The organism is Psychrobacter sp. UBA6291 (assembly GCF_002439405.1).
Lineage (GTDB): Bacteria > Pseudomonadota > Gammaproteobacteria > Pseudomonadales > Moraxellaceae > Psychrobacter > Psychrobacter faecalis.
In genome coordinates, this window is sequence record NZ_DJUD01000005.1 from 1 (window position 1) to 56,238 (window position 56,238).

The window sequence follows — 56,238 nt, forward strand, 5'->3', positions numbered from 1 at the left end:
TACTTTTTGATACACCACCAATTAACGGAGTCCATTTTGTCTACATCTAACTCGTCAGAAATCGGTTATCGTTATCCTGTCGCTGCGGAAGACGCTGAGCGTATTAGTAAACTCAAAAAATATCAGGTACTCAACAATAATGAAGAACCTGCTTTTGCGCGTTTAACCGAGCTTGCGAAATTGTTTTTTAATATGCCAGTCGTAGCCATTACCTTTATGGATGAGGAAACCCAGTATTTAAAATCGCTGCATGGGCTCGATGGTATTTGTACAACGTCGCGCAAAGTGGCTATTTGTAATTATACTGTCCTGTCGGATGAGGTTTTGGTACTGCCAGATTTGACAGAGGACAGTCGCTTTAGTCAAAACCCGTTGGTGACAGAAGCGCCATATTTGCGTTTTTATGCTGGCGCGCCGATTATTATGCACGAAGATGGCAAGACCTATCGTTTGGGTTCTTTATGTTTGATGGATATGCAAGCGCACCACGATTTTACCGAAAAGGATGCAGATATATTGGCGCAGTTTGCTGCGATGGCTGCCGATGCTTTGAAACTTCAAGACCAGCAGCGCCATGCCAAGCATGCTAATGAGATGAAGTCAGAGTTTCTGGCCAACATGAGCCACGAAATACGTACGCCGATGAATGGCATCATTGGTATGGTTGAGATGCTCGCTGAGACTAAGCTCAGTGCTGAACAACAAGAGTACGTCGATAATATTAAAGTCTCGAACGAGCATTTACTGGCTATTATTAACGGTATTTTAGATTTATCAAAAGTTGAGTCGGGCAAAATGACCATCGATTCTATACCGATGAATATATCGAGCCTTTGTAACGAAGTGGTGAGTTTGTTTGCGGTCAAAGCCCGTCAGCGAGGTTTGACGTTAGATTATCATTATACCGAGGCATTATCGCCTTATATCAAGGGTGATCCGGTACGCATCAAACAAATCATGGTGAATTTGGTCAATAACGCCATTAAATTTACCCGTGAAGGCGGACGGGTGACCATTGACGTTAAACACATGGAAAACAACCCTTGTGAGGATAAATACGGTAATCATAAGTCTATATGCAGTCATGAGCTACAAGTAGAGCAAGCGTCTCATTATAATACTGATGATAGTGGTTCGGTTAATCATCAAGACATGACGCTTTGTATTGAGGTTACAGATACCGGTGTCGGTATCAAGCCAGAATCTTTAGAGGCGATATTTGATGCTTATGATCAAGCCAATAAATCGACTCATCGCCTTTATGGTGGAACAGGTCTAGGTCTGTCAGTTTGTAAATCTTTGGTAGAGCTGATGGGCGGCTATATCGAAGTAGATAGTGCCGTCGGTATTGGTACGACTTTCACCGTATTATTGCCGCTACCTCCTATCGATGAAGCGCATTACGAGAACTGGCAAGACTCAAACGACTTTGGTATGACAGAACCAAGTCATGAGCTTACTGGTCATATATTGCTGGTTGAAGATGATAGCGTCAATGCCATGATTGCTAAAAAAGCACTGAACAATAGCGGTCATACGGTCACTCACGTCACGGATGGACAACAAGCCATAGAGGTTTTTGCGTTAAATCCTGAGCAGTATGATGTCATTTTGATGGATCATCACATGCCGATTATGGATGGTGTACAAGCGACGATTAAGCTGCATGAGCTTTATGACCCGCAAGCATTGCCGCCTATCATCGCCTTGACCGCCAATGCGATGGATGGTGAGCGTAAAAAATATCTTGATGTCGGTATGCAGGATTATTGCACCAAACCCTTTAAACAAGAGCAGCTTAATGCCTTGGTGCAATACTGGCTGATGTATAAGCAATCGATGGAAGAATAATTTCCTCATCTAAAAAGCATTTGACATTAAAAAAGCTTAACCCCTAATAGCGGTTAAGCTTTTTTTAAACGAGATAAAGACGCTTAGTTAACGCGCGTTTGGTAATCACCAGTACGGGTGTCAACACGAACCACTTCACCTTGCTGGACAAATAACGGTACACGTACCACAGCACCTGTCTCTAGGGTTGCAGGTTTGCCGCCACCACCTGACGTATCTCCGCGCACACCTGGATCGGTTTCAGTAATTTGCAGTTCAACAAAGTTAGGCGGCGTGACCGATAACGGCACACCATTGAATAGGGTGATGGTGCAAAGCGCGTTACTGTTTTCTTTTAGCCATTTTAGCGCATCACCAACCGCGGTTTTGTCGGCTTGTAATTGCTCAAAACTCTCAGGGTGCATAAAGTGCCAAAACTCACCATCGTTATAAAGATAGTTCATTTCAGTGTCTAGCACATCCGCCGCTTCCAAGCTATCGCCTGATTTAAACGTCTGCTCGAGCACGCGACCACTGCGTAAGTTGCGCATTTTGACACGGTTAAAGGCTTGCCCCTTACCCGGTTTGACAAACTCATTCTCAAGAATGGCATACGGGTTGCCATCGAGCATGACTTTGAGACCAGCTTTAAATTCGTTAGTAGAAAAACTTGCCACGGAAGACTCCTAAGGGTTGTAAGTATTGTCATCAATAATTGGATGTGGGGTTTGCGCCTTGCTGTGCTAAAGCTGTCTATGACGCTCGAGGTTTATGAATAATTCGTATGCTTTGATAGCAGACGTACTAAGAGCGTATAATAGCGGCTTTTGGGCACAGGTATAAGGTTGTCATGATAAACCATTTAATCACACAAAAAAACTGGCAAACGCAATTATCCGAAGCGATAACCTCTATTGATGAGTTGCTTGAGCTACTAAAGCTTGAATCATTGCGCTCAGAGGTTTATATACCTGAGCATTTTGTGCTGCGTGTGCCGCGCGGTTTTGTGGCAAAAATGACGGTTGGTGACGTTGATGACCCTTTGCTTAAACAAGTATTGCCCAATAAACAAGAACAAATTGCTGTGACCGGTTATGTGGCAGACCCTTTAAGCGAGAATACGCACAATCCGGTGAAAGGTTTACTGCATAAATACCAATCAAGAGTCTTATTAACCATTACGGGTGCTTGCGCCATCCATTGTCGTTACTGTTTTCGTCAGCATTTTGACTATAGCGCCAATATGCCAACCGCCGATGCCAAAGAGCATATTATCAATTATATTAGCGCCCATTCTGAGATTAACGAGGTGATTTTAAGCGGCGGTGACCCGTTAAATGTTACCAACAGACGCTTATTTGCTTGGCTCGATACCTTAGAGGCGATTCCGCAACTGACCACCATCAGGCTGCATACCCGTTTGCCATTGGTCATTCCAGCGCGTTTAGATGAGGCGCTATTAGAAAGACTGTCGCAAAGTCGCTGCCAAATAGTGATGGTGATTCATTGTAATCATGCCAATGAGATTGATGCGCTGACCGCTGAGTATTTGCAGCGTGCGCGCGCAGCGGGCGTCACTTTATTAAACCAAGCGGTACTGTTAAAGGGTATTAATGATAGCGTGACGGTGCAAACGGCATTGAGTCAGCGCTTGTTTGCTGCTGGCGTCCTGCCTTATTATCTATACGTATTGGATAAGGTAGCTGGTGCTGCCCATTTTGATAGTGACGAGCAAGCTGTTATTGCGCTTTATTGGTCGTTACTGGCAGCATTACCTGGTTATTTAGTGCCAAAATTGGTGCGCGAACTACCGAATAAACCCTTTAAAGTACCGATTGATATTTACAATGAAACTTAAAATAGGCAATATGGTACATCAGAATTTTAGTAGACAAATAACGATTAAATTATTATTAATAGTAATTTTTAGTGATAAGTTTAAAAATTCTCATAAATAGGCACTGTTAAAGTACTCTGAGTCAAACTCATAAAGTGGTCAGTGAGCAGTCAATTTGAGATCTATGCCTAAATAGTTTGTGCCCGAGTGGTTTGTACTTAAGTGTCGTCGTCTATAAAGGTAAATTCTAGAGATAGACTTCTATTGATAGCCTACGCAATTACTAAGGATAGTAATGGTAAATTTATCGACATTTCAGCAGTATTTAATAACGAATGCGCCCTTATCGCAACCATTGCCTAGATCGTTTAATAGCGATGAGCAGCATTTGCGCAAATGGGCTGCGCTGTTGCCCCTGCAAACAGAGACGCAGCAAATAGAGCAATTAGAACAAGTGCTTACAGAATTGCGCACGGCAAATATAGATGATCGACAACGTCTGACGCTATTTAATATTGTGCTGGATGCGGCCAATCAGCTGATTGCGCTGCTGCGCCAGCATTATATCTATGAGACGCAGGCTTTCAACGCTTATCAGTTGGATTATGTGGCACAAGTGAAGTCGCTGTACTATTTAATGATTATGGGTTACGACGGCGTTATAAAACGAGAGATTATTCTTTTAGCAGATAATGAGTCGCAATCAGCCATCAATCTGTGGCAGCGCTATTTTATCAATGACAAATCCTCGCCGATTACTTTGGCCATTGCAACCTATCAGACGCTGCTGATGTATCAAAAGTTACTGTTTGAAGAAGCGCTTTGCTATCAAAAGCCTACAGCGTCCTTATGGTCTAATATTAATCAGCTCTACTATATGGCTTGCCAACAGCGGACAGTGGATATTGATGTCAGTACTTATATCACCACCTACTGTGCGGATACTATCCATCAGTTATATGCTCAGTTATGTTTGCATAGCTTGTTAAACGTGCGTGCCATGCGCCGAGCCAATATCTTGATGGTACAGCGTTTGCTATTAGAGTGGAGTGAACACCTTATTATAACAGTAGAGCCGCAGACGGAGACAAAGGTGTTCGTCAATTTAAATAGTGACAGCGCACCGACGTATTTGACCGCCCATTGTGCGATCAATCCTTATGATGCCCATCATGATTGTGTATTTATCGAGTTAGCGGCGCTGGTCGCTCATTTGAAATCGCGTAGGGATAAACTTATCGAGGAAGGTCGAGAAGGCGCTGAATATTGCTTGCTTAACACGGTTGCCATGACATTAAGCTATCGCTATATCCAGCCTCGCTTGACACTACCCATCAAGCAAAGTGCCAAACAAGAGGCTTACGTCATCACGCGATTCAATGACATTCATTACCGCGTCAGTAACCAGCAAAGCTTATCAAGTTTGATTGTCGCTAAAGTGCTGCCAGATTATCAGCAACCCCGCTACGATACCTTGCCAAAAAAACATGCCAACGATAAAGGGTTAGCGGTAGAGACATTTGACGGTAGATTTAATGATGGCGCTGTCAATAATGACGATTTTTCTATTTTTCGTACCTTGCGATTATTGCCCAAACCAAAAGAACCAGTGGCAACGGCTGAGCATATGGCGTGCAAAAACGTTCATTCATTTTTTGGCTCTGAGGCATCAATAAAAAGCAGAGAGACAAATGATACCCTCGAAAAAGACTATAGTCCTAAAGCGATAAAAGATATAGCAAGGATTGCTAATAATGATGTGCTGACTTCTATGGCACCGCCGTCACTGCGTATTATGAGTCTGTTCTTATTATGTCGTCCTCATCAATCAGCGTCACCTGACTGGTCAATAGGTGTGGTGCGTTGGCGTGAAATGGATAGCGAAAAGCCTGAAATTGATTGGCAAGTACTTGGTCATCAGCTCATCGCCTGTGGTATTCGTCTGCACAATAGAGACAATCGCAGTCGGCATTTTGTACCAGCGCTTGTCGTTGGGGGCGATGAGCAATTACAGACTGTTTGTAGTTTGATCGTGCCGACTTCCCATTTTCAAGTAGGAGATAAAGTCATGATGCGTATTGATAGCAAACAAAAAACATTGCGCTTGGTACGGCGTTTAATGATGAACGACGAGTTTAGCCAATATGAAGTGGTACAACTTTAAATAGTTATCTATTAATAGCTTAGATAAGTTTAGGACGATCAATACTTAAGACTTGATCATAGGCTAAGTGAGTTTGGTTTAAGTTTGTTTAAGAGTTTATAACATCGCATTGAGGTTGTAACTTAAGCAGCAGTCGATTACATTATTGTTTATAATGACAAAACCGCTACTACCATTTAAAAGGCTTCTTATGCGTACTCAGTCCATCCTAAACTTATTAGTAATCGATGATGACCAGCTTTATGCTGAGCGTATCGTCGACTTGCTAGGTTCATATTATGATAGTGTGAACTTGGGGTTTTTAGATGATAAAGAGGAGCTGCTAAAGGCGTTACGCCAGCCGTGGGATACCTTGGTGTTTGGGCAAGCTTATGATATGAACTTTACCGAGGTGGTCGGTATTGTCCAAGAGCAAGGTATTGATTTGCCATCGGTTTGTTTGATAAATAAAGATACGATAGCCAATGCTCATAACGAAGCGGGCTTACCCTCTATTTTAAATGGCACAATGGTCAAAGCGCTGAGCGCCGATCAAGAAATGGCAGTAGTCATGGCGATTTGTTTGCTCCATGACAACCTACGCAGTCGTCAACAGCTTAAAACTTTACAGCATGTCATCTCTGAAGCAGAGCAGCGCGCCAATGTGCTGATTAAAAACTCTAAAAGTGCCGTTGCTTATATCGATCAAGGTATTCATATTTTTGCCAATGACCCGTACTTACAGTTGTTTGGTTTTGAATCAATGAATGACATTATTGGTATACCGGTAATTGATTTAATAGCAGGCGGTGATAATGTCAAAGCCTTTAAGCAGTTTTTACGTCAATTTGATAAAGGCAACCGCAAAGATGTTGAGTTTAATTTTGAAAGCAAACGTACCGATGGCAGTACCTTTGAAGCAAAATTACAGCTTGCAGTCGCGACGCTTGATGGTGAGCCCGTTACCCAAATCATTATTCAGCAAAATAACACTAATAGCGCCGACGTTGCCAAGCGTTTGGCAGCAGCCGAACGTAAAGACAGCTTAACGGGTATTGATAATCGCCTCGGTTTTGAATTGCAGCTGACTAAAGTGTATGAACAAGCAAAACAAGGCACTTTGACGGCAGGATTATTTTATATTCAACTCGATAATGTGGGTAAGATTAGAAGCAGCTTAGGTTTACAAGGTGTTGATACCACCGTGCAGCAAGTCGCCTATGCCTTAGATGAGCTAATGACAAATGAGGTAGCAGCAGACAGCTATGTGAGCCGCTTTAGCGATACGGCTTTTACCATCTTAGTAGAAAATCAAAATACCGCTGTGCTTGAAAAATTGGCTGAGAAAATTGGTTCGACTATTAGTCAGATGTTTATTGAGGTAGATAAACGGACGTTAAGTACCACAGCAAGTATTGCGATCGTGAAGATAGAAAAAAATACGCCAGAGCCAAAAGTTTTGCTTGAGCGGGCGCTAGATGCTATCAATCAAATTATGATTGAAACCTCCAATCACGGTGATAAATACCATCTATATGACGCCAGCGAACATGCCAATAGTGATGATCATGCCCTTGCTGAGTCTTTAGTCGATGCCATTGCTAATAATCGCTTTGAGCTGTCTTTCCAGCCCATATATGACATCAATCATGATCGTAGTGATTTCTTTGAGGTATATCTGCGTTTGCCACTAGCGGATGCAAATAATACCGTATTGACCCCCGACCAGTTTATGGCGGTGGCCAAAGCGCACAAGCTCCTTGAAAAAATTGACCGCTGGATATTGATTAATGCCTGTAAAAAAATCAATGACGTGCGTAAATCCCATCCAGATGCAAGGTTATTGGTACAACTGACCAATGCGTCGTTGATAGATAAAAAACTGCCGAGCGTTGCTAGTCAACTCATCAATGCTGTCGGTGGTAAAGCGGGCGCGTTAACCTTACAGTTTAATGAAAAAGACATTGCCGATCATTTGACTGTCGCAAAATCGCAATTTAAAGCGCTTAACCAAGTCAACTGCCTGCTGGGCATTAATAATTTTGGCTCATCAGCTAAGTCGGTTGAGCTGGCCAATTTTGTGCAGCCTGATATGGTGCGCTTAGCCCGCAATTATGTCGAAGGGATTGATAACCCTGAGAATTTAGAAACGGTTAAGTCGCTCATCATGCGTACCAATGAAATTAGCGTTGATGTCTTGATGCCATATATTGAAGATGCGGCGACCATGTCAGTCGCGTGGAGCGTGGGCGCACGCTACTTACAGGGTTATTATTTAGAAGCACCTAGTAATACCATAAAAGTGGCAAGCGAGAGCTAAATTTGGGTAAATAAACTTCATGTTACATTAGCCCTGTTTAACGGTTAGCAACGATATATACTTCTACGCAGCGTTATGTTTGTTTATCCTTTTTACCTTGTATTATGGTGAAGGTAGGCGCATACATAGCCTCTGCTCCTCAATTTAAGATTATTCCACCATGTCTATTATCAAAAGATACCCATTAGGCGCTGTATGTGCCGCTATGCTATTGCTCACCGCTTGTGAGAAAACACCGCCTGATTATCGAGATCCGGTTACGCTGCCGCTTTATACTGAGGGCGATGCCGATAACGGGGCGCTGATATACCAAGACGCATGCGGTCAGTGTCATCAGCTTAACCCTGGGCTCAATAAAAAAGGGCCGCAGCTGATGAATATTTATGGCGCAAATGCCGCTGAGCTAGAGGATTATACCTATAGCGAAGGGCTGACGACATCAGGTTGGGTATGGGATGCCAAAACATTAGACACTTATATCGCTGATGCTGAAAAAGCCATGCCCGATTCAAAAATGCTGTCAGATCCGATGCCCGATAGTAAGGAGCGTGCCGATGTGATTGCCTATTTATCTACGCTGCGGGCACCGGTACCAACAGTTGATGAAACAAAATAGCAGCAACGCCTGATTGAGAAATACCTGACAGAGAAGTATTCTTTTTTAAACCTATTTCATTAAAAAATGAGCCAAGAATCGATAATGAACCAAGCCACCAATGACTATCGCCATAATCAGCAAAAAATTGCTCAGTTAATGGCGCAATTAAATCAAATAGTGCTAGATAAACCCGAGGTGGTTAAACTGGCGCTCAGTGGTATTTTGGCAGGCGGGCATTTATTGTTGCAAGATCTGCCAGGTATGGGTAAAACGACGTTGGCGCAAGGCTTGGCGCAATTGCTCGGGTTGAGTTTTAGCCGTGTGCAATTTACCAATGATATGCTGCCAGCAGATATCTTGGGTATGAGTATTTTTGATCAAAGTCAGCAGCAATTCGAGTTTCGTCCCGGTCCTATCTTTACGCAGCTGTTACTCGCCGATGAGATCAATCGCTCTAGCCCTAAAACCCAAAGTGCGTTATTAGAAGCGATGGAAGAGCGGCAAGTGACGCAAGATGGGCACACCTATCCATTGCCGCAGCCGTTTTTTGTCATTGCTACCCAAAACCCTTTGCAGCAAGCGGGCGTTTATCCGCTGCCTGAATCGCAGCTGGACAGGTTTTTATTGTGTTTGTCACTTGGTTATCCATCGCCTGCCGCTGAGCGCGAGCTGTTAAAGGGACAAAATCGCCGTGAGCTATTAAAACAGCTTGGCGCCGTACTAGATACCGAGGCGGTCCTATTAGCGCAGCAAGGCGTCAAGCAGGTTTATGTCGCTGATGTAGTATTGGATTATCTGCAAAGACTGGTTGCAAAAACGCGTGCAAGCTTTGATTATCATGGTTTATCACCGCGTGGCGTACTATCACTACAGCGTGCGGCGCAAGCCTATGCTTATGTATCGGGACATATGGAAGTGACGCCTGAAGATATTCAAGCGGTGTTTGCGGCGGTCACTGACCATCGACTTGGCCAGCGTTTCGTGCCTGCACACGTGACTGGCGGACAAGTCACACAAACCATCGCCCAACGTATATTGGCAGACGTGGCTGTCGTTATTTAATCGTGCAAATTTTTTATGGTAAGGATAGGGTAGTCATGAGCATATTGCCAAAAGCCTTAACCGTACCAGCTAGATCATTATTAAGCCGTTGGTTTGCCGCGCGTGCGCCCAAAAGCGATAATGCGACGCTGAATTTGCGTAACGTCTATATCTTTTTTAGCCGTGAAGGGTTGCTGTTTGCCGTTTTATTAATCATCACCTTTATCGCTGGTATCAACTATGGTAATAACTTGGTATTGGGGCTGTGCTTTTATCTCATTAGCGTCTGGCTCATTAGCTTTCATGTAACCTTCGCCCATATCTCGGGTCTGCAAGTCCGTCTGCTTGATGTCACCATGGCAGAAGCCGGCGCGCCTGTTTGGGTCACGTTGCAGCTGCGTAATGACAGCCGCCGACCAAGACGACAGTTATTATTTACCTTTGAGCAAGTTGCCTCTGAGCAGACTGAGCAAAAGCCTTATAAAAAAGCCGATAAAAACAACGATAACCAACATGAGATTAATGCTGATAGTCAGCTCTCAGTATTGGTCACGCGCCTACAAGACGAGCAAATCATTCGTTTGCCGGTGCAGACTTATCGTCGTGGGCAGTTGCAACTACCAAGATTAAAAATAAAAACCGTTTACCCCTTAGGGATTATGCGTGCATGGTCATATGTCTATTTCGCCCGTAGCGCGTGGGTTTACCCAAAACCTGAAGTATTTGACTGGCAAGCACAATATGCCATTGCCAGTCCGGAGGATTTGCCGATAGGCGGGCAATATCGCCAAGGTCAAGACGACTTCGAGCGGCTTGATAACTATATCGAAGGCGAGTCGTTAGCACGCGTTTCTTGGGGTCACGTGGCGCGCGGCCAAGGGATGTTTACCAAGCATTTCGCTGATCCTGTTGGCCATGAGCAAACCTTAGACTATACTGATATGCCAGCGGCGCAGCATGAACAAAAACTGGCGCAAATGGCGTACGGGGCGCTGACATTGGGTGAACTTGGCGTCCCATTTAACATGCGCTTACCCAATGAGATAACGGTTAATAAGCATGCTACTGCAACGATGGGCGAAGGTGAGGTGTTTGCACAAGCCTGTTTGTTAAGATTGGCAAAATCACCATGAACAACTTCAAACACCATGCTGCAAATGAGACACAGATAAATCCTGCGAACTTTGCGCAATTGGCATTGGGGCAAAATATCAGTGCCCCTAATGGCGTGAGCAGCCATCATAAATGGACTCGCAAGCTACTTGCCTTGCCAGCCTATTATTGGGTATTGATTGCGCAAGTTATCGTTATTTTACCGCATGCAGCGCACTTGCCGTTATGGCTCATAGGTTTTGCGCTGGTCAGTATCATTGCCCAACTACCGCGTATTAAAGCTAAGTTTAAAAAACTGACGCATTTAAAACGTGTCTATCAAAGCATGCAAATGCTTGGCTTCTTACTTGGGCTTGTGGGCTTATGGCTGACTTATAACACGGCGTTTGGTCTGGATATGGGTGTGGCATTTTTAGTACTGTGCCTTATCAGTAAGCTGTGGGAATTGTACAAGCGCCGTGATGCTTATGTGGTGCTCAATTTATCTTTGTTTGTCCTTGCTTCACTGTTTTTAATGGATCAAGGTATCGTGACGACAGTAGAGGTAATCATCGGCGCGGTTATTGTATTGTTAGCATTTATTGCGCTTAACGATGATGGCAATACTCGCGGTGATGGTCGCCTGCGTACTTTGGGCGTGCTGGGTATTGGCGCATTGCCGCTGTTGGTCGTGCTGTTTTTATTCTTTCCACGCTTGCCGCCACTATGGTCAGTACAGCTCTCAGGTCAGCAAGCGACTACAGGTGTCTCTGACAGTATGTCGCCCGGCGACTTTGCCAATTTGGGTCAGTCAACTGAGCTAGCTTTTCGGGTAGAGTTTGCAGATAAGCGCCCGCCACAACAGCAGCTCTATTGGCGCGGCTTGGTTTTTAGTGAGTTTGATGGGGTCACATGGCGTCCCAGTCCGCAGCAACGAGAATGGCAACCCGCGCCGCAAATGCCAAATTGGATAGCGAATGCCTTAGCGACTGTTCCTGATGAGGTAAAAATTGCCCCGAATCGTTATCAAATTATCTTAGAGCCAACGCAGCAAAACTGGCTGTTTGGACTTGATTATCCTTTTGCTCAGCAGCAAGATATCAGTATTACCTCAAATTTTACCTTAAAAAAAGATCAGCCGGTTACCCAGCAGCTGCGCTACGATGTCTTGCAGTTTGCGCCGATGCGTATCGACCCTATGCTGTCTGAGGCGTCGCGCCGTCTCAATCTTGCACTACCAAGTAGCGGTAATCCGCAAGCACGCCTATTGGCGCAGCAGTTATTTGCCCAGTCTGGCTCGGATCCCGTGCGCTATATACAGGCAATCGAGCGCTGGATAAACCAAACCGAATTTCGCTATACGCTATCACCGCCACGTTTAAATACCAACCGTATTGACGAGTTTTTATTTAACACCAAAGCGGGATTTTGTGAGCATTATTCTTCTAGCTTTACCTTTATGCTGCGCGCCGCTGGTATTCCTGCGCGAGTAGTGGCAGGCTATCAAGGCGGAGAGCCTAGTCGTAACGGTAACGTTTGGGAAGTGCGGCAAATGGATGCGCATGCTTGGACGGAAGTCTGGCTTGAGGGTCAAGGCTGGGTACGTGTCGATCCCACGGCTTTTGTCGCCCCTGAGCGCGTCGAGCAAGGCATGGATGCGCTGACACAGGCGCGAGGAGCGACAATGTTCGGCGATGGTGCTGGGGCACAAATCAGCTATCAGCAGTATCAAATGCTGCAAACCTTACGCCGTCTATCAGACCAAGCGAGCTATTATTGGCAAAAGGACGTCGTTGGTTACGATCAAGATAAGCAAGCTGACTCATTGCTTAAATGGTTTAATATTCGCTCAATCATGCAGCAAATCACTTGGTTGGCAGTAAGTGCCATTAGCGTTATGGCGATTCTTGTGTTTGTTATCTGGCAGCGTCGCCGCAAACGTTGGCATCCAGCAGACCTGCCACTTGCCCAACTCTCAAAACGCATCGCTAAAGCGGATAAGTCGCTTGCTCGTGATGATAGCGAAGGCCAATTGGCTTGGCTTGCGCGTTTGGCAAGCGTAATTGATGATGACAGTGGTCAAAATAGTAGTAAGCATAATAATGCCAGTAAGCTAACTGCTAGTGGTGACTCAAAAACTGTCCAAGTAAAAATTGAGCAGATTCAACAATACTATCGCAAGCTACGCTATGGCCGTTTAAGCACACTTGCAACCAGCGATAGCGAATATCAAACGGGGCTTAAACAGCTCAAGAAAGAGACAAGTGAATTGTTTTAATGGCTGTTTTGTGAAAGTGCTGTTTAGGGCGTGATAAATTTTTAGTAAAAATAAAGGAGTGGATTCATATGGCAATTTACGTAGATTTTATGCAAATAGAATTTAAAGGCTATAAATGGTGCCATATGCTAGCTGATACCTTGCAAGAGTTGCACGATTTTGCCGCATTGATTGAAGTAGATAAGCGCTTATTTCATCAAAACGCCAGCTATCCGCATTATGACGTCACCGTGCAAATGCGTAAAACCGCGCTTGAATATGGCGCTATCGCCGCCGATCGTAAAAAGATTATTGAGTGTGCAAAAAAGCTAAAAGTAGAGTTAAATGCTCAAATAGCTCGTGCTAAGTCGTCAAAATAAGATTTTTACTTAACTTACAACAATAAGTAGCCTTAATCCTAAATCGCCACTTTCAAGCTTTATTAAGATAAACGCTCTGCCAAATAGTCCACCAGCAATCTGATTTTTGGTGATAAATGACGATTGTGCGGATAAATCGCCCAAATGCCTTCCTCAGGCTCTCTGTAATTATCTAACACGCTAACCAGTGCACCGGACGCTAAGTGTTTTTGCACATAATAATCAGGTAGCTGCACGATACCCAAGCCTTTTAGTGCCGCATCGACTAGGCTGTGACCGCTGTTATATTGTACGCTGCCAGAGACGCGTAAGTTTATTTCCTTATCAGCGTTTTTATCATTTTCTATAAAGTGCCAATAATCCCGCGTACCAAGTAAGCAATTATGTTGTCTTAAGTCGACTAGAGAATATGGTACGCCGTACTTTTCTAGATAAGCGGGCGCGGCACAGACAAAATTGGTACGATGACTGAGTTTTTTTGCCATCATCGTTGAATCGCTTAATTTGCCAATACGAATCGCCAAATCATAACCACCCTCGATCAAGTCAATTTTTTGATTGCTCAAAAAAGCCGTCACTTCGATATCGCGGTATTGCACCATAAAATCATTGATAAGGGGCAATAACTGCTGTTCGCCATAGGTGACAGGCGCGGTCAGTTTAATTCTGCCTTGCGGTTTGGTTTGTAAGTTGCTTACGGCTTGTTCGGCCGCATCTAAGCCGTCAATCACACCGCGGCAATGCTGATAAAATACCCGACCTTCTTCAGTCAGCGATACCTTGCGCGTCGTACGATACAGCAATTTAATGTTAAGGCGTTTTTCTAAGGCGCTTATCTGCCGACTGACCTGCGCGGTTGAAATCCCCAATTCTTTTGCTGCTCGCGTAAAGCTTTCGTACTCCGCCACATAAACGAACTCGCTAATGCCATCCCAGCGCATGATTATTACCACTGTGTAAAAGATAATTGCAAATATAGCATATTGTTATCACAGCAGAAACAACTATCATGGACAGTATAAAATGAATCCTTTACAAACAGCTCAAATATAAACTGCTATAACTAGCGCTTGCCTCTATCAAGTAAGCGCTATAAGCTAAATTGGTCTGCAGCTAATAAACGATAAAATGAATTAAAAAGAGAGAATACTATGTCAGATAACTTTATCAAATCCAAAGCCGCCATTGCGTGGGGGCCAAATGAGCCATTGTCTATCGAAGAAGTGGATGTGATGCTGCCCAAAAAAGGCGAAGTACTGGTGAAAATTGTCGCCAGTGGTGTTTGTCACACCGATGCGTTCACCTTATCTGGCGAAGACCCAGAAGGTGTGTTTCCTGCAATTTTAGGCCACGAAGGCGGCGGTATCGTTGAGCAAATCGGCGAAGGCGTCACCAGCGTGCAAGTCGGCGACCATGTCATTCCTTTATACACCGCAGAGTGCGGCGTCTGTAAAATGTGCCGCTCAGGTAAAACCAACCTATGCTCGGCGGTACGCGAAACCCAAGGTAAAGGCTTAATGCCAGACGGTACGACGCGTTTTTACAAAGACGGTGAGCCAATTTACCATTATATGGGTTGCTCAACCTTTTCTGAATATACGGTGTTGCCAGAGATTTCATTAGCCAAGGTTAATAAAGAGGCACCGTTAGAAGAAGTCTGCTTGCTCGGTTGCGGCGTGACCACAGGTATGGGCGCCGTCATGAATACCGCAAAAGTCGAAGAAGGTGCAACGGTTGCTATCTTTGGTTTAGGCGGTATCGGACTATCAGCGGTTATCGGTGCACAAATGGCCAAGGCCAGCCGTATTATTGCCATTGATATCAATGAGAGTAAGTTTGAGCTGGCCAAAAAATTGGGCGCGACGGATTGCATCAATCCAAAAGATTACGACAAGCCGATTCAAGATGTCATCGTTGAATTAACCGATGGCGGCGTTGATTATTCGTTTGAATGTATCGGTAATGTCGATGTCATGCGCTCAGCGTTAGAGTGCTGCCATAAAGGTTGGGGCGAGTCAGTCATCATCGGTGTCGCGGGCGCAGGGCAAGAAATCTCAACCCGCCCATTCCAGCTAGTCACAGGTCGCGTTTGGAAAGGCTCAGCATTTGGTGGTGTCAAAGGCCGCTCAGAGTTGCCAGGCTACGTCGAGCGCTACCTAGCAGGAGAGATTCCGTTACAAGACTTTATTACTCATACCATGCCATTAGAAGATATTAACGAAGCTTTTGACTTGATGCATAAAGGTGAGAGTATTCGCTCTGTGGTGCATTTCTAGAATTATGGTTAGATAGCTAAGCTTTTTTAACGCTATTAAATAAAAATGCCGCTCCTATAATGGAGCGGCGTTTTTTTGTATGCCTTTTAATCTTTTTTAAAGCTGTGCATGTCTTCTAAAACGCCTGTAAATCTATCGTATAACCAAGGTTCAATATCATCAATCACTTGATTGTAGAGAGATGGCCCTAAGGTTTCGATGATAAAGTCTAATAAAAACTTAGCAGGCAGGTTGCCAATATCAACATCAAATTCCTCGCTCATATACTCTCTAAGCTTATCCAAGACAATTTCTTCTGCTTCGTCTGACAGCGTCAGTAATTTTTCTTTACTCATTAATCATAGTCTTATTAGCAAAGCTTTATTTACTCTTGCATAGCAGCCAATTGTTGTAAAATATTGACGTAATTGTCCACGCCTTGCGCGCCGTTGACCAAGTGCCGCTCATTAAAAATCATTGCTGGCACGCTTTGAATACCTTGCTGCTGCCAGTGGCGCTCTTCTGCGCGTACCTCTTTGGCAAAACGCTGATCCTCCAGCACAGCCAGCGCCTCTTCCCGATTAAGTCCAACTTCCGCTGCGATATCAGCCAGCACGTTATTATCAGAAATATTGCTACCATCGGTAAAATGGGCGCCAAATAACGCCTGCTTTAACTCATGCATTGGCTTTTGTCCTTGTTGACCTGCCCAATACAACAGCTGATGCAGATTAAAAGTATTGTGCATCCGCGTGTCATCGTTGAAATTAAATTCAAAGCCAACTTCATTGCCCGCTTGCGTCATTCTAAGGCGGCTCGCGTCTGATTCTTCCTTGCTCGAACCGTATTTTTCCATAATATGTTCGCGCAAATTTTGTCCTGCGCTTGGCATATTGCTATTTAGCTCAAACGGATGCCAGTGTATTTCGTGCTCGGTATTGGTTTGCTTGAGCGCCTCAGCCAATTGACGATAACCGATGATACACCACGGGCAAACCACGTCTGAGACAATATCAATGCGCAGAGGTTTTTTGGATAGCGGTTGATTTGAGTTTTCCATATTTTTATACCTATTTTATTGATTATGTTCGATTTATTTATAGAAGGTTTTATAAGGTTGAATCCATATTAAGAGAATGAAATCGTGATTACAATGATTGCTAAGTTACAGGTTCTATTAACGAAGTTAAGCAGCCAACCGCAGTTGTAAAGGAGAGTTATCGTAGGTTTAAAAGTTGACAAAAAAGTTTTGTCCTCACTATTTGCTTAAAAAAACTACACTGCAATGACTACAAAGTAAAAACAAAGTGCTGTTTTTGATACGCCATAATGAAACGATTGGCGCTGTTTAAGAGCGTGCACACTTATCCTTTTATAAATAACTGCCAGCGAGAAGCCAGCATGTCTACCTTGACGTTAACGATTAATCAGCAGGATTATCAGCTCGATAATCTTGATCCGCGCACGACATTGCTTGATGTCTGTCGCCAGCATCTACAAATTACCGGACCCAAAAAGGGCTGCGACCACGGTCAATGCGGCGCTTGTACTATGCTCATTAATGGGCGACGGGTTAATTCTTGTTTGACCCTTGCGGTCATGCACGACGGTGATGAGATTACCACGATTGAAGGCATTGGAATGCCTGAATCGCTCTCAGACTTACAGCAAGCGTTTAAAGACCACGATGCGTTTCAGTGTGGTTACTGTACGCCAGGGCAGATTTGTTCAGCCACGGCTTTGATTGAAGAGATTAAGCAAAACTGGCCAAGCTACGTGACCACCGACTTACAAAACCCTGATGGCTTGCTGGTGCAAGAAATCGCCGAACGCATGAGTGGTAATATTTGCCGCTGTTCGGCTTATCCGAACATTATTAATGCCATCTCGCAGGTTTTGGAGAGTGAGATAAAAAATAAAGCTGCTACTGAAAATAATATTAACAAAGGCCCGGATGCTGCAAGCGTTACCGGTATTTGGTCGCCGCCGCCTAGTGAGACGCAGCTTAGTAAGCCCTCACAAAACAAGCCGTCGCAAAATAAAAACCATAACGCCCAAGTAGGAGCTCACTTATGAAACGCTTTGACTATGTCCGTGCCGAAGCTCCTGAGCAAGCAACGACTGCTGCCAGCCCAAAAGATGCGTCATTTATCGGCGGTGGCACCAATCTCTTAGATTTAATGAAGTTTGAGATTGAAACACCAACCAAATTGGTCGATATCACCCGTCTTGAGCTTGAGCAAATCGAAACCACCGCTGATGGCGGATTACGTATCGGTACGCTGGTCACCAATAGTGATTTGGCAGCGCATCCGGAGGTCATTGCCAATTATCCCGTATTATCGCGCGCCATATTAGCGGGCGCGACGGGTCAATTGCGTAACAAAGCCACGACTGGCGGTAATTTTTTACAGCGTACGCGTTGTTATTATTTTTATCAGACTGACAGCTCATGTAATAAACGCGAGCCCGGCAGTGGCTGTCCAGCGATTAACGGCGAGAACCGTACCCTTGCTGTTTTAGGTACAAGTGATGCTTGTATTGCCCAACATCCCTCTGATATGGCGGTGGCAATGCGGTTGCTTGATGCTGTTATTGAAACGGTGAAAGCAGATGGTTCTACCCGTTGTATTCCAATCAAAGACTTTTATTGTTTGCCAAAAGACACGCCGCATATCGAGAATGTCTTGGAGAGTGGCGAGCTTATCACTCATGTCGTTTTACCACCGCCTATCAAAGGCATGCATACCTATGACAAAGTCCGTGACCGTGCTTCTTACGCCTTTGCCTTAGTGTCTTGTGCGTCTGTCATAGAGGTTGATGACGACGGTAACTTGGCGACCGTACGTTTGGCTTTTGGTGGTATTGGGGTGATGCCGTGGCGTAATGAAGACGTTGAAGCATTATTAACGGGCACGGCGGGTGATGACGCTACGATCGCACAAGCCGCAGACTTATTATTAAAAGAGGCCAAAGGTCACGGTCAAAACGATTTTAAAATTCCACTGACGCGTCGCCTACTTAAACAAGTTATTCAGCGCGCCTTAGCGGGCGAGGGAGCATAATCATGTCATTATTGGACTCAGTATTGCCATCAGAACCTACCAAAAAAATGATGATGAATGAGCCTGTCGATTCGCTTTTTGACAAAACGGCAAGCAAGTTGGTCGGCAAACCGATCAACCGTGTTGATGGCTCGTTAAAGGTCAGCGGACAAGCGCCTTACTCAGCAGAATTTTATCGAGAAAATCAAGTTTACGGCGTTTTAGTTGGCGCGAAAATAGCCAAAGGACAAGTGGAAAATATCGATAGCAGTGCTTTAGAGGATATTCCTGGCATCATTAAAGTCGTAACCGATCCTAAGCATTTTTTGCGAAACTCACAGCAAGGCGGTGAGACCGAAGCACCAACCCAAGGCGCCAGTGAGATTTATTATCACGGGCAGCCGATAGCGGTAGTGGTTGCTGAGACTTTTGAAGCAGCGACAGAAGGCGCTAATGCCCTTAAAGTCACTTATAAAAATGAGACCGAACAAGCGGCATTAAACTTTACCCAAGAGCTGCCAAGTGCTCATGACGTCAATGAGCAAAAGGGCTCAGATAAAAATTCTGTTACAGGCGACCCTGATAAAGGCTTAGCGGATGCAGAGGTGACTCTCGATCGCTTTTACCATACGCCAAGTCAAAGCAACTCGCCGATGGAGCCTCATGCGACGCTGGCTTATTGGGAAGACGATAAGCTCATCATGTATACCTCAAACCAAATGATTGCCTCTTGCAAGCAGCAAGTGATGGATGCTTTAGATCTAAAAAAGGATCAGGTGCAATTAATCTCTTATTTTGTTGGTGGTGGTTTCGGTAGTAAATTGGGTATCGCGCCTGAGTCGATTGCAGCAGCGATTGCGGCAAAAGAGCTTGGTCGTCCTGTGCTGATCAGTATGACGCGTCCGCAAGTGATGGAAGCAACCGTTAGACGCTCAAACACTCGCCAACGTATCGCCATTGGCTGCGATAAAGACGGCATTATCAATATCAACACCTTTATTCACGATACCGTTGGCAGTAATTTACCGGGTGAGGCATTTTTTGAGCCGACGGCGCTGTCGACCAAATATTTATACCGCGGTGAAAATCGCCGCGTGAATTATAAGCAAGTAGATATGAATTACGTGCTGTCGGGCTCCATGCGCGCACCCGGTGAAGCGGTCGGTATGATTGCGGTTGAATGTGCTATGGATGAATTGGCCACGCAATTGAATATCGATCCGCTTGAGCTGCGCCGCCGTAACGAGCCTGAGCAAGACCCAAGCCAAGACATCCCGTTTTCGACACGGCAGCTGTTGGCTTGTATGGAGCAAGGGGCGGCGCAGTTCGGTTGGGAGCAGCGCAATCCCAAGCCTGCCAGTCAGTTAGAGGGTGATTGGTGGATTGGTACGGGAATGGCGGCCTCCGCTCGTGGTAACCAATTAAAACCGTCAGAGGCGCGGGCGACACTGCAAGTTGACGATTCAAAAGCCCTTGGCGTTAAAGCCATTATCGAAACCGATATGACCGATATCGGCACAGGCTCTTATACGGTGTTTTCTCAGGTCGCCGCTGACTTACTAGGCTTGCCGATAGACCATATCGAGATGAAGCTCGGTGATAGTGAGCTGCCATCAGCCTCAGGCTCGGGTGGTAGTTGGGGTGCGGCAAGTGCAGGTAGTGGTATCTATCTTGCCTGTGAGCAGCTGCGCGATATGTTGGCAGAAAAAGTAGGGCTTTATCCAGATACCATTCAGCTTGATAAAGGTCAGATCAAACAAGCAGGCGAGCATAACCCTAGCGTTACAGAAGCAGCGGTCGAAACGCTTAAAGACAAAGCGCTAGACTTAAAAGATACAGTCGCTGAGAAAACAGGTCTAGCATTATCAGAGTCTGCTACCGAAAAATACGATTTTAGCAATTCTCAGTCTTATGCATTGGCAGATATTATTGCTGAATGCGATGAGCAAAAAATGAGCGCTAAAGGTCAAATCAAACCGGGTAAAAATGCCAAAAGCCATCGCCAAGCGTCGTTTGGTGTCAATTTCGCAGAAGTCGCCGTCCATAGAGTGACTGGCGAGATACGTCTCAAGCGCATGGTAGGTGCTTTTGCTGCTGGTCGGATTTTAAATCATAAAACCGCTACTTCACAGTGCTACGGCGGTATGGTGTTTGGGATTGGTTCGGCGCTTATGGAGGAAGTCATCCATGATAAGCGCGATGGTCGCCTATGCAATCATGACCTTGCTGAATACCATGTACCTGTCAATGCCGATGTGCCGCAACTAGAAGTGATATTGGTAGAAGAAGACGACCCTTATACCAATCCTATGCATATCAAAGGGATCGGCGAAACCGCGATTTCTGGAGCAGCGGCGGCTATTGCTAATGCTATTTATAATGCGGTCGGTGTGCGCGTTTACGATTTCCCAATCACCCTTGATAAGCTGCTTCATGAGTTGCCAGAATAGCTATTGTTAATAATCGATATGAAAGAATGGCTAACTGATGATTGATATAAGACACCCGCTAGCGGCCATCACTAGCGGGTTTTTATAAGGCGCAATGCAATTTTAATCATTAAAACTGCAACTAAAATAAAAATAAATAGAGATAAGAGGCACTATGAATCAGGTCGCTGATATTCTGAAATTAGCAGGCGAGGCGCAGCAGCAAAACATCGATGCTGTGTTAGCAACGGTAGTACGTACCGAAGGCTCGGCCTATCGTCGGCCTGGCGCAATGATGCTTATCTGCGCTGATGGGCGTTCGGTTGGGATGATTAGCGGTGGTTGCCTAGAACCACATATCATCAAACGTGCTTTTTGGTTGACGCGTCATGGCGCAAACGTGCAGGTTTATCAAACGGGTAGTGATGAGAGTGACGAGGCAGATGATGATAGTGAAAGTAATGGCAATGGAAATGGCGATTTAGAAAATGAGCTAAATTTCGGTTTGGGCTGTAATGGCAAGGTTCATGTGCTGTTTGAACGTTTGACAGCCGCAAGGCCGTTTTTAGAAGTTATTCGTCATGTTCGCCGTCGCCAAAAACCTGCAACGATAGCGACGTTAATTCGCGCAAATGACCAATACCATTTACCAGTTGGACTGCGCCTTGATTTAGCAGACTACAGTGCCAACGAAAAAATAACTTTTGTTAGCGCCGATAGTATGGTTAATGAAGCTTTGATGAATGACCCGAATGCTTTTACTTATAAGATTAAAAAGTTAGTTAAAACTCTGTCAACGCATGTAGTTTCTAACAAAAATACCGAATACGTTGTCTTAAAAAACGGTGATATCACCACAGAATGGCTTATCCAGCGTCTACAACCACAGCACCGTTTGCTTGTTTGCGGGGCAGGGAATGATGTGATGCCGCTTGTGACCATGGCAAAATTACAAGATTGGCACGTCAGCGTTATCGATAGCCGCGCCCAGTATGCCACGCGGATGCGTTTTCCCGAAGCGGATATCGTGATGCCAGTCGCATTGGACGATAATGAGAAACTGCTCAAGCTCAGTCGTCATGCGGCGGTCGCGTTGATGTCGCACAGTTTGACCCAAGACCGTGCCCGTCTTTCGTTATTGCTTGAGCATCCTACTCATTATAAGTATCTTGGACAATTAGGCCCAAGTTATCGAACCGAGCGCTTGGTAAATGAGATTCGTGCTGCCAAAGACAATCCGGCAAGTTTAAGTGAGGGCGTAAAAAAACTCCATTATCCGATTGGTTATAAACTAGGCGGTGATGGCCCTGAAGCTTTAGCACTTGGCATCATGGCACAAATAAGCGCTGTCATGCACGAGCAAAATCCTGCTAATGATTTTTTAGATAATAATAGAACCATATCTGAAATATTGAGCGGTGTATGAAGAAAAGTGACTTAACGTCAAATAGCGCGGCATTACCAAATCAAAATTCTAGCCAGCAATCAAGCCATACCATTATTCTTCTAGCCAGCGGCCTCAGTCGTCGTCTTGGAGAGGCTAAACAGCTGCTTTATAAAAATGGCGTTCCTCTCATTAATCACATGCTACAACTGGCAGTAAGTACAAATCCGCAAGTTATTATCGTCGTTATTCCTAAAAATGAGGCATCGATAGCTAGTGAGGTAGCAAAACTAAGCGACACCCATTTACATATCAAGACTGTCATTAACCAAACGCCCGAAACTGGTATGGGACATAGTCTTTATACTGCTATTGAAGCCTTAACTCAGTTTGTTAATGATAAAGCTTTTAATCATGAAGTGGTTGAGCGAGTGTTAATTATGGGGGTTGACCAAGTTTTATTGGACATTGAACATGTTAATGAATTGCTAGCCGGTAAGCATTTAGTGGTTGCCAGTGGTTATGAGCATTGGCAGATTTTCGATATGTTATCAAAAGATGACCATATTGAGCGTAGAGCAGATGCTAAGAATGAAACGAAAAATCCCATCGTTGGTCTACCGTTAGTTATCGATTATCAGCTACTTAAACAATGGCAGCTTCATATAAGTGGAGACAAAGGCTTACGTCATTTAATCAGAGCGCTCTCGCCCAGTGAAATCAGGACAGTCTTCAATAAACAGCTGAGCTATGATATCGATACGCCCGAGCAACTTGCCTATGCCCGACAGCAGGGCTGGGTTGATAAATAATTTGATGCCAAGAATTGTTTGGATGATAGGCATATTACGCCTAAACCGTTAGTAGGGTTATAAGCATGATACAACGCCTGGGCACTGATGGTAACAGGATTGCCTGAATACATTACTACCGTCATACAAGCCTGCCAATAATCTGCGATATCATTTGCGCATTATAAATATAAAGTAAGGGTATCTTATGAGTCGTACATTGTGGCTAGTTGTTGGTATTATCAGTATTCTTGGCGGTATCTTTGCTTTTTTTAATCCGCTTAGCGCCAGTTTCGCTGCTGAACAATTGGCTGGATTCGTATTTCTTCTGGTTGGTATTTTGCAGTTTATCGCCCTGTTCCGTGCTTATACCATGACGGGTAAAGTGCTAGCGGCCATTGGCGGTGTGCTTGGCATATTTATCGGTATTGAGCTGCTACAAAACCCGCTACAAGGTATTTTAACCTTGACCATGGTAATTGCTATTTTATTTATGGCAACGGGTATCGTCAGAGTGATGGTTGCTTTCGGTCTACGCCGAACCGTGGCTTTTGTGCCAATATTAATCTCAGGGCTTATCTCGATTACGTTGGCTATCATGATATTTACCAGCTATCCGCAGTCAGCGACCTATATTCTTGGTGTATTATTAGCGGTTGAGCTGATATCTAATGGCATCTCATTAATCATGTATTCACGTGTGCAACCACCGTTAACTCGAAATCTATAAAAAAACACCTGTAATTATCCCTAAAATAAAGCAGCTTAGCCATAAAAAAGACGCCGTGGAATGGCGTCTTTTTTTATTATATAAGTTTTGATTGTTTTAAATATTAACGCGAAAACGTCAAAATATGTCCTTTAAAAGGTAGCTCAAGATAAGTGGTGTCCTCAGGTTTAACATGCTTACTGCTAAAACCAAATTCAACCATTTTATTGGTCAGCTTGTTTTTGCGCCCGCGCCCGGGGTCAACGACGATAACCTCACAAGTTGGCAGCGCATGACGGTCGATAAACTCCGCTAAGATATCGATATGCTGGTCTTCATAAAGTAAATCGCTACCGATGATAATATCAAACTTACCAAGATGGCTATTGTCCTCGGCCCAGTCTAAACGCTCAAAGTTAATTTCTTTATTATTATTTAGCGTAGTATTTCTATCTAAAAAGTACTCAACCGTCGGATGATAATCGGTCGCAGTAATATCGGCATGGCGATGGTTCAGTAGTAAACTTGATAATGCCATACCGCAGCCAACTTCCAAGATACGCTTGCCTGCAATGTCATAATCCAGCATATGATTGGCGAGTACCAAGCTTGATGGCCAAATCACGCCGAACATCGGCCACGACGCCGAGCAAATACCAAGGTCTAGCGCCTCATTGTCAGGGTCACTAAATTGTTGTTTGTCGCGTAGGGTGCAGATATGAATGTCAGTATTGCCAATTTCAATCGTTTGATAACGTACGCGCACAGTGGTTAGCGAAGCCATAAACTGTCCTAAAAATAAGCAAGAATGCAAGGTTTGGCAAAAGTTGCCACGTTCAGGAATGTAGTTATTAATAAAGATGATTTAAAACATTGAAAATGTGAAGATGAGGAAAATCTAGCAATGGAAATTTTTTATTGAAATTATAAATTTAACGGAAAAGTAAACAGTTGCTTATAATCAGTATAATCTAACGTTTAAACCTTTATTGTTAATTCTAAGGGTATTGTTATTACGCGATAAAATTATAAATGGTAATTTTTATTAGTATATTCAGTAGTTTAAGTTACAGACATAAAAAATGCACCGCTTATGGTTAAAGGGTGCATTTATACTAAGCAGTTGGTTTAATTAAGTGTAGCTTGCTAAAGGTTAGACCTAATTAGTAAAGCGCAATCCAGACGTTTTAAGCGCCCATACCAATTCAACAAAAGCACGATTGTTGGTTAAAGGCTCGCCGTCGATGATAAGCACGTAGCCTGAGCCATCAATCCATAAAAATACAAAACTGGTTTCAGGAATCAACAAATCAACTTGCTGAAAGAAAGAAATCGCTTGGCTCTCTACCGCCCAGCCGCGCTGCTTTTGGCGCAACATAAAACCTGAAAAGTCAGCTGCCGCCACACTCAACATGTCGGCTTCTTCTTGGCTATAACCAATCCGCGCCAAACAAAACCCTTCATCAGAGCCAATCGCCGCACGGCGTTTCCCAGACAAGCTTGAAACCACATAGGGTAAAAACTGGTCTAATGGCAAGTTTGGCGCGGGCAAAAATAGCGACAGCTTCTCAATCCAGCCATGTTCCAAAAAGCTGTCTAACCATTCATCAGAATAGCGATCGAGCCAGTCAGCGGCCAGCAGCGTCTCGTTATGCGACAATAAATCTTGCAAGGATAACTGCTCAGGCGTTGGTTCACTTTGCGAAAATGACTCAAAAATGCCAGCTGGGGTCAAGGTCAGATAGGTTTTATCAGCGTTTAAATAAGAAGACATAGCGGCTACTCGTTAGAAGAATGTTGATGATGCTATAAAAATAAGCAGGTTAAGCGTCTTGTGCATTTTTGGTTTGCTCAAGTTTTTGCTGACAGTCATTCCAGCGCGCATCGAATTGCCAATCGCTTTTACCCAAGCGAAACCACACCAAGGAGAATGCCAGACGGTCGTGACGCGCGATACAATGGGCAAAAAACTCGTTTTCGATTTGCTCTATGGTATCCCAGTCTTGATTGTCACGCGCGAGCATCAAATCGTTGGCGATGTCTTTAGCGATTTCTTTGGCGTCATCGCTACTGATACGCAGGCGCTGCGTCTGTTCATTTAAAGATGGTGAGACCAGTACGCTCCAGCGCGTTGCCAGCATACTGTTTTTTTGGATATAGCTTTTTTTATCGATACAATCTCGAAAGCCTTGCTCGATATGCGGCAGCATGCGCCCTTGCAAGCGGGTAAACATATTGGTGACATCATAGGGAATGTCATACCAGCAGCCATAAAAAAAATCGGCTACCGCACCTTGTAGTGGTTCTTTTTCGTTTAACAGTAGGGCAGCATTGATACGTTGTTCGTGAAAATGGCGGTTGTTGGGTGCGATAAATATCTTACGTGAGTAAAGACGATAGACGCGCCGTGCTGCCATTTCACTTTCTTTGATGAGATCTAAATCAGACATAAGCGTGTCCTGTTAGTCATAGCACTATGCAAAAAGCGGTTAAAAAGTTATTCAAAAAGTATTAATAAAAATGCTATTAGGCCACCACTTTGCTTAATCGCTGTGACGTGATAGACCATAGCGATTGTTGCTTAGTATTACTGTAGCCTAATAGGCTATGACGTCAGTAAGATGCTAATGAACCTGCTAGTCAAGTAACGTTTGCATCAAATCGATCATAAATTCCGCGTCTTCTTCGTTCATGGCTTCAAAACCTTGCGGCATGCCGAGTTCAGCTAACGCTTCTTTACCATCATCATCGTTATGCAGATTCAAAATGGCATCTATCAAGATATCAGTATCCGGAAAGCCGTCTTTAATCAGCAAAACGTGGCTGATATCGGCCAAATCACTTTCGATTAACACTGATAGCTGCGCTTTGGTTAGGCGTGAAAAGCTATGGAAAATCTCCGCCAAAAAGAACGCCGCTTGCGCCTCACCCTTAATCACTTGGCGCGCCGCTGCCTGATAGGTTTCAGTCACTGACCAGTTAAGGTCGGCTTCTTCGATATCGACCGCTTCAAGCAGGCGTAAACCAATCAATTTTACATCGCGGTTATCAGCCATGGCGATAGTAGCGCCAGCTTTGATGTCGTCTAAACTATTGATATCGCTATTTGCCGCCGCGGCGATGACCATCTCATCAGATTTACCGATAGGGCGCGCAACCGCATGGTAACCGTGCTCACGAATAAGGGTAGCCGCATCAAAAGGGTTAGCATAAATAACTTGAATATCGCCTTCACTGATAACGGTTTCTTGCTCAGCATGCGAGGTAGGGATATTTAGGTGCATGTTGAGATTGGCACGTTTTTGAATCAAAGTATTAAACATGTGCCAGCCTGCAAAACGCTCCGGCGAAAAATCAGGCGCGATTAACATATTATGTGTCGTCATGATTTAGCCTTCCTCATTTTGTTTCATTTCGGCATATTGGGCGATTGCCGCCTCAATTTTGCTGCGCGATGGTTTACGGCGCACCGAAGTATAGCCAACCGTTTCGCCGCGACGGACGTTTGGTACGACAGTCGCGTAAACCCAATAGTGACTGCCATCTTTGCATAAGTTTTTCACATAACCATGCCATTTTTGCCCAGCGTCGGCGGTCGACCATAGGTCTTTATAAGCCGCTTTTGGCATATCAGGATGGCGTAAAATATAATGCTGCTTACCGATTAATTCATCGACATCATAGCCGCTAATCTCGACAAAAGCATCATTCACGTGCGTCAAAACGCCGTTTAAGTCGGTACGTGAGACGATTAACTTACCGTCAGGATAAGGGCGTTCGATACCAGTATCATAGACAGTGCGCGAAGTGCCGTCGTGGTAAGTCAGGGTGACTTCTTCGGCTGGCATGTCAGGCTTCATGGCGTCGGGGAGTGGAGAACCCATTGTAATCTCCTTCATTTATCATGGTTGTGATAATTATTAAAAAGCGTAAACCTTATTGAAAAAACATTTAGTTTAAGCGTATGACTTAAATTTATATGGCAAACTGACAATTAAACTTAAGTTTTAAACCGCACTGTTAGATTTATTCAATATAAACGGTATGCAATACCTTAAATAATTTTTATAAGACAAGGCATAACTTTTCATTTAAAGTGTTGTTTATCAAGTAGTTTTTATAGCACTGATAGCCCATAAAATCTTAATGACAGAACTTTAAAAATAAATATTAGATAAGTTTTGCCAAAGCTTCTGAGGCGCGCTTAATGTCTAAGAATATCAAGCCAAGTTTGGCGTTTGGTTTTGCCATAATGGTTAATACCGCTTCATCACCTGATGAGGTCATAATCACATAGCCTTTTTCGCCTTGGATCATAATACGGTCGATGCTACCACGAGCCAATTCACGACCTGCGCGGTCACCTAGTGATAACAAAGCAGCAGACATCGCGCCAACGCGGTCTTCATCGACGCCTGTAGGCAGCGCCGATGCAATCATAAGACCATCGTTCGAGATAAGGGCAGATGCTTCAACATCGGCAGATGAGCTGTTTAGGTCTTCCAAGATTTGCTGGAATGAGTCTGTACGCATAACGATTTCTCTGTGACGAATAAATAAGGGGATAATTGAGATTGGGGGGTTTCTGATTTTAGTCTTCGACTAGTGAACAATATTATAAACCCTTACTGTTACTATTGATATGGCAGAGCGCTATTTAACGCCTTAATATCGCGCATTTTTTACTACTTAATCTTATTTCAACACCGTTTATCGCAATTTTATTGTAATTAATAAATAAAAGTTGGCATATTTTAAGTTGTTTAGTATTTTTATTTTCCATTAATGTGTTTTTTTCCTATAGTCTAAGTAGCAAGTAAAGCAATCAAAGGGTTATTTAAGACGACAATGTTGCACAAAATCACCGTAAATCACTCAAATAACAGTGGTCGTTTTTTTGACTAACGAGTTTTCACGGCAGGTTTATTGATAGATTATAATGAAATAAATATCCTTTATAAATTTTGATGATGGTGATATTTACTAGACTTATACGGCAAAAAAATGCTATATAGTTATGAGATAAAAATTGTTTGTGCTTCTGGGTTTACGATTTAGAGACACATTCAGTTGGCTTCTAATCTCCCAGTTTCTATATTTACTAGCGTATAGAAACGATTTCAATCTCACATTGGTGTTTTAAATCCCATCGTTTGTATTTAAGCGATAAAACACCCACGTGAATCAGCACGATGACCATTTTTACCCTAAGGAACCTATATGAGTATCAGTCAGGCAATCGAAAAAGTCGAAGCACGTTACGCCCATCAACCTGAATTTATTCAGGCGGTAAAAGAAGTTGCAATCACTATTGCTCCGCTATACGACGCCCATCCGGAATATGATACGTTCAAAATATTTGAGCGTCTTGTCGAGCCTGACCGTGTTATCGCTTTTCGTATCAACTGGGAAAACGATAAGGGTGAAGTGCAGGTCAACCGCGGCTGGCGTGTACAATTCAGCAATGCCTTAGGCCCTTATAAAGGCGGGATCCGCTTTCATCCTACCGTCAACCAATCGGTCCTTAAGTTCTTAGGTTTTGAGCAAATTTTCAAAAACGCCTTAACTGGCTTGCCGATGGGCGGCGGTAAAGGTGGCGCTGATTTTGATCCTAAAGGTAAGTCTGACAGTGAAATCCGCCGTTTTTGCTATGCTTTTATGCGTGAGCTGCATCCATATGTCAGTAAAGACATCGATGTACCGGCAGGCGATATCGGCGTCGGTGGACGTGAAGTCAGCTATATGTTTGCGATGTATAAGAATCTAACCCGTGAGCACGGCGGTGTCTTGACCGGTAAAGGCGTGGGTTTTGGTGGTAGCTTAATGCGTACCGAAGCGACCGGCTATGGCGCAGTTTATTTCTTAGAAAACATGCTTGCCGCTCAAAACGATAACATCAAAGGCAAAAAAGTGTTGGTATCAGGTGCCGGTAACGTCTCACTCCACGCCGCTGAAAAAGCCCACATGCTGGGTGCAACAGTACTGACTGTATCTGATTCACAAGGTACGCTGCACGATGCAAACGGTATGGACCAAGAAAAAATCAATTGGCTAAAAGAGCAAAAAGCCCAAAGTAAGCCGTTGTGTGATTATGTCGATATATTCGGCGGTGAATGGTTAGCTAAGCAAAAACCTTGGCATATCAAAGGTGATATCGCCATTCCATCAGCGACCCAAAACGAAGTTGATGAAGAAGATGCCAAATTAATGGTTGAAAACGGCATTAAATATATTGCCGAAGGCGCTAACATGCCACTGACCGCTGATGCGATTGACTATGTGCGTTTGCACCGCGTCCACTATGCACCAGGTAAAGCGGCCAACGCAGGCGGGGTCGCGGTATCGGGTCTTGAGATGTCACAAAACTCTGTACGTCAATATAAAACCTTTGAAGAAGTCGATGAGCGCTTAAAGTGCATTATGAAAAATATCCACGACTGCGCCGCTGACGCTTCAGAAAAATATAACCAGACCGATAACGGTTATATCGACTATATGGCAGGGGCAAATATCGTTGGTTTTAAACGCGTTGCTGATGCCTTATGTGCTTATGGTATCTTGAACTAAACTTGTCTTAATACGAAAGCAGTTTTTCATAAACCGCGCTTATCTAAGAGGATAGGCGCGGTTTTTTTGACTGCAAACAATGATGATACATTAGGATACTTTTTTGCTGCACAGGTCTATCTCATCAGCGTTATGATAAGAAAAGCGGTAGAGTTGAATAAAAAATACGGTAAACAAAATCGATAGTAATAAATAAAAATATGAATCAGGAGACGATATGATGAATAAAATTCTCAAAGGTTTTAAGCTAACAACATTGGGTGCTTGTCTGACATTAGCCTTGACGACGGGCGTCATAACTACAGCCGCCAGTGCCGCTAGTAATGTAGACGAAGTACGCGCTGCGCAAGCTGCGAAAATTAGCTTAAAGCAAGCCATTACTATCGCCAGTAAATCAGCTTCTGGTATTTTAATCAGTGCCGATTTTGATGAGGATGATAGCGATGCCATTGGCAAAGGTGGCGTCTATGAATTAGAATTCAGTACCGATAGCGTCAATTATGAAATCAAAGTAGATGCCAATACAGGTAAAATTGTAAAAAAGGAAACGGATCGTCTTGATGGCGATGATATCAACGTTTACCAAGTTCAGAAAAAAGCGAAAATCGATATTATGAAGGCTATTAATATCGCTGAAAAACAAACGGGTGGTAAGATATTAGAAATTGAATTTGAGAATGATCGCGATTATGCCAATCATACGGCGTATTATAAAGCTGACCTATTAAAAGGTAACAAGATTGTTAGTATTAATGTTGACGCTAACAGTGGTAAAACATTTGCCAATAAGTTCAAAAAGTAGCAGTTATTTTGATAAAAATAGTATAAAAGACATCAGTCATAGGGTTGATGTCTTTTTTATTGAAAACGGCTTATTTACTACGCGAGCACTTAATATAATAAACGCCCAATATAAGTATAACCAAAGTAAGCTCGTCTTACCCTTATTATGAATAAGTAGCTTCATGAAGGAGTTTCATCTAAAAAGCCGCTATATAAAGCCTTATAAATGAGTAAAGCTTAACAAGCTTACGCATACTCACTGTTTTTGTACGTTTATTCTTACCCAACTGCGCTAGTATATGAGCAAGTCATGGTTGCATAAGTAGGATTGCCGTTAAAAATATTATGAATATTAACCGTCACTTAGCCTATTTGATGCAACATAATAGAAAAATAGTATTGAAAAATAGCCGCAGTATCCTCAAATCGGGAAGCCAAAGCCAAGCATGACAGCCAATAGGCACAATTTTTAGTCAAGACTGCTTGTAATGCTTTCACCCTATTTATTGGTTTGCTACTTTTTGCCTTATTCACCTACTTTATAAGGACGTCTTATGAAACGTCGTACGCTTTTAGCCTTTGCCGCCAGTACGGTATTACTTGCCGCTTGTAATCAGTCGCCTACTACTGATGCTGATACCAATGCAGCCGATAGTGCGGCGACTGGTGGTTCTGATTTGCTCCAACGTATCAATAATGGCGGCACTATTAATGTCGGTACTGAAGGTACGTATCCGCCGTTCACCTATCATGATGAGAGCGGTAAGCTGACCGGTTATGATGTCGAAGTAACGCGGGCGGTTGCTGATAAACTAGGGGTGGATGTTGAATTTAAAGAAACCCAGTGGGATGCCATGCTAGCAGGTTTGGATTCAAAACGTTTTGACATGGTTGCCAATCAGGTAGGTTTGACCACGCCTGAGCGCTTAGCGAAATATGATAAAGCGACTGAATATAGCTGGTCAGGCGCTGTAGTGTTGGCACCGACTGATGACAATCGTTATAGCTCGTGGGAAGCGCTAAAAGGACTGCGTTCAGCGCAATCGCTTAGCAGTAATTATGGTGAGCTGGCAGAGCGTTATGAAGCCGAAATCGTTCCCGTCGATGGTATGGCGCAAGCGATTCAGTTGGTCAAACAAGGCCGCGCTGACTTTACGATGAATGACAACCTTGCCGTATTGGACTATCTAAAAAAATTCCCAGACGCCAATCTGGAGATTAAATTGGTTGCGCCTGCCAGTGAACAGACGGGTTCGGGCTTGGTGTTGCTCAAAGGAGATGACGCGGTTGTTGAAAAACTCAATGGCGCCATGGCTGAGCTAAAAGCTGACGGCACGCTAACCAAACTTAGCGAAGAATTCTTTGGTGCTGATATAAGTCAACAGAAATAATGCTAGCGTCTATAACCTCAGTATTAAGCGATTTATTGGCACTATTGCCCTTTATGGATGCGGCGCGCGCCCAAATCGTCATCAACTCATTTTGGCCGATGCTCAAAGGCGGTATTTATTATTCGATACCGCTGGCATTGATATCATTTGCGATTGGAATGGTGATTGCGCTGACGGTAGCTTTGATTCGCATCGTGCCGCGTGCAGGATGGTTCCATGAGATACTTTATCGGCTTGCTCGTATCTATGTGTCTGCCATTCGCGGTACGCCGATGTTGGTGCAGCTATTTATTATCTTTTATGGCTTGCCAAGTGTTGGCGTGAAGCTCGACCCGTTTCCGTCAGCGATTATCGCCTTTTCGTTGAACATTGGCGCTTATGCGTCGGAAACGGTGCGTGCGTCGATTCTGTCTATTCCAAAAGGTCAATGGGAAGCGGGCTCCACAGTTGGTTTAACCTATCTACAAACCTTTCGCCATGTGATTTTGCCGCAAGCGCTGCGGGTGTCGGTACCGCCATTGTCCAATACCTTTATCAGTTTGGTAAAAGACACGTCTTTGGCGTCATTGGTGCTGGTCACGGAGCTGTTTAAACAGGCGCAAATCATTACCGCCCGTAATTATGAGTTTATGCTGGTTTATACTGAAGCGGCGTTTATTTATTGGGCAATTTGTCTGTTTTTAACCTTTATTCAGGGCAAACTTGAAACCAGGCTTGATCGTTATGTGGCGAAATAATTTTTGCTAAAAAATATAGCCATCTTGTCGTTTTTTACCATCAGCGTTTTTTCATTTGTAAGCGGAAACCTCTATGATTCAAGTCACTAATATCCACAAAGCCTTTGGTAGCAATCAAGTGCTCAAAGGCATCGACTTGTCCATTGAAAAAGGCAAGGTAGTGGTCATCTTGGGTCCATCAGGGTCGGGTAAAACCACGTTTTTGCGCTGTCTGAATGCGTTAGAGATTCCTGATCAAGGGGTAATTGCATTTGATGATGGCAGCTTGACCGTCGACTTTGCCACCAAGCCAAAAAAGAAAACCTTACTCGCTTTGCAACGCAAGTCAGGCATGGTATTTCAGTCTTATAATTTATTTCCGCATAAGTCAGCCATTGAGAATTTGATGCTTGGGCCGACGGTGGTACAAGGACAAAGTAAAGCGCAAGCGCGCGAGCAAGCGTTGGCACTACTCGATAAAGTCGGCTTATCGGATAAAGCAGATTTGTATCCGTTTCAGTTGTCTGGTGGTCAGCAGCAGCGTATTGGTATTGCTCGTGCGCTGGCGATTGAGCCGTCATTGTTGCTATTTGATGAGCCAACTTCGGCGCTTGACCCAGAGTTGGTACAAGATGTGCTTGGAACGATGAAGCAGTTGGCTTCTGAAGGCCGGACGATGGTGGTGGTGACCCATGAGATTAACTTTGCGCGTGATGTTGCTGACCATGTGGTCTTGATTGAAGATGGTCACATAGTCGAAGAGGGCAGCGCCAAGCAGCTATTTGAAGATTCAACGCATCCACGCACGCAAGCGTTTTTGCAGCGTATCGAGCAGTAGTTCATTTTAAAAAAAGACTGGCTTCTAAATAGCCAGTCTTTTTTATTGTATAGTAAGTGAAAAGCAATACCGTAGCGTTTTTAGGACATTTTGACTACACCTTTATGCTTTTTAACATTAGCCTTTTAAAACCCTGCATTACACCTGCAATAAAAAATTCGTTAATAAACGCTTCGCCCCCTCAGTCGCAAACGACTCTGGGTGAAATTGCACACCTTGTATCGGGTAGTCAGTGTGCGCAAGTCCCATAATCTCATCACCTGCGACCGCTGCATCTGTCAGTCTTAAGTCATGATGGGCGTCATTACTCACGACGGCGGTAACAGTTAAGCAATCTGGTAACGTATCTGCCTTTACCATCAAGGAATGATAGCGCATGATTTCTATCTCTTGTGGCAAGCCTTGATAGACACCTGCATTATCATGGCGAATGGCTGAGACTTTGCCATGCATTGGTACGCTGGCTCGTACCACTTCGCCGCCAAAGACATGCGCAATGCCCTGCATGCCCAAGCAAACGCCCAATAGCGGCGTCGTCTTGCCCATAACCTCAATCACTTCGGCGCAAATACCAAAATAGGCCGAGTCGTCAGGCGCACCAGGGCCGGGTGAGATGATAATGCGGTCAAGATTCATCGCCTGCACATCAGCCAAGGTAATTTCGTTATTACGTTTGACGATGACATTTGCCGCTTGTTTAGCGCCGTCTTTATCACCATCCATGGTTTGTAAAATCTCGCCAATATATTGATAAAGGTTAAAGGTAAAAGAGTCGTAGTTGTCGATAATTAAAACATTCATAAGGCATAAGCTCTTTAGCAAAAGTACAATGGATTCACGCTGTCATAAAGCTGTCTAACACCACTTTCATCGCTGACAGCTTACGCTGGATTTCTAAGTATTCATCAGCAGGATTGGAGTCGTAAACATTGCCGCCGCAAGTTTGCGCATAAGCCGACTCACCATTGATAAATAGACTGCGAATAGGAATGGCAAAAATACAATCACCATTAAAATTAAAGGAGCCTAGCGCGCCGCCATAAGCACCGCGGCCATCAGGCTCAAGCTCATTAATCACTTTAATGGCTTCCACTTTTGGCGCCCCTGATAAAGTACCGGCGGGGAAGTTGCTGGCAAGGGCGCTAAACATGTCTTCATCGGGATGCAAAATTCCGACGATTTCAGAAGAAATGTGCTGCACGTGTGAGAAGCGTTTGATATCCATGAGGCTACGCACCTTTACCGTACCAAATTGTGCCACACGGCCGATATCGTTGCGATGCAAATCGACCAGCATATTGTGCTCGGCAATCTCTTTGGCATCATTCAGTAGCGCGCGGGCAAGCTTACGGTCTTCTGCGATATCGACGCCGCGCTTAGCAGTGCCTGCTAATGGGTAGGTTTCCATCTCACCTTGGCGCAGGCGAAACAGTAGCTCAGGCGAGGCACCAATAATGCATTGCTGAGCAAATTTCATAAAATACATATGCGGTGACGGATTAACCGCGCGTAGCTTTTCGTAAATTGGCATCTTGTCGCCGACAATGCGATATTTGGATTTAAAGCCAACTTCGCACTGAAAGATGCGCCCAGAGATGATGTCTTCTTTGACTTGCAGCACCGCTTTGGCATGCTCCTCTTGACTCATGCCATCCCCCAAAAACTCTACTGAGGGTGGTTCATAATTAGGGATGGGGGCTTCAAGTAAGGCTTTGATTTGCTCGATGCGATTTTCTTGCTGCGCGGTTGGATAGTAGAAATAGAAAATCTCACCGGTCATCTTATCAAGCGTTAAGCCATCTAAATACACCCCAAATTTGAAGGGTTCGAAATCATCACTGGCTTTGGCGTTGAGACTAGGCTCAAAAAAATTGACACTGTCATAACCCAAGTAGCCAACCAGTCCGCCGCTTTGGTCGCGCGCAATAACGTGCTGCGGGGTGATGCTGTGTAATAGCTGATAAGGATTGTCAGTTTGATAATGTGTGGTTTCGGCGGTTTTATTATCAGTAATTGCTAAGGTGGTACGGTCGATAGCGGCAATAGTCATCACTGGGTCAAAACCAATGGCATGGTGGCGCGCCATATGTCCATCCTCGCCCAATGATTCAAGCAAATAACAAGTTTCAAAAGCGTGCTCAATACGCTTAAATAGCGCAAAAAAATCTATATCCTGCGTGAGTTTGATACGCTGCGGTTTGCTAGGAATATCGATAGCAGCAGGTTGGTCAGGCTTGGAAGTAGAAGCGGTCATAACGATGTCCAAAATAGTTCAATGATTTATCAAAAAAATAAGGCAGAATGAAATTATGTTTTTGCCCAATTAAGCGTCTTTTTTATGCGTATTTTCTCTATGAGTTTTAAGTAGGGCGCTCACATCGTGACTTTGCATGGCTTTCGCACCGCGTGAGACAGTGGCGATACCGACGCCGAGCTGCTCAGATATCTCACGCTGGGTAATACCGCGCTCTAACAAATCAAAAATACGGATGCGATTGGCGATTTCTTGTTGTTCTTTATCGGTCAATAGCGCAGTAAATAGCTCGTCGATAGCGCTACTATCGTGACAGCTGGCCAAATGAGTTAATAGACTGTGATAAGGATTGGCGCTCATAATATATAATCTTAGTAAGAGAAAGGATAATAAGCAAAATATTGTTTCGTTTCAGTATTCTAGTACAGTAGTACAAGAAAAACAAGTAACGTGTTTGGACGTTTAGCGTTATTTGTTTAACGCTTGATGTTGAAGGTTAAATTGAAAATAAAAATAATAGCCAGCGCATGGTGATATGCTGGCTTTTAGGTCATTTATAATTTTAGATAAATTAACGCTGTGGACGTATAAACGGCATGTGTCTATTTACGTCTTTATAGAGTAAATACCTAAATGGACCAGGGCCCCCGGCGTAACAAGATTGCGGGCAAAATGCGCGTAGCCACATAAAATCACCTGCTTCAACTTCGACCCATTCACCGTTTAAGTGATAGACGGCTTTACCTTCTAGCACATATAAACCATGTTCCATGACATGGGTTTCATCAAACGGAATCACGCCGCCTGGTTGAAAAGTAACGATATTGACGTGCATATCGTGACGCATATCAGACTGTTCGGTAAATCTCGTGGTTTTCCAAACACCATTGGTTTCTGGCATCTCAATTGCTTCAACATCATGATCGCTGGTGACAAAGGCTTCTGGCGCATCAAGTCCTTCTACAAACTGATAGGCTTTGCGAATCCAGTGAAATTTAACAGGCTCATTACTATTATTTTTTAGCGTCCATTGACAGGCAGGTGGTAAGAAAGCATAACCACCGGCTTCAAGATGATGGGCTACGCCTTCGATAGTAATATCCATCTCACCTTCAACGACAAACAGCACGGCTTCGGCATTAGTGTCGAGCTCAGGCTTGTCGGAGCCGCCGTTTGGGGCGACTTCAACGATGTACTGTGAAAAAGTTTCTGCAAAACCGCTTAAAGGACGCGCAATCACCCACATGCGCATACCTTCCCAAAACGGCAGGTAGCTAATCACAATATCGGTGAGCACCCGTTTGGGGATAATCGCATACGCTTCGGTAAAAATAGCGCGGTCAGATAACAGTTGCGTTTGCGGCGGCAAGCCGCCAGTTGGGGCGTAATAGGTACTTTTAATTGGCATTGTTAATAATCCTTAGGGGTTTTTGCCATGAAAATTGGTGTCTGTCTTTAAAGAGCAAAGAGTGAGTATGTTTTATTAGCTAGAAATTTCTCTTTATAAATGGCTTAAAAGATTAAATTGACTTTAAGCTTTGTGTATTTGGATCGGCTTGCCCATTTTCTACTTCAATACTCACTTGCCAATCATCAATCGCCAGTTCGTAGCAGTTATTACCCTCACCATTGATACGGTCAATGACCAAAAAATCAGAATCTTGACCAAGTGCCAACAGTGGATGGTGCCAGACATTGGCATCGTATTGCACGCCTTGATGCGATTTGGCATAAAACACTGATAAATCAGCGGCCGAACGTGGTGGTTCACCAGCTGGTGCGACGACGACAATATAATCTTGACCATTCATCGAAAAGAACGCTTGCGACCCAAAGGGATGATACTCCATCACCGATAAGGCGATAGGCAGTTCGCGCTTTTTGGCACGAAAGATACTGAAGCCAACATCGCCGCCGTCAAGCGTAGCCTGCGTAATCGCATGATGTCGACACGCATAGCCTTTATTAATAAAGAAGCAGTTTTCAGAGGTTTGCTCTTCTTTGTCATAGGGTTCAATCACCGTACCATAAGGTGCAAATTCGGCCTTGGTTAAAGGTCTTGCGATGATTGTGGTAGTCATGATGTCACCTTTTGTTTAATGAGCAGTTTTATGTATTTAGTTTAGCTAGCGCCAGATGATTACATCCAGTTGGCGATGTTATCGTCAGTAGCTGGATGGTTTTCATACCAGTGTTTGGCAATGTCATCGCGGCGGCATATCCAGACATCGGGTTTGCTAGTAATGTATTGCAAGAATTTTTTGAGAGCAGTGATACGGCCCGCACGGCCAATGATGCGGCAGTGCAAACCGATGGTCAGCATTTTGGGTTCGTTTTTACCATTTTTATCCCCTTCTTCATACAAGGTATCAAAGCTGTCCTTTAAGTATTGATAAAAAGGCTCAGCATTGGTAAAACCAGGGCTTGAAGCAAAGCGCATATCATTGGTCTCTAAACTATAAGGAATGACCAAATGCGGCTTGCGGGCGATTTTTTGCCCATCTTCTACTTTGACATTGAGCCAGTAGGGCAGCTCGTCGGCATAAGAGTCTGAATCATAGATATAACCGCCTTGTTCGGCAACCAGCTCACGCGTGTTGGGACTATCGCGGCCGGTATACCAACCAAGCGGCTGACGACCAAGCATACGCTCGAAGATTTCGGTAGCGCGGCGCACGTGTTCGCGTTCCGTTTCGCGATACATATATTGATAAGTAATCCAGCGTAGCCCGTGACTGGCGATTTCGTGACCATCTTCTAGCACGCGCTCGATAATATGCGGCGTTTTTTCAGCAGCGGCGGCGCAGGTAAAGGTAGTGATGGGCAGGCCATACTCTTTAAAGGTATCTAACACGCGCCAAACGCCCACGCGGCTACCATACTCAAAGGCGGATTCGATAGATTGGTGGCGGTTGTTAAATTCTGGCGTACCTAGTACATCCGATAAAAAGCGCTCTGATTGGCCATCGCCATGAATGACGCTATTTTCCGCGCCTTCTTCAATGTTTAATACAAACTGCACGGCAATTTTCGCGCCGCCCGGCCAGTTGGCCTTTGGCGGATTGCCTGCATAGCCTTTTAAATCACGCGGGTAGGTGCCGTGATTAAAATCACTGGTTATTTTTTGACTCATTTTTAAACTATCCTAAATACAATAAAGTAAATTAAAGGTGAGTATTTCTACTGTCGGCTCATTAACTAATTATCTGACTAAATAACTGTCTCATTAAATAACTATAGCCCTGAAGCGTAAGCGACGAGTTGTTGGCGTTCTGCATCGGTCAATTGAGTGAGATTGCCCAGTGGCATATAGCCAGTTTGTACCGCTGTGACAATTTTGTCTTGATGGATTTTCATATCTGCTGGCGTCTGCAAAATGATGCCCGCTGGCGGTGCGGCAAATCCTTGCTGGGTTGGCTGCGCCGCGTGGCAAGTGGTACAACGGGTGTGGACGATATCCATAATGGCATCATCTGCTGAGGCACTCACAGGTACGACTTCGGTAGCCGCTTCATTGGCAGCGCCAGTTTCGGTAGCAGCACTCATTTCCGAGTTATCGGCTGAACCAGCAGTAACTGGTGGCGTAGTGTCCGATGTAGTGTCTGGTGTAGCGTTTGCTGTAGAAACAGAGGCACTAGCAGCGGGTAATGGCTCAACAGGGGCAGGACGCATCCAAATAATCAATAATACTGTTGCTAATGCCGGAATCCAGAGGAATTTTGGCTTGTGATGCCCCAAGTGTTTTTGATTAAAATAATGACGTACCGTTGCTGTGATGATACCGACAAATACCAACACCAACCAACCGTGCGCATGTGAATACATCATCGGATAGTGGTTGCTAATCATGGTAAAGATAAGCGGCAAGGTGAAGTAGTTATTCATCAGCGAGCGGTTTTTTGCTTGTAGCGCCAAATCGGCCACTTCTTTGCCCGGTTTGACGCCGCGGCGCACACAATCTACCAGCGCACGCTGAGCAGGCATAATACCAAAGAAAACGTTCCCCGCCATTACCGTCCCTAAAATGGCACCGATATGGATAAACGAAGCACGGTCACTAAATAGCTGATAAGAACCCCAGCAAGCGATCACTAGTAATATAAAGATAATACTGCTAAAAATCAGCGAGTTTTTACCAAGACGGCTACGAACAATCACTTCATACAGAAAGTAGCTACCAAATAAAAACAATAAGCTGGTCGAAATCGCGCCGATACTGCTGCCAAAAGCGACTTTACTGGGATCAATCAGATAGGCAGTCGCATTGAAATAATAAACGATAGCCAGCATCGCCATGCCAGTAAGCCAAGTGGTATAAGCTTCCCATTTAAACCAATGCAGGGTTTTTGGCATCTCTTCTGGTTCAAGCTTATATTTGGCTATTTCATAAAAGCCGCCGCCATGTACCGCCCATAAGTCACCGGATATACCCTTGTCCGCCTTCCACTGTGGCGGCTTACGTAAACTCATGTCTAGCCAAACAAAGTAAAAGGAGGCGCCAATCCACGCCACGCCAGCGATGACGTGAAACCAGCGGAAAAATAAAGCGACCCAGTCGAGAAGATATGCACCCATGCGCGAATTGTCCTTTTCTTTGCAATACTTTTTTATTCAATGTTTGGTTCAGCGTTCTGTCGTTAATTGAAAACGGTAAAACAGACAGCTATAAATCCATTAAGCCATTCATTTATGAACCGCGATAGGTACTATAGCCGTGTGCGCTGAGCAGTAGCGGTACATGGTAATGACCGCCATCACTGATCATAAAATCGATGACTACTTGCGGGTAAAATGCCGTGAGATTTTGCGCGTCAAAATAGGCTTGGGTCGCAAACGTCAAGGTATAACGGCCAACATCTAAATGATATTTAGCGATATCGATACTAGTATCAAATTTCCAGCTGTCAGCGGCAACTCGACCATCGGCGTTGGTGACACCTGTTGCCAATAGATAGGTCTCACCGTTTGCAGGCACGCGGTGGAGGGTGACTGCGATATCAGCGGCAGGTTTGCCAAGATGGGTATCTAAAATGTGGGAAGAGAGAGTGCCTGACATGATCATTCCTTTTATATAGTAAAAATAAGCACATTTATCTTAAGCAGTGCCGAGTAGTTTTTGTAAGCGTAAACGGGTGATTTTATTTTGCTCAGTAGCCGCATTGAGTAGCTCAGTGGCGCGGTCATTTGGCAGGCGTGCGAGTAACAAACCCAGCATTTCTTGCGCGCTTTTGCCGGTCGCAAAGACGATAAAGATAAAGCCAAATTTAGCGAGATACTCTTGATTGCCTTTTGCCAATGCTTCAATAACATCCATGTCAGCATTATTGGCACCAGATTGCTCATGCGCCGCGCTGTCTTGCGTATTGCGGTATTTTTCTTTTAATGAGTCAACGTTGCCGATTTGTGGATGACCATCAAAGGCCTCAAGCAAATTGGCTTCTTGGGTTTGCGCTTGCTGCCAAGCTTTGTCGCTACTGGCAAGTAGGTCGTTTATATCTGCAAAAGGGCGAGAACCTGCTACGTCATGCGCCCATTTGCTACTGGTGCAGCAGGTCAATAGTTTTGAGAGTGCTTCGGCTGGCGAGAGGGCATTAAATTGCGCTAGTGATAAGCTCACAGTGACATCCTTTTCATTTAAATTTAAAGCTTTTTGTTCTTATATTTAATTGAGTGATAAGTGGTTTAATAACATCCATTCTGCTTAAACCTGACCATTTGGTCAACTGTTTTATGCAAATTATTTTTATACGCTGGCGAAAACCCTGCTATATTTTCGCTAAATAAAAAATAAAATTGGCTTATCAGTGCTGTTATATGTTGCAATATGGCTACTTATTTATCCTCCTATCCAATGGTTTATCTTATGACCCAACCTAATCAAACATCTCAAGCGTCCGATTCTGAGGCGCCTATTCATCGTAATCAGCAAGATATCCGCGCCCAAAATCAAGCAGTAATTTTGGCAGCTGCAGAAGAAGAGTTTGTATTACAAAGCTATCGCGGCGCTACGATGCAGGGCATTGCTGATCGGGCAGGACTACCAAAAGCCAATGTCCATTACTACTTTAAAAATAAAAAAAACCTCTACAAAATGGTTTTGCGCTCTATTATTGAAGAATGGAACGATGGTTTGGTGACAATGACCGTCGATAGCGACCCAAAAGCCGTGATAGAGAAGTTTGTACGCACCAAATTACACCAAGCGTTTGTGCATCCAAACCGTCATAAATTGTTTGCGTTAGAGGTCATCGGCGGCGCCCCATATTTACATGACTTTATGTCGACAACCATGAAAGAGTGGGCGCTTGATAAATCACAAGTGATGAAAACTTGGCATGAGCAAGGCAGAATTGGCATCGCTGACCCATTGCAGCTGTTGATTTTGATTTGGGCAACGACGCAGCGTTATGCAGAATTTGAAACAGAAATCGTCGGTCTGCTACAAAAAGACGCTTATGATAAGCAAGATGAAGCGCGCGCGGCTGACTTCTTAATACCCTTTATTCTGCGCGGTTGCGGGCTTGAATAGCGGATTTTACATAGCGCGCCATTTATTCAACCAAGCCCGCTGCCGTTATAACGGCTGACCTTCAACCTCACTTTTCGGCAACACGCGCACAGGTTTTAGACCATCTTCTATATGTTGATCAGACGTATCAAACTCGACGCCATAGTTCTTTGGCAAAATCATATCCAACGTGATAGCGACGATACCTGACATGGTCACTGCCGAGCCAAAGATATTGCGGAACAGCTGCGGCGTTTGCGCAAAGACATCAGGAACAAACGCGATACCCATCGATAAACCAAGCGAAGTCGCAATAATTAAGATATTACGGTGGGTAAAATTCACTGTGGATAGGATGCGGATACCCGCAGTAGCAACGGTTGCGAACATCAATAGCGTCACGCCGCCAACCACAGGCTTTGGCAGCTGCGTAAAGATAGCGCCAAGGATAGGGAATAGCCCCATGGTAAATAAAATCGCCGCCACATAAAAACCCACATAGCGGCTGGCGATACCAGTCATTTGAATGACGCCGTTATTTTGGCTAAAGGTAGTGACGGGAAAGGTATTAAATACCGCGGCAATCCACGAATTGACCCCATCACCTAGCACGCCGCCTTTGATACGCTTTTCGTAGACAGGACCTTGAATAGGTTCGCCTGAAATCATTGAAGTTGCGGTCAAATCGCCTGAGGTTTCGATACTGGTAATGATGTACATAAAGGCAATCGGAATAAACGCTTGCCAATCAAAGCTCAAACCGTATTTAAAAGGAATAGGGACGGTAAGTAACGGCGCTTCAGAGACTAAAGAGAAGTCAATACGCCCCATCAACATCGCCGCAAATAAGCCAAGCATCAAACCGATAAAAATAGCGCTTGAGCGAATCACTTTATTATTGACGATACTAATCAGTACCACACTGATCAGCACCCCGCCGCCCAGTAGTAAATTTTCCATACTACCAAAGTTTTCGGCACCAACCCCGCCCGCCAAATCAGTCAGACCTGTTTTGGTTAAAGACAAACCAATGGTGACAATGACGCAGCCAGTAACGATAGGGCTCATCAAAGATTTAAGTTTGGTGATGAACTGGCTTAAAAATATTTCGACAAATGCGCCGAAGAATGACACGCCAAAGATGACAGAAAGAATCTCCTCTGGGCCACCACCTTTATTTTTTACCACAAAACCTGCGGCAAGGACGGCAGCCAAAAAGCCAAAACTGGTGCCCTGTAATGCCATCAGCCCCGAGCCGACGGGCCCTACTTTACGGGTCTGAATAAAGGTGGCGACCCCTGATACCATCAGTGACATGCTAATCAGATAGGGGATGTGCTCTCCCAATCCCAAAGCGCCACCAATGATTAAAGAGGGCGTGATAATACCAACGAAAGCGGCAAGTACGTGCTGTACCGCCCCTAAGAAAGCTTTTGCAGGAGCAGGGCGGTCATGCAGTCCATATAATAAATCAGGGTTTCCTTGAGTAACTTCACTCATTTTGGCTTTCTCCTAAAGTGACTTTTAGTCCAATCTCTGAAGGTAGACCTAAACAGCGTAGGAAAACTGATGATTTGAGAGTTGAGTCCGTGACTTAAAAAAGCCTTTCAGTAAACTCTAGATCTTCATCTTGTTTCTCTAGCTATCTAAGCATTTACTAATTTTCCAACAGAGAGTCGCACTTTTCCGTGTGCTAATAAATAAAAGCAGCTCACCATTATTTATCAATATTGCCAGATATGGTGATGAAAACCTGACTAATTAGTCAGTTATCTAAGGGTATAGCGAAAGCCTTGCTTATTGCAATGTTTTTTTTGCGATTAAAATATTAATTTGTTTCATCTCGGCGATTTAACAAAACCTTAATGCGCTTATGACAAATAAAATTACGACTGCTATTAAGTACTTAATAGCAGTCGATGTTAGGTGCTGCTTAACTTTCACAATGTCATCTATCTTATTGAATTAAATTCCTCACTTTATTTATTGCCAAATTGTTAATACTTCGTTATTATGCCTGTCATATTTCAAATGCTTATCATTATCATTAGTGTTAATCATGTTATTTCTATATGTATTTGTTGATTGAGTAGGCGTGGTCAATCAATAAAACACAAAAATTTTAATAGAAAATAAAAAGCAAAATCCCAAATTGTTTTTTTCGGACCATCTTTTTCAAACTGTCTTTCTAAAGTGGCACTTAAATCCTTCAATCCTAATAGTAAGTAAAGTGAGTGTGTTATGCGTGAAGTTAAGTCAGCAACATTTTCTAATCAATTAACGGTGTTATCGGTCGCTGTTTCAGCAATTCTGTGTTCACAGCTGGCGGTTGCGGCAACGGATGTGCCTAGTACGACCTTACAAACCATCACCGTAACTGCCAACAGCTCGGTACGTGAAAAGGTGCAAGAGGATGGCGTCGATGTCGAAGACTATACGCCTGCACAGCAAGCAAGCCATTTAAGCGATTTTTTAAATGTGGTGCCAGGCGTGACCATAGGTGGTACGTCAGCGGTCAACCAGCGCATTCGTATTCGCGGTCTTGAAGATAGCAACCTAAAAGTCACCATTGATGGCGCGCGCCAAGAAGGCAAGCTGTTCTATCATATGGGCGATATCACCATTGATCCTGATTTGCTCAAACAAGCGGATGTGGCAGTGGGTAACAATTCTGTCACGCTCGGTAATGATGCACTTGGCGGCGCGGTTGCTTTTAAAACGGTCGATGCCGCTGACTTACTTAAACCTGGTCAAAAGATTGGTGCCAAGCTAAAAGCAGGTTATGCCAGTAATAATGATGAGCTACTGACGTCAGCCACGGTTTTTGGCGCACCATCTGATAATGTCGATTTATTGGCTTATTATGGCAAGCGTGATACCAGCTCGGGTGAAGACGGTGAAGGCCGTGAGTTGTTTGAAGACAGTGAGAGCGAGAGCTTCTTATTAAAAGCCGGTGCTTATGTTGGTAATGACCATCATGTAGGTGCAAGCTTTAGCCGTACTGAGAAAGAAGGGATTTTCCCATTCCGTCCAGATTTTCCGAGTCGCTCTGAGCCACCAATTCCGCAACAGGTGAAGCGCGATACTTATGGTATTGATTATAAGTTTAATCCTAGCAATCCGCTGATTGATATAGATACCAATGTGTATCAGACTAAAACCCGTATTTTGCGCGATTCTGATTATATCAATGATCCAGGTTTTGATTTTAACGCGCAAGTCCAAACCACAGGCGCAAAAATCCAAAACACCAGTGACATTGCTACCAATGTTGGCACGCACAAGCTCATCTCTGGGATTGAGCACTACAAAAAAGAATCGGAGATGGAGCGCGACTTCGTTAAAACAGGGTCAGACGAGGCAACAAACACCTCTGTTTATCTAGAAGACCAATGGAGAAACGGTAAGCTCACTTTAACACCCGGTGTGCGTTATGACCGTTATAAATCTCCTGAGTTTATCGCTGGGGGCAAAACCTATGACAATGTCGTCGGTGCACTTGCTGCAAGCTATGAGATTGCACCACTAACGCAAGTATTCGCTAGCTACACACAGTTATTTAATGGTCCTGATTTAAGCCAAACCATCTTTAATTCGGACGGTGATAAAACGTATGTTAATAATGACTTAAAAGCAGAAGAAGGGTCTAACGCTGAAGTGGGAATCGTTACAACCTTACGTGACCTAACGGTCGCCGGTGATGCCCTGCAACTAAGCGGTAAATATTTTGAAACCGATATCGAAAACTATATTGAGTTTGTGAGATCAGGTGGGACAAGACCGGGCTTGAACTGTGCAAATGGACAACCAGGTGGCGATTGCCAAGGTGTCATCAATAAAGATGAAGATTTTAAAATTAAAGGCGTTGAGCTCGCCGCTGATTATAAAATGAATAACTTTAGTATGGGTTTGAGCTATTCGCGAGCGCGCAGTAAAGGCGACAAAACAGGCTATAGTATTCCATCAGTGACCGGAAGCAGCTCAGAGTCGGGTGATAAATATATGGTCAATTTGGCTTATAGTCCAACGGAGACCACAGATATTGGCTGGCGCAGTACCTATGTCGCTTCAGTAATGCCAAATACTAGCGCGAATGATATTGAAAAACCAAGCTATGACGTTCATGATATATTTATGAACTATTCGCCAAAACAAATTGAAGGACTAAAAGCCACGGTTGGCGTTTACAATCTTTTCGATGAAGCTTATGCTAGCCACTCATCTCGCCTAAACCCGATTGATGATGTTGCTACTGACTTCGAGCCAGGTCGTAATATCAAAGCTTCTTTAACCTATCAGTTTTAACCCTGTATTTATTTTCTAGTCGCAATAGAGCCAGCTTTTTATAAAAAAGAGCTGGCTTTTTTATCGCTATTTTTTGGCACTCAAACTTTCTTTTTAAACATTACGCTTCGGCTGTAGCCCCATTAATCCTATATATTCATAAAGAATCAGCACTCATGACTTCACTTTCATTATCTTCTTTTGCATCGAATATACGCCGTATTTGTCTATGGATTCATCGTTATACTGGGCTTGTGATGGCAGGCTTTTTAATCATGGCTGGCATTACTGGCTCGTTATTGGCTTTCCATGCCGAGTTGGATGATGTGTTTAATTATAAATTGGCTCAAATTGAGCGGCAAGATGGGCCACAGCTTCCTATTGCAACCCTGCACGACAAGGTGATCGCCGCCTATCCAGAGTACAATTTTTCTAGTATGCCAACATCATTAGAAGCGGATAAATCTGCGGTATTCTCGGTCGATAGAGCCAGAGGTCAAAGCGCTAAAAATCAACCTAAAGCCCCGTTTCAAGAGGTTTATGTAAACCCTTATAACGGCGATATCGTAGGAACGCGTGATAAAGACGCGTGGGCGTGGCGTAATACCATGTGGAAAGTATTTTGGTTGCACCGTGATTTATTGCTCGGCGATATTGGTAAGCTGCTGCTAGGTTTGATTGCCCTTATTTGGACGATTAACTGCTTTATTGGCTTTTACTTGACCTTTCCTAGAGCTATTAACGGTAAAAAAGCATTGCAGAAAACTGTACCTAAAACTACGCCTAAAAAACGTGCGTCTTTTATTAAGCGCTGGCTACCGGCGTGGAAAATCCGCCGCAAAACCAATACCTTTAAGCTCAATTATGATTTGCATCACGCTTTTGGTTTATGGTTGTGGCTGATGCTATTTGTCATTGCGTGGTCGAGTGTCGGTTTTAATTTAAAATCGGTCTATCAACCCGTGATGCAAGCAGTGGTTGGGTTTGAAGGTAGAGAGGGTAAAAGAGAAGAAAAAGGCAAGTCAAAGACAACAGATAAATCGAGCGAGCAGGCTATGTCAGCCGTTGCACCAATGAGCACTGAAACGGGTAGTGAAACTTTTGCTAATAAATCCAAGATCAATAAAGCCAATAGTATTGCGTATTTAACTGAGCAAGCGCATATTGCTGCGCAAAAAAATGGCGTAACCGTACAGCAGAAATTGGGTATCCGCTGGCTTGCGGAGGAGGGGCAATGGCAAATGCGTTTTAAAACCGACAAAGATGTCGGCACTCACGGTGGTGCCTCGTCTATCACAGTGTCTGCGGCGACTGGCAAAGTTGAAAAGGTTAATTTCGGTTATCAAAGCGCATTTGGTAATAAAATCGACCAATGGTGCTCAACCTTACATATGGGACATATTGGACAGGGTAACGCTCATTTACTGTATCAAATATTTTTAGCAATGATAGGGTTGGCCGTGGCAGTCTTGTCCGCTACCGGTGTGTATTTATGGGTCAAAGGTAGTCAAAGCCGATTAAAGCAAAAATTGACCATTAAAAATAAATTTTCAAACCATTACGGAAAACCAGCTATTAAAAAACAGCTATAAAACACCTCGTACTTAGACCGTATCGACAATCACGGGTCGGCCTTGATGGTTAAGGACAGTCACATCGACTTTGTACAGCTCTTTCATGGTTTCATGCGTAAGAACATCAACAGGCGTGCCGGTTGCCAGTACGCGACCCTCTTTCATCGTCACTACCGTATCGGCAAATTGCGCAGCTTGATTGATATCGTGCAAGACAATCACCACGGTTTTTTGCTCAGTATGGCTCAATTCGCGCAGCTCACGCATCAGACGGCCAGCATGATACATATCTAGATTGTTGAGCGGTTCATCAAGGAGTAGGTACGGTGTATCTTGGCAGACAATCATCGCAATCAGCACGCGTTGACGCTGACCGCCAGAGAGCGTCGATAAAAAGCGCTCGGCTAACGGCTCAAGCTCAAAGCGTTCGATAATTTCCTGCACTTTTTGCTGATCATCAGCCGTTGGTTGTCCTTGATGATAAGGATAGCGCCCAAACATCAGCAGCTCATGCACACGCAACCGACCTTGTACTTGGTTGTCTTGCCCAAGCATGGCTACGGTCTTAGACAGCGTTCGTGCATGACAGCTGACAATGTCATGCTCCTCATTCCCTATAACGAAACTGACCTGCCCTGATTGTAGCGGTTGCAAGCGCGCCATCACCGAAAACAGCGTCGATTTACCCGCACCATTTGGTCCTATTAAGGCAATCACTTGCGAGGGCGGTAAAGACAGGCTGATGTCATGCAGGATTTGCTGTTTGCCAATATGGTGGGAAACATTATTTATTTTAATCATAGCAGTTCTTGTTTTTAGAAAAATTTAACCGTTGCGTTTTAAAAAGTCATCATTAGCGGCGATAGGTCATAAATATGAGTAATAAAAATACCAAGCCGCCTGCCAATTCAATCACTACTGACAATACACCCGCCATGCCGAGTACTTGCTCAAATATGGTTTGACCGAGGACCAAGCAAATCATCGCCACCAAGCTGACCAATATCAGACGCTCACTGTGATACATATGGCGCGCGATACGATTGGTCAAGGCGCAGACCAGTAAGCCAAAAAAAGTTACCGGACCGACCAAGGCGGTTGCCGTAGCGACTAATACCGCAATGACCGTTAATAGCCCAAAGGCGAGGCGTTGATAGTTGATACCAAGGTTAATTGCTTGTGGTTTGCCCAACATCAAGACATCGCATTGATAGCGCCAGCGCCAGATAAATAGCGCACTGATGACGCAAATAACAAAGCTAATGCCCAAAAGCTGCGGATTGACCGTATTAAACTGCGCGTAACTGGCCGATTGGACTACCACGAAGTCATCGGGGTTAATGAGCCGTGCAACCAGCGCTGATAAGCTGCGAAACAACACGCCAAAGATAACGCCTACCAGTATCAGCCGCGTTAAATCCTGACTGCTTTTTGAAAACAACAGTCGAAACAACAATAACGACGCGCCAAACATGAGGACGATTTCAAGGGTAAATTTGGTAATGGGGTTGATGCTGGTAAAACTAATTGCGCCTAAAAAGAACACCAATAAGCTTTGTAATAACACATACAGTGAGTCAAAGCCCAATAAGGAGGGTGTCAAAATAGGATTGTGGGTTAAGGTTTGAAAGAGCAGGGTCGATACGCCGATGGCATAACCGACGACCATTAGCGCCAGTAATTTTTTACCGCGTAATGGCAGGGCAAAGTCCCAATAGCCATTGACGTTAAGTGTCAAAAACAGTGTCATTGAGATAAGTAAGATAATCGCGGCAATGGATTTTGGATGACTGGCGATAAAGGTCCAAAGTTTTGCTAAAGGGTTTTGAGTAGAGGTATCTTCAAGGCTGTCATTGTCTAAAGTAGCATTTGCTAGAGCGCTCTTTTTTGCCGAGCCAGTCTTGGTAGAATTGTCATTTATAAAGTTATGCTTAGACGATGAGAACATGAATAAATCCTACTATGCTACCTTCAATAGTAACAACGCCAAGCTTATCTAATCAGACAACAGGACGAATAAATTAAGAAAAGTGTTAACAATCAGGCAGCGACAAGATTGCGCTAGGGCTTATTGCTCAGCAGGCGCACGTAATAACAACCATAAAAATATCACCGTGCCGACCACACCAAAAACTGTCGCCACAGGCACTTCAAAAGGATAACGAATGGAGCGCCCGATAATATCACAAAGTAGCACGGCTGATGCGCCTAAGAGCGCGACTGCGGGCAAGCTGCGACGTATTTTATCGCCCATAATGCGGCTAACGATATTGGGTACGACCAAACCGATAAAGGGAATCATACCAACGGTTACGACGACGACAGCGCTCATCATCGCCACCATGCCAACACCAAGCCACGTCACTTGTCGTTTACTAATCCCCAAGTTTAGCGCGATATTATCGCCTAAACCGACGATGGTCAGTTTATCGGCGATAATATAAGCCAGCACGCATAGTGCGCCCGTCAACCAAAGCAATTCGTAACGTCCAGCTAATACCGAAGAGAAGTCGCCAAATTGCCAAACGCTAAGCATCTGTAATGATTCAGTTTGGTAGGCGATAAAAGTGGTTATCGCCTCGATAATGCCACCAAAGACAATACCAATCAGTGGAATCATCAAAAAATCCGTCGGCGGAACGCGATGTATCAGCAGCATAAAGAGCATCATGCCCGCGACTGCCGCAATGGTTGCGACACCCATTTTGACCAGTAGCGCGCTGGCTGGGAACAATAAACTGACTACCAGTAATCCCAATGCGGCGCTTTGGGTTGCCCCAACCATCGAGGGTTCCACGAAGCGGTTTTTAAGCACCACTTGAATAATCATCCCAGCCACCGCCATCGCGATACCCGTCAAAATAATGGCAACGGTGCGCGGAATACGGCTCACCAACATTAATGAGCTATCAGAGTTGGCGCTTTGACTGATAAGGCTTTGCAAAATACCTGACCACGAAAAATCTGCCACCCCAATGGATAAGCTTAATAACACCAAAAGCCCCATAATAATGAGGCTGGCTGTGTTTATTAACCACGGCGGTATCGCAGCGCGGCGCTGTTTATCGCGGGCGTAGCGGCTGCCACTACTTGCACTCGGCTGCCAGCTTGATGGCGCAGCTGGCAGAGTAGAGCTGGTTTTAACGCTGGCTTGAGCACGAGGTGAAAATAATGGCATAACGGCTACTGGCTTACGAATAGGGTTTGAAAATTTTTATGGATAGCAACTGTCATAAGCAACAGCTGCTACTTGTATCTTGTATAGCGTCAAAATTTATTTTGCCTTAGTAAAGGCGTTTTTAATCGTCGTTAAATCCTGTAGCCACTGATAATAACCACCAAAGGCTAAGTAAGAGTCTGGGCTTAGATACACTACCTGGGCTTTATCCCACGCAGTGGTTTGCGCCACCAGTGGGTTGTCCAATACGGCTTTGGCACCCGCACCATCTTCACCGATTGCAGCGCTACGATCGACGACGAACAACCAATCTGGATTGGTCTTTTGTATGTATTCAAATGAGATAGGCTGACCGTGACGCGCATCAGTGATTTTATCATCTGCCATTGGAATATCTAATACGCTGTGAATAAAACCATAACGCGACTTATCACCATAGGCTGACAGCTTATTGCCATTGACCATGACCACCAAGCCTTTGCCTTTATTTTCTTTGGTTAAAGCTTTGGTCTCGTCAATCAGCGTGTCAATATTGCCTTGCAATTTCACTGCTTGATCGCTTTTGCCAAATAACGCACCCAAATCGTGTAAGCGCTGCTTGCTTGACTCATAAATATTTGCCGTATCGATGCTCATATCCAGCGTGGTTGCGATACTCGATAGCTCATTGTATTTTTCTGCCATACGCGAGCCGATCAAAATTGCTTGCGGCTGCATGGCGTTCAACGCTTCAAGATCAGGCTCAAATACCGTGCCGACTTCTTTAGGATCAGGATGTACTTTTGACTGTAAGTTATCTAAATATAGCCCACTTGGCATACCGTCAACCGCTACGTCAAGTGCCGCCAAATCTTGCATCAAGGTCATATCATAAACGACCAATGGTGATGGATTCATGGCCAAATCGACTTTACCTTTTACCGTATCAACTGCGATGGTCGCAACAGAAACGTTGTCATTTTCAGCTACATTCGAGGCCGCATCAGCCGTTTGGTTTTCAGCTTTGGTTTCTGTTATCTCATTATCACTTGAATCAGGCGAACTACAACCTGCTAAGCCAACACTAGCAATGAACGCGGTCATCATGGCGGTCAATAATGGACGTTTAACAAGGAGGCTTGCGGTACGATTAGAACATAAAGTAGTAGTCATAAATAACTCGGTATATCAAAGGTTTGGTTGGTATTGTTATAAGAATGCTAAAAAAACAGCAGAATAATGATAAAAAATAGCGGCTTTATAATTAAAGTTTTACGATCATTTGCTATTTTCACTATAAAAACAATTGCCATGATAAAGTAATTGAGACTTATTATCAATATTAACGATAATGGTTTTTATTAACTGACTTTTCATTCATTAAATTTTTAGTTTTAAACAACTTTGCTCAAGAACTTTGCTTAAGATAGGCAGTAAAAAAATGGAGAGATTAAAAATTTACTATTGATAATAGTTATCGTTTGCATTATTATCTACGCTATTCTATAACGGTTAAATGTTAGGGTGTTATGAGTTCAACGGATTTAGAGGCGCCACCACTTAGATTGATACTTATCGCTATTATTTTAGTGGTCGGGCTACACCTGCTTACCGCAATCGCTTTGGTGATCATCAAAGCGCCTATGCTTAAAGATGAGCCCATTAAAGAGACGCCGCCGCTTGAAATCCAAATGGTCACATTACCTACTCAACCCATCGAAAACGTGGTTACCGAGGTAGAGGAAGTGCCGCAAAGTAAAGCTGAATCTATACCAACGTCTAAACCCGAACCCAAGCCTGAACCAAAAACGCAACAAAAAATGAAAGCGGTTACGCCAGTAGATCCAGTGGTAAGAGAAGAAGAACCAATCGTTCAGAAAGAAAAACCTGTACAGACGCCGCCTATAAAAGAACCACCTGTAAAGAAAAAAATAGAAGACAAGCCACCAGTTATTGATAAGTCAGTCGCTGACGAACAGCGCCGTATAATAGCTGCGCAGGCAGAAAAGGCAGCGCAACAAGCGGAAAGACAAGCGCAAGCAAAAGCGCTGCAAGAAGCGCAGGCGCAAGCGGCTCGTGACGCTCAAGCGCAGGCAGACGCCAATGCCGCTAAAGAGGCGGCGCAAAAAGCAGCGCAGGCAAAGGCTGAAAGAGAAGCGGAAGCCGCTGCTCGAGCAAAAGCAGAGGCTGCGGCAAGTAATGAGCCTGTCAATTTTACCGCCAGTGCTGCGAACTGGGCATCGGCGCCAAACTTTAGCTTTCCTGACCGCGCCGCTCGCCGCGCCCGTTCGGGAGATACGCTCAACGTGGTGTTGGTATTAAGAGTCAATAAACAAGGCGGTATCGATAGCATACGTGTGGCCCAATCGTCAGGAAATCCGCTGTTAGATAAAGAAGCACAGCGCCAAGTGCGTTCAGGTAAATTCAAACCCTTTACCAAAAACGGCGCGCCAGTGGTCGGCAATGTCACCCTGCCAATTGCCTATGCGGTTCCTTAAATATAAAAGACTGGGTGTAGAAAAGCGCATTTATACAAGCAGATATAAAACAACCGACACATACAAAATATAGTGAAACACAGCGAAATATAGCAACGATGTACGAAAATAGTTATCAAAACTCGTACTGCTAACAATCATAAAATGACAAGTAACGACATCCCACATTAAGGAGTCTGATATGGACTTTACAACCTACTGGCAATATAGCGATATGGTGACCAGAACCTTATTCTTTTTGCTTCTTATTTTATCTATTGCCTCTTGGGTGACGGGTATCATTCGCATATTGCAAAGTCGCAAACTGGCAGCTAGCGTCGCCGATGATTTGAGTGCGCAGATTCATAGTAAGCAGGTCAGTTTGGTTGAAAGCGATGCCGCGTCTCGGCGTTTGGTGATTGAGCAGACGTTACTCAAGCATATCGGTCGCTATCGTTTTGCCAGTGAGCGCGGTTTGCCGATACTTGGTACGACAGCAGCAATCGCGCCGTTTATCGGTCTGTTTGGCACGGTGTGGGGTATTTTCCATGCGCTGCATAATATCGGTGTCAGTGGTCAAGCAGGATTAGGACAAGTCGCAGGACCTGTCGGTGAGGCCCTTATTATGACCGGTTTAGGGATTGCTGTTGCGATTCCGGCGGTGGTGTTTTATAACCTTGCGATACGTATCAATCGCCGCGTCATGTATCACGCCAATGATAGAGCGCATGATTTATTGGCACAATCTAGCGAGCTTGCTGCAGTGCAACAAGCGCCAATTCAAAAGCCAGCAGTCCAACGTGATACTACTAATCAAGTAACGCAGTTAACGAAGCACTCAAATGCAGATAAACAAGCTGAGCATTATCATAAATCCGCACCATCGCAGTTGTAGTGATGGTTCAGTAGAGATAATAAGCCAAAAAAGCACGAGCAGCAAAGACGACAATTAACGGTATTGAGAACAATTATGGCATTTCAATTGGGTGACGATGACAGTCAAAGCATGAATGAGATGAACCTTATTCCGCTTATCGATATCATGCTAGTATTGATGATTATCTTTTTATTGACAGCGACCGTACTGAATCCAACGGTGCCATTGGATTTACCGAAAACCAGTGCCGAGGTCAATGAAACACCGCCCGAGGCGATTCAAATTAGCATCGATAAAGATGCAGGTTTGTTTTGGGATGACAAGCCTATCAGTATAGAAGCATTAGAAGTGCGTCTGCAAGAACAGTCGGCGAATGGCAAGGATCCTTCTATCCAGCTGCGTGCCGATAAAGAAAGTAGGTATGATACCGTGGCGCAAGTGTTGGCGGCAGCCAGTCAAGCAGGATTAACGAAGGTGGCTTTTGTTAACGAATAAAGTTTAAACGACTGATTAATAAGTAGATGAGCAGTAAAAATAGTTTTTAAAACAATAAGCTAGCAAGATAAATAAGTAAGCTTAGTAATAAGAAAATAACCACGACAATAACAAGAATAATTAAAATAATAAACTTTCTCTCCCGCCTCGCTTGGGCAACCTTGCGAGGTTATCTTTTTTTAGCAACCGTTCCAAAAATCTTACTCA

51 protein-coding genes are annotated in these 56,238 nt (G+C 44.2%); 27 read left to right on the top strand and 24 right to left on the bottom strand.

Annotation, left to right across the window (positions count from 1 at the left end; translation table 11 throughout):
• Positions 1-36 precede the first annotated feature (36 nt).
• The gene (locus B3R91_RS00305; RefSeq protein ID WP_286795729.1) at positions 37-1,851 is read left to right on the top strand and encodes a GAF domain-containing hybrid sensor histidine kinase/response regulator; all 1,815 of its coding nucleotides are present in this window, start codon (positions 37-39) and stop codon (positions 1,849-1,851) included.
• An 83-nt stretch (positions 1,852-1,934) separates the two neighbouring features.
• Here B3R91_RS00305 and efp read toward each other — a convergent pair whose 3' ends face one another.
• Positions 1,935-2,507, bottom strand: a complete 573-nt coding sequence (efp, locus tag B3R91_RS00310; protein ID WP_286795731.1) for an elongation factor P — start codon at positions 2,505-2,507, stop codon at positions 1,935-1,937.
• A gap of 173 nt (positions 2,508-2,680) precedes the next feature.
• On the opposite strand from efp, the gene epmB reads away from it, so the two are divergent.
• From epmB to B3R91_RS00350, 8 genes are all read left to right on the top strand, one after another.
• On the top strand, positions 2,681-3,688 hold the full coding sequence (gene epmB, locus B3R91_RS00315; RefSeq protein WP_286795732.1) for an EF-P beta-lysylation protein EpmB: 1,008 nt from the start codon (positions 2,681-2,683) through the stop codon (positions 3,686-3,688).
• Between the two features lie 274 nt (positions 3,689-3,962).
• Entirely contained in the window at positions 3,963-5,831 is a 1,869-nt protein-coding gene (locus B3R91_RS00320; RefSeq protein WP_286795734.1) for a hypothetical protein, read from the top strand.
• Positions 5,832-6,021: 190 nt separating this feature from the next.
• A complete protein-coding gene (locus B3R91_RS00325) occupies positions 6,022-8,130 on the top strand; it encodes an EAL domain-containing protein (protein ID WP_286795737.1) in 2,109 nt (702 codons plus the stop codon).
• A gap of 160 nt (positions 8,131-8,290) precedes the next feature.
• Positions 8,291-8,746 carry a c-type cytochrome gene (locus tag B3R91_RS00330; RefSeq protein ID WP_286795741.1) on the top strand — a complete coding sequence of 152 codons (456 nt, stop codon included), beginning with the start codon at positions 8,291-8,293 and terminating at the stop codon, positions 8,744-8,746.
• A gap of 84 nt (positions 8,747-8,830) precedes the next feature.
• Positions 8,831-9,790: an AAA family ATPase gene (locus tag B3R91_RS00335; protein WP_286795743.1), complete on the top strand. Its 960-nt coding sequence runs from the start codon at positions 8,831-8,833 to the stop codon at positions 9,788-9,790.
• Between the two features lie 35 nt (positions 9,791-9,825).
• Positions 9,826-10,902, top strand: coding sequence for a hypothetical protein (locus tag B3R91_RS00340; protein ID WP_286795745.1), 1,077 nt, complete (start codon positions 9,826-9,828; stop codon positions 10,900-10,902).
• Positions 10,899-13,139, top strand: coding sequence for a DUF3488 and transglutaminase-like domain-containing protein (locus tag B3R91_RS00345; RefSeq protein ID WP_286795747.1), 2,241 nt, complete (start codon positions 10,899-10,901; stop codon positions 13,137-13,139). The genes B3R91_RS00340 and B3R91_RS00345 overlap by 4 nt, the downstream gene beginning before the upstream one ends.
• 68 nt (positions 13,140-13,207) lie before the next feature.
• A complete protein-coding gene (locus tag B3R91_RS00350) occupies positions 13,208-13,498 on the top strand; it encodes a DUF4031 domain-containing protein (RefSeq protein ID WP_144296597.1) in 291 nt (96 codons plus the stop codon).
• A 62-nt stretch (positions 13,499-13,560) separates the two neighbouring features.
• Here B3R91_RS00350 and B3R91_RS00355 read toward each other — a convergent pair whose 3' ends face one another.
• A complete protein-coding gene (locus tag B3R91_RS00355) occupies positions 13,561-14,439 on the bottom strand; it encodes a LysR family transcriptional regulator (RefSeq protein WP_286795749.1) in 879 nt (292 codons plus the stop codon).
• A gap of 210 nt (positions 14,440-14,649) precedes the next feature.
• On the opposite strand from B3R91_RS00355, the gene B3R91_RS00360 reads away from it, so the two are divergent.
• Positions 14,650-15,774 carry an S-(hydroxymethyl)glutathione dehydrogenase/class III alcohol dehydrogenase gene (locus B3R91_RS00360; protein ID WP_200662947.1) on the top strand — a complete coding sequence of 375 codons (1,125 nt, stop codon included), beginning with the start codon at positions 14,650-14,652 and terminating at the stop codon, positions 15,772-15,774.
• 86 nt (positions 15,775-15,860) lie between these two features.
• On the opposite strand, the gene B3R91_RS00365 is transcribed toward B3R91_RS00360, so the two are convergent.
• On the bottom strand, positions 15,861-16,109 hold the full coding sequence (locus tag B3R91_RS00365) for a DUF2164 domain-containing protein (protein WP_286795751.1): 249 nt from the start codon (positions 16,107-16,109) through the stop codon (positions 15,861-15,863).
• Between the two features lie 29 nt (positions 16,110-16,138).
• A complete protein-coding gene (locus tag B3R91_RS00370; RefSeq protein ID WP_286795752.1) occupies positions 16,139-16,813 on the bottom strand; it encodes a DsbA family oxidoreductase in 675 nt (224 codons plus the stop codon).
• A gap of 341 nt (positions 16,814-17,154) precedes the next feature.
• Between B3R91_RS00370 and B3R91_RS00375 the strand changes: the two genes are divergently transcribed.
• From B3R91_RS00375 to B3R91_RS00400, 6 genes are all read left to right on the top strand, one after another.
• Complete coding sequence (locus tag B3R91_RS00375; protein WP_286795754.1) at positions 17,155-17,829, top strand: 2Fe-2S iron-sulfur cluster-binding protein; 675 nt, start codon at positions 17,155-17,157, stop codon at positions 17,827-17,829.
• Positions 17,826-18,818: an FAD binding domain-containing protein gene (locus tag B3R91_RS00380; RefSeq protein WP_286795755.1), complete on the top strand. Its 993-nt coding sequence runs from the start codon at positions 17,826-17,828 to the stop codon at positions 18,816-18,818. The genes B3R91_RS00375 and B3R91_RS00380 overlap by 4 nt, the downstream gene beginning before the upstream one ends.
• Before the next feature lie 2 nt (positions 18,819-18,820).
• On the top strand, positions 18,821-21,247 hold the full coding sequence (locus B3R91_RS00385) for a xanthine dehydrogenase family protein molybdopterin-binding subunit (protein ID WP_286795757.1): 2,427 nt from the start codon (positions 18,821-18,823) through the stop codon (positions 21,245-21,247).
• A gap of 154 nt (positions 21,248-21,401) precedes the next feature.
• Positions 21,402-22,652 (top strand): XdhC family protein, encoded by a 1,251-nt coding sequence (locus tag B3R91_RS00390; RefSeq protein ID WP_286795759.1) that lies wholly within the window; start codon positions 21,402-21,404, stop codon positions 22,650-22,652.
• On the top strand, positions 22,649-23,422 hold the full coding sequence (locus B3R91_RS00395) for a nucleotidyltransferase family protein (RefSeq protein WP_286795761.1): 774 nt from the start codon (positions 22,649-22,651) through the stop codon (positions 23,420-23,422). The genes B3R91_RS00390 and B3R91_RS00395 overlap by 4 nt, the downstream gene beginning before the upstream one ends.
• A gap of 187 nt (positions 23,423-23,609) precedes the next feature.
• Entirely contained in the window at positions 23,610-24,131 is a 522-nt protein-coding gene (locus tag B3R91_RS00400) for an HdeD family acid-resistance protein (protein WP_286795762.1), read from the top strand.
• Between the two features lie 103 nt (positions 24,132-24,234).
• On the opposite strand, the gene B3R91_RS00405 is transcribed toward B3R91_RS00400, so the two are convergent.
• The 6 genes from B3R91_RS00405 to B3R91_RS00430 form a co-directional block, all read right to left on the bottom strand.
• Positions 24,235-24,894: a class I SAM-dependent methyltransferase gene (locus B3R91_RS00405; protein WP_286795764.1), complete on the bottom strand. Its 660-nt coding sequence runs from the start codon at positions 24,892-24,894 to the stop codon at positions 24,235-24,237.
• A gap of 375 nt (positions 24,895-25,269) precedes the next feature.
• Positions 25,270-25,884, bottom strand: a complete 615-nt coding sequence (locus tag B3R91_RS00410) for a hypothetical protein (protein WP_200662937.1) — start codon at positions 25,882-25,884, stop codon at positions 25,270-25,272.
• 49 nt (positions 25,885-25,933) lie between these two features.
• Entirely contained in the window at positions 25,934-26,560 is a 627-nt protein-coding gene (locus B3R91_RS00415) for a hypothetical protein (RefSeq protein ID WP_286795766.1), read from the bottom strand.
• A gap of 186 nt (positions 26,561-26,746) precedes the next feature.
• Positions 26,747-27,496, bottom strand: coding sequence for a PhnD/SsuA/transferrin family substrate-binding protein (locus tag B3R91_RS00420; protein WP_286795768.1), 750 nt, complete (start codon positions 27,494-27,496; stop codon positions 26,747-26,749).
• 3 nt (positions 27,497-27,499) lie between these two features.
• Entirely contained in the window at positions 27,500-27,994 is a 495-nt protein-coding gene (locus tag B3R91_RS00425; protein WP_201589255.1) for a PAS domain-containing protein, read from the bottom strand.
• A 286-nt stretch (positions 27,995-28,280) separates the two neighbouring features.
• On the bottom strand, positions 28,281-28,643 hold the full coding sequence (locus tag B3R91_RS00430; protein ID WP_010201036.1) for a roadblock/LC7 domain-containing protein: 363 nt from the start codon (positions 28,641-28,643) through the stop codon (positions 28,281-28,283).
• A gap of 687 nt (positions 28,644-29,330) precedes the next feature.
• Here B3R91_RS00430 and gdhA point away from each other — a divergent pair.
• The 5 genes from gdhA to B3R91_RS00455 all read left to right on the top strand — a co-directional run bounded on the left by gdhA (position 29,331) and on the right by B3R91_RS00455 (position 34,405).
• Positions 29,331-30,677: an NADP-specific glutamate dehydrogenase gene (gene gdhA / locus B3R91_RS00435; protein WP_286795771.1), complete on the top strand. Its 1,347-nt coding sequence runs from the start codon at positions 29,331-29,333 to the stop codon at positions 30,675-30,677.
• 217 nt (positions 30,678-30,894) lie between these two features.
• Positions 30,895-31,479: a PepSY domain-containing protein gene (locus tag B3R91_RS00440; protein ID WP_068407247.1), complete on the top strand. Its 585-nt coding sequence runs from the start codon at positions 30,895-30,897 to the stop codon at positions 31,477-31,479.
• 535 nt (positions 31,480-32,014) lie between these two features.
• Positions 32,015-32,851, top strand: a complete 837-nt coding sequence (locus B3R91_RS00445) for an amino acid ABC transporter substrate-binding protein (protein ID WP_201589249.1) — start codon at positions 32,015-32,017, stop codon at positions 32,849-32,851.
• A gap of 53 nt (positions 32,852-32,904) precedes the next feature.
• Positions 32,905-33,588: an amino acid ABC transporter permease gene (locus B3R91_RS00450; RefSeq protein ID WP_180952590.1), complete on the top strand. Its 684-nt coding sequence runs from the start codon at positions 32,905-32,907 to the stop codon at positions 33,586-33,588.
• A gap of 73 nt (positions 33,589-33,661) precedes the next feature.
• On the top strand, positions 33,662-34,405 hold the full coding sequence (locus B3R91_RS00455) for an amino acid ABC transporter ATP-binding protein (RefSeq protein ID WP_286795774.1): 744 nt from the start codon (positions 33,662-33,664) through the stop codon (positions 34,403-34,405).
• A 138-nt stretch (positions 34,406-34,543) separates the two neighbouring features.
• Here the strand turns inward: B3R91_RS00455 and B3R91_RS00460 are convergent, their stop codons facing one another.
• From B3R91_RS00460 to uraD, 9 genes are all read right to left on the bottom strand, one after another.
• Positions 34,544-35,206, bottom strand: coding sequence for an anthranilate synthase component II (locus tag B3R91_RS00460; RefSeq protein ID WP_144296992.1), 663 nt, complete (start codon positions 35,204-35,206; stop codon positions 34,544-34,546).
• 34 nt (positions 35,207-35,240) lie between these two features.
• Entirely contained in the window at positions 35,241-36,659 is a 1,419-nt protein-coding gene (locus B3R91_RS00465; RefSeq protein ID WP_286795776.1) for an anthranilate synthase component I family protein, read from the bottom strand.
• A gap of 69 nt (positions 36,660-36,728) precedes the next feature.
• Positions 36,729-37,019 carry a Trp family transcriptional regulator gene (locus B3R91_RS00470; protein ID WP_068407232.1) on the bottom strand — a complete coding sequence of 97 codons (291 nt, stop codon included), beginning with the start codon at positions 37,017-37,019 and terminating at the stop codon, positions 36,729-36,731.
• A 211-nt stretch (positions 37,020-37,230) separates the two neighbouring features.
• On the bottom strand, positions 37,231-38,067 hold the full coding sequence (locus B3R91_RS00475; RefSeq protein WP_068407228.1) for a bifunctional allantoicase/(S)-ureidoglycine aminohydrolase: 837 nt from the start codon (positions 38,065-38,067) through the stop codon (positions 37,231-37,233).
• A gap of 112 nt (positions 38,068-38,179) precedes the next feature.
• Positions 38,180-38,740, bottom strand: coding sequence for an ureidoglycolate lyase (locus B3R91_RS00480; protein WP_286795779.1), 561 nt, complete (start codon positions 38,738-38,740; stop codon positions 38,180-38,182).
• A gap of 59 nt (positions 38,741-38,799) precedes the next feature.
• Positions 38,800-39,792 carry an allantoinase PuuE gene (gene puuE, locus B3R91_RS00485; RefSeq protein ID WP_201589242.1) on the bottom strand — a complete coding sequence of 331 codons (993 nt, stop codon included), beginning with the start codon at positions 39,790-39,792 and terminating at the stop codon, positions 38,800-38,802.
• 101 nt (positions 39,793-39,893) lie between these two features.
• Positions 39,894-41,234, bottom strand: a complete 1,341-nt coding sequence (locus B3R91_RS00490) for a urate hydroxylase PuuD (RefSeq protein WP_286795781.1) — start codon at positions 41,232-41,234, stop codon at positions 39,894-39,896.
• A 112-nt stretch (positions 41,235-41,346) separates the two neighbouring features.
• A complete protein-coding gene (gene uraH / locus B3R91_RS00495; protein ID WP_068407216.1) occupies positions 41,347-41,715 on the bottom strand; it encodes a hydroxyisourate hydrolase in 369 nt (122 codons plus the stop codon).
• A gap of 39 nt (positions 41,716-41,754) precedes the next feature.
• Positions 41,755-42,276 carry a 2-oxo-4-hydroxy-4-carboxy-5-ureidoimidazoline decarboxylase gene (uraD, locus tag B3R91_RS00500; RefSeq protein WP_286795783.1) on the bottom strand — a complete coding sequence of 174 codons (522 nt, stop codon included), beginning with the start codon at positions 42,274-42,276 and terminating at the stop codon, positions 41,755-41,757.
• A 246-nt stretch (positions 42,277-42,522) separates the two neighbouring features.
• Here uraD and B3R91_RS00505 point away from each other — a divergent pair, with 246 nt between their 5' ends.
• Complete coding sequence (locus tag B3R91_RS00505) at positions 42,523-43,188, top strand: TetR/AcrR family transcriptional regulator (protein ID WP_068407211.1); 666 nt, start codon at positions 42,523-42,525, stop codon at positions 43,186-43,188.
• Positions 43,189-43,233: 45 nt separating this feature from the next.
• On the opposite strand, the gene B3R91_RS00510 is transcribed toward B3R91_RS00505, so the two are convergent.
• The gene (locus B3R91_RS00510; RefSeq protein ID WP_286795785.1) at positions 43,234-44,667 is read right to left on the bottom strand and encodes a uracil-xanthine permease family protein; all 1,434 of its coding nucleotides are present in this window, start codon (positions 44,665-44,667) and stop codon (positions 43,234-43,236) included.
• Between the two features lie 741 nt (positions 44,668-45,408).
• Between B3R91_RS00510 and B3R91_RS00515 the strand changes: the two genes are divergently transcribed.
• On the top strand, positions 45,409-47,472 hold the full coding sequence (locus B3R91_RS00515) for a TonB-dependent receptor domain-containing protein (protein ID WP_068407205.1): 2,064 nt from the start codon (positions 45,409-45,411) through the stop codon (positions 47,470-47,472).
• Between the two features lie 155 nt (positions 47,473-47,627).
• Positions 47,628-49,043 carry a PepSY-associated TM helix domain-containing protein gene (locus B3R91_RS00520; RefSeq protein ID WP_286795788.1) on the top strand — a complete coding sequence of 472 codons (1,416 nt, stop codon included), beginning with the start codon at positions 47,628-47,630 and terminating at the stop codon, positions 49,041-49,043.
• A 12-nt stretch (positions 49,044-49,055) separates the two neighbouring features.
• Here B3R91_RS00520 and B3R91_RS00525 read toward each other — a convergent pair whose 3' ends face one another.
• From B3R91_RS00525 to B3R91_RS00540, 4 genes are all read right to left on the bottom strand, one after another.
• A complete protein-coding gene (locus B3R91_RS00525) occupies positions 49,056-49,826 on the bottom strand; it encodes an ABC transporter ATP-binding protein (RefSeq protein WP_286795790.1) in 771 nt (256 codons plus the stop codon).
• Between the two features lie 52 nt (positions 49,827-49,878).
• On the bottom strand, positions 49,879-50,973 hold the full coding sequence (locus B3R91_RS00530) for an iron chelate uptake ABC transporter family permease subunit (protein WP_286795792.1): 1,095 nt from the start codon (positions 50,971-50,973) through the stop codon (positions 49,879-49,881).
• A gap of 120 nt (positions 50,974-51,093) precedes the next feature.
• Positions 51,094-52,203, bottom strand: a complete 1,110-nt coding sequence (locus B3R91_RS00535) for an ABC transporter permease (RefSeq protein WP_286795794.1) — start codon at positions 52,201-52,203, stop codon at positions 51,094-51,096.
• 96 nt (positions 52,204-52,299) lie between these two features.
• A complete protein-coding gene (locus B3R91_RS00540) occupies positions 52,300-53,355 on the bottom strand; it encodes a siderophore ABC transporter substrate-binding protein (RefSeq protein ID WP_286795795.1) in 1,056 nt (351 codons plus the stop codon).
• 356 nt (positions 53,356-53,711) lie between these two features.
• Here B3R91_RS00540 and B3R91_RS00545 point away from each other — a divergent pair, with 356 nt between their 5' ends.
• The 3 genes from B3R91_RS00545 to B3R91_RS00555 all read left to right on the top strand — a co-directional run bounded on the left by B3R91_RS00545 (position 53,712) and on the right by B3R91_RS00555 (position 56,031).
• On the top strand, positions 53,712-54,680 hold the full coding sequence (locus B3R91_RS00545; protein WP_286795797.1) for an energy transducer TonB: 969 nt from the start codon (positions 53,712-53,714) through the stop codon (positions 54,678-54,680).
• Between the two features lie 181 nt (positions 54,681-54,861).
• The gene (locus B3R91_RS00550) at positions 54,862-55,554 is read left to right on the top strand and encodes a MotA/TolQ/ExbB proton channel family protein (RefSeq protein WP_286795799.1); all 693 of its coding nucleotides are present in this window, start codon (positions 54,862-54,864) and stop codon (positions 55,552-55,554) included.
• 75 nt (positions 55,555-55,629) lie between these two features.
• Positions 55,630-56,031 (top strand): ExbD/TolR family protein, encoded by a 402-nt coding sequence (locus B3R91_RS00555; protein WP_068407187.1) that lies wholly within the window; start codon positions 55,630-55,632, stop codon positions 56,029-56,031.
• Positions 56,032-56,238: the final 207 nt, after the last annotated feature.

What these genes read in the sequence shown, in the direction of transcription:
- epmB (WP_286795732.1), top strand. Translation starts at nt 2,681, where the DNA reads ATGATAAACCATTTAATCACACAAAAAAACTGGCAAACGCAATTATCC.
- B3R91_RS00320 (WP_286795734.1), top strand. Translation starts at nt 3,963, where the DNA reads ATGGTAAATTTATCGACATTTCAGCAGTATTTAATAACGAATGCGCCC.
- B3R91_RS00325 (WP_286795737.1), top strand. Translation starts at nt 6,022, where the DNA reads ATGCGTACTCAGTCCATCCTAAACTTATTAGTAATCGATGATGACCAG.
- B3R91_RS00330 (WP_286795741.1), top strand. Translation starts at nt 8,291, where the DNA reads ATGTCTATTATCAAAAGATACCCATTAGGCGCTGTATGTGCCGCTATG.
- B3R91_RS00335 (WP_286795743.1), top strand. Translation starts at nt 8,831, where the DNA reads ATGAACCAAGCCACCAATGACTATCGCCATAATCAGCAAAAAATTGCT.
- B3R91_RS00340 (WP_286795745.1), top strand. Translation starts at nt 9,826, where the DNA reads ATGAGCATATTGCCAAAAGCCTTAACCGTACCAGCTAGATCATTATTA.
- B3R91_RS00345 (WP_286795747.1), top strand. Translation starts at nt 10,899, where the DNA reads ATGAACAACTTCAAACACCATGCTGCAAATGAGACACAGATAAATCCT.
- B3R91_RS00350 (WP_144296597.1), top strand. Translation starts at nt 13,208, where the DNA reads ATGGCAATTTACGTAGATTTTATGCAAATAGAATTTAAAGGCTATAAA.
- B3R91_RS00355 (WP_286795749.1), bottom strand. Translation starts at nt 14,439, where the DNA reads ATGCGCTGGGATGGCATTAGCGAGTTCGTTTATGTGGCGGAGTACGAA.
- B3R91_RS00360 (WP_200662947.1), top strand. Translation starts at nt 14,650, where the DNA reads ATGTCAGATAACTTTATCAAATCCAAAGCCGCCATTGCGTGGGGGCCA.
- B3R91_RS00365 (WP_286795751.1), bottom strand. Translation starts at nt 16,109, where the DNA reads ATGAGTAAAGAAAAATTACTGACGCTGTCAGACGAAGCAGAAGAAATT.
- B3R91_RS00370 (WP_286795752.1), bottom strand. Translation starts at nt 16,813, where the DNA reads ATGGAAAACTCAAATCAACCGCTATCCAAAAAACCTCTGCGCATTGAT.
- B3R91_RS00375 (WP_286795754.1), top strand. Translation starts at nt 17,155, where the DNA reads ATGTCTACCTTGACGTTAACGATTAATCAGCAGGATTATCAGCTCGAT.
- B3R91_RS00380 (WP_286795755.1), top strand. Translation starts at nt 17,826, where the DNA reads ATGAAACGCTTTGACTATGTCCGTGCCGAAGCTCCTGAGCAAGCAACG.
- B3R91_RS00385 (WP_286795757.1), top strand. Translation starts at nt 18,821, where the DNA reads ATGTCATTATTGGACTCAGTATTGCCATCAGAACCTACCAAAAAAATG.
- B3R91_RS00390 (WP_286795759.1), top strand. Translation starts at nt 21,402, where the DNA reads ATGAATCAGGTCGCTGATATTCTGAAATTAGCAGGCGAGGCGCAGCAG.
- B3R91_RS00395 (WP_286795761.1), top strand. Translation starts at nt 22,649, where the DNA reads ATGAAGAAAAGTGACTTAACGTCAAATAGCGCGGCATTACCAAATCAA.
- B3R91_RS00400 (WP_286795762.1), top strand. Translation starts at nt 23,610, where the DNA reads ATGAGTCGTACATTGTGGCTAGTTGTTGGTATTATCAGTATTCTTGGC.
- B3R91_RS00405 (WP_286795764.1), bottom strand. Translation starts at nt 24,894, where the DNA reads ATGGCTTCGCTAACCACTGTGCGCGTACGTTATCAAACGATTGAAATT.
- B3R91_RS00410 (WP_200662937.1), bottom strand. Translation starts at nt 25,884, where the DNA reads ATGTCTTCTTATTTAAACGCTGATAAAACCTATCTGACCTTGACCCCA.
- B3R91_RS00415 (WP_286795766.1), bottom strand. Translation starts at nt 26,560, where the DNA reads ATGTCTGATTTAGATCTCATCAAAGAAAGTGAAATGGCAGCACGGCGC.
- B3R91_RS00420 (WP_286795768.1), bottom strand. Translation starts at nt 27,496, where the DNA reads ATGACGACACATAATATGTTAATCGCGCCTGATTTTTCGCCGGAGCGT.
- B3R91_RS00425 (WP_201589255.1), bottom strand. Translation starts at nt 27,994, where the DNA reads ATGGGTTCTCCACTCCCCGACGCCATGAAGCCTGACATGCCAGCCGAA.
- B3R91_RS00430 (WP_010201036.1), bottom strand. Translation starts at nt 28,643, where the DNA reads ATGCGTACAGACTCATTCCAGCAAATCTTGGAAGACCTAAACAGCTCA.
- gdhA (WP_286795771.1), top strand. Translation starts at nt 29,331, where the DNA reads ATGAGTATCAGTCAGGCAATCGAAAAAGTCGAAGCACGTTACGCCCAT.
- B3R91_RS00440 (WP_068407247.1), top strand. Translation starts at nt 30,895, where the DNA reads ATGATGAATAAAATTCTCAAAGGTTTTAAGCTAACAACATTGGGTGCT.
- B3R91_RS00445 (WP_201589249.1), top strand. Translation starts at nt 32,015, where the DNA reads ATGAAACGTCGTACGCTTTTAGCCTTTGCCGCCAGTACGGTATTACTT.
- B3R91_RS00450 (WP_180952590.1), top strand. Translation starts at nt 32,905, where the DNA reads ATGGATGCGGCGCGCGCCCAAATCGTCATCAACTCATTTTGGCCGATG.
- B3R91_RS00455 (WP_286795774.1), top strand. Translation starts at nt 33,662, where the DNA reads ATGATTCAAGTCACTAATATCCACAAAGCCTTTGGTAGCAATCAAGTG.
- B3R91_RS00460 (WP_144296992.1), bottom strand. Translation starts at nt 35,206, where the DNA reads ATGAATGTTTTAATTATCGACAACTACGACTCTTTTACCTTTAACCTT.
- B3R91_RS00465 (WP_286795776.1), bottom strand. Translation starts at nt 36,659, where the DNA reads ATGACCGCTTCTACTTCCAAGCCTGACCAACCTGCTGCTATCGATATT.
- B3R91_RS00470 (WP_068407232.1), bottom strand. Translation starts at nt 37,019, where the DNA reads ATGAGCGCCAATCCTTATCACAGTCTATTAACTCATTTGGCCAGCTGT.
- B3R91_RS00475 (WP_068407228.1), bottom strand. Translation starts at nt 38,067, where the DNA reads ATGCCAATTAAAAGTACCTATTACGCCCCAACTGGCGGCTTGCCGCCG.
- B3R91_RS00480 (WP_286795779.1), bottom strand. Translation starts at nt 38,740, where the DNA reads ATGACTACCACAATCATCGCAAGACCTTTAACCAAGGCCGAATTTGCA.
- puuE (WP_201589242.1), bottom strand. Translation starts at nt 39,792, where the DNA reads ATGAGTCAAAAAATAACCAGTGATTTTAATCACGGCACCTACCCGCGT.
- B3R91_RS00490 (WP_286795781.1), bottom strand. Translation starts at nt 41,234, where the DNA reads ATGGGTGCATATCTTCTCGACTGGGTCGCTTTATTTTTCCGCTGGTTT.
- uraH (WP_068407216.1), bottom strand. Translation starts at nt 41,715, where the DNA reads ATGTCAGGCACTCTCTCTTCCCACATTTTAGATACCCATCTTGGCAAA.
- B3R91_RS00505 (WP_068407211.1), top strand. Translation starts at nt 42,523, where the DNA reads ATGACCCAACCTAATCAAACATCTCAAGCGTCCGATTCTGAGGCGCCT.
- B3R91_RS00510 (WP_286795785.1), bottom strand. Translation starts at nt 44,667, where the DNA reads ATGAGTGAAGTTACTCAAGGAAACCCTGATTTATTATATGGACTGCAT.
- B3R91_RS00515 (WP_068407205.1), top strand. Translation starts at nt 45,409, where the DNA reads ATGCGTGAAGTTAAGTCAGCAACATTTTCTAATCAATTAACGGTGTTA.
- B3R91_RS00520 (WP_286795788.1), top strand. Translation starts at nt 47,628, where the DNA reads ATGACTTCACTTTCATTATCTTCTTTTGCATCGAATATACGCCGTATT.
- B3R91_RS00525 (WP_286795790.1), bottom strand. Translation starts at nt 49,826, where the DNA reads ATGATTAAAATAAATAATGTTTCCCACCATATTGGCAAACAGCAAATC.
- B3R91_RS00530 (WP_286795792.1), bottom strand. Translation starts at nt 50,973, where the DNA reads ATGTTCTCATCGTCTAAGCATAACTTTATAAATGACAATTCTACCAAG.
- B3R91_RS00535 (WP_286795794.1), bottom strand. Translation starts at nt 52,203, where the DNA reads ATGCCATTATTTTCACCTCGTGCTCAAGCCAGCGTTAAAACCAGCTCT.
- B3R91_RS00540 (WP_286795795.1), bottom strand. Translation starts at nt 53,355, where the DNA reads ATGACTACTACTTTATGTTCTAATCGTACCGCAAGCCTCCTTGTTAAA.
- B3R91_RS00545 (WP_286795797.1), top strand. Translation starts at nt 53,712, where the DNA reads ATGAGTTCAACGGATTTAGAGGCGCCACCACTTAGATTGATACTTATC.
- B3R91_RS00550 (WP_286795799.1), top strand. Translation starts at nt 54,862, where the DNA reads ATGGACTTTACAACCTACTGGCAATATAGCGATATGGTGACCAGAACC.
- B3R91_RS00555 (WP_068407187.1), top strand. Translation starts at nt 55,630, where the DNA reads ATGGCATTTCAATTGGGTGACGATGACAGTCAAAGCATGAATGAGATG.